Genomic DNA, 55,109 nt, shown 5'->3' on the forward strand with positions numbered 1-55,109 from the left:
CTACATGATATTGGTGCGGTTGAAGCACAAAAAAGATACGGTTCTATTGATGGTGTCTATCAAGAAAAGGAAGGACCAGAAGTAGCGAAAGAAATATTAAAAAAGGTAGGCTTTAACAAAAATATTGATAGAATATGCTTTATAATAGGCAACCACCATACTCCATCTAAAATTAATGGACTTGATTTTCAAATACAATGGGAAGCTGATTTGCTTGAAAATTTAATGGTTATGGATAAAGAAAAAGAACAGGAAAAGATAAAAAAGTGTATAGGTGAAAACTTTAAAACAAACACAGGGAAAAGGATAGCTTATAATCGCTTTATTTTAGATTAGTAGTAGATTATTACAGTTATGTATTTTACTCAAGTTTCGGATTTAGGTTTTATGCAGTCTGAGCGATCAGTTGCATGGCCTTGAACCTGCGGTTATCCCGTATAATTTGCTCCATCAATTCGTTCTCGTCAATGGTAAAAATCTCAGCCACGATTGCTATTACATCAATAATGATTGACCAGATCTTTTCCACGACGGTGAGCTCGTGTACGCCTTCATATATATCGGCGAACAATCCTCCAATGGTCTCTTCACCATGCTCTTCAGGCGCTCAAGCTTGGATACGAAATACTCTTCCTTGCGTTTTTCGGTCTGGCAGTCTCTGTCACGCTTGCGGTTGTAGCGCCTCTCGCGCTGCCGGGCCGTAAGACCTTGTTCCTTGCCATCGACCTTCCCTCTCTCGCCGTGAATCGAGAAGTCCACGACAAATTGAGAGCGGCCGTCGCTCCAGCACAGGGCCAGCAGCTTGTAGCCGAGAATGCACCGCTGAAACACGTGCGAGAATATCTTGCCAATACACTCCATCCTCAATCCGGTCTTCGGCAGGTCGGAATCATCCACAATAAGCACTGCCGGAAGATGGCTCTTTTGATAGTCTTTCCTTATGGTCACGGCCTTGATGAGATGACAGGCGATGTGCCAGATGATGTTGCTAGTCTATATTGTCCTTGGCCATAAACGAATAGAGTAGGTCCTTCTTACCCCCGAACAGTTTCGAGATTGACGATCCGGCATAATGAGAAAAACCCGGGACGGCCATAAACGGCAGAATCAATATGATCTGGAAAAGTTGAAGGTTGGTAAGCTGACAGTTCTCACGTTTTTTCCCTCCGAGATCTTTGTCTGAAATCCTCATCCCCTCAAGGAGGGTCATAAACTTGGAAAATGCGGGATTGATTCGTTTTCCCGTGAAAAAGTTGCGGATCTCCGATGGAATTTTTGTAATTTTGCTCATGGCTTTGAGTGATTGTAATTAGTTGTTTGGGCACCTCTAAATTACTAAATTTCCGTGACATACGGAAATCCTCAAAGCCTTTTTTATGCCCAAATCTATCCTCTCAACCTAAATCCGAAACTTGAGTAAATTATAATTATGAGATGCTACGTGCTTTTGTTCAATATACCCTAAACGTCGATTTAAATGCGCCTGTGATAAAGGATTTAGTTGAAAAGTATAAGGATATAGAACAATTTAATAGGAGCATAACAGATAAATACGTTGCAATATGTAAACGCTTTTAATATTTGAATTTAGCCGTTTATGTAGAATGAAGGTGTGCAAACAAACAGACCCTGAAAAGGGTCTCACCCCCGTTAACCGCAATGTCAAAGACTTGCGGATGGCCAGATGACTCCTATACATCCGACCCCAACGGGGTCGAACCATATAATCTGTAGAAAGGTTCGACCTCCGTTGGGGTCGTGGATTGGGAAGGCACTTCGACCCGCACATTGTATCATGTGCGGTTACTTGAAGTTCGACTCCCGTTGGGGTCGATGGCTCGTCGTTATTCTGAATCTTAGCAAATCCTCTCTTTTTTAATGAACTGTGTGCTTGATCACTGAAAATAATCCTTATTTTTGCCACGAGAGTTTTACGAAAGATAAATAGATAAAGTATTGGAAAAGAAACATAACTGTCAGCAGTGCCCACTGAGGCGGCGATACGACCGTTCACCCAAGTCATTGTTGGGTCGTTTTTGGCGATGGCACATCAATTTCTGTCCGGGATGGAAAGCCTATTTCCTGTCGCTGAGCGAAGAGGAACGGCATGTATTGAGAAAGCAATACGCTTTTCATAAGCCTCAAATCCGCAACTAAGTCCTTCATCGTCCTATTTACGTGTACACGTTCTCTCATTACTGAATTATTAGATAAATTGAGGCTGAAATACCCACTTCTGCCTACAATACCCCCTTACCCCACAATGCGACTTGAGACAATACGCAGTATCATACCCATAAGTTGTAGTCGTCATCCAAAATCAGTCTGGAATACATCTGCGTAAGCATTATTACAGGTATAGATATTCAGCACATACCACCTTGATGTTCTGATCCATTTGGCTGGTACAGAGACAAATCTGAAGACAAACGCTTTTATGCGACTTGTTTTATTGGGTCCGAACCTCTTTACGTCAAGTCTTTGGATAATGACCTTGTAGAAGTTACGGATAAGTGCTGTAAGAAGAAGGAACACTGTGTTCTCTGCCATGAAGGATTTGGGCAATCTGGACCATCCGAAACCATTGTTCATGTCATCGAAGATGCGCTCCTTTCCTCCGCGGAGGTTATAGAACTCGACAATCTCTCTTACGGAAGGCTCGTAGTCGTTGGTCAGGATGCAGCGGTATGTGTATTCTCCTTCCCAGAGGTCAAGCTCACCGTCCATCCGTTTCCGCCTTTGAATCACAAGCCGGTATGTCTTGCCTTTCCACTTCTCTACAAGAATGGAATTCAGCTCAAACTCAATGCCGTTGATTTCTCCCCTCTTCCAGCCTCTGAGAGCGAAGAGGTCATTGTAGAGCGAACTACAGCGGTTGGCACGGATATAGAAGGTCTTGCAGTGGGTGGCAACCTCTTCCACGATCTCTTCAGAGCACGAGCCGCAATCAGCTCTGAAACGATTGATAACAAGATTGTTCTGTTCAAACCTTTCGAAGAATCTCTTCAGCGTGTCCTTCTGATGGAAACGGACGTTTGTGTTGCCGTCGCTGTTCTCAATGCCGACAATCAAATCTCCAATAACCGCCACACCTGGTCGATAACCAAGGAACTTCTTGTATGTATGCTTTGCATCATATTTCTCTGTTTCTATGAACTGGTGGTCGAAATCAACATCATACATCTCACCCTCTTTCAGCTGACCAGCTGCACACATACAATTGAGCAGTAAGGTATTGAGGGTGTCAGCCGTATTGAAATCGTAGTTCTTACCCGTATCTGACGTGTATGAAATGTTCTCCTGCGTCAGTTCCTTTATCGCTCTGAGGATAGTGTCAGAGCTGCAGGTACGAAGTGTCGGATGAAGCGAGAGATGGGGCATCAAATGAGTTGTGACATCCTCAATACATGAGCCGCCACAGAAGTAGATGCTCATGAGAGAACGGATGATTTCGCTGTATTGATAACCATACAGCCTGCATCTTAGACCGAGGGTTGTGTCAATTACATATGACAATGTGGAGTCAAATTGCTCCATCATTGCAAATATTCCTCCAAAAGGAGTGAGTTTCTCAGATTTTATTGCTTTCTTTGCCATGTCTGTCGGGTTTGATACATATTTTGATTTGCAACACTAAGATAGGTGAAAAATCTGACATGACAAAATCCTGAGCAACTTTTTGTTGCTCAGGTACTTAAAAAGTTATATTTATAATAGTGTTGCGGAATTAAGGTATATAAAAGATGTGTTGGGACTTGCTGACAAAATCAAGAACTTGTCGAAGATATACACCTATGCCCGCAACTTCCTTTATCTCGGTCGTGGGTACAACTACCCCACCGCCCTTGAAGGTGCGTTGAAGCTGAAAGAAATATCCTATATCCATGCGGAGGGTTATCCTGCTGCTGAAATGAAGCATGGACCGATTGCACTTGTAGATAGCGAGATGCCCACGGTGGTCATTGCTCCAACGGACTCGCTGTATGACAAGATAATCAGTAATGTAAGGCAGGTGAAGGCGCGTGGCGGTACGGTTGTCGCCATCATTACCAAGGGCAATGACGCAATGAAGGACATCGCCGACCATTGCCTTGAAGTGCCCGACGTACCCGAATGCCTTACACCTCTCGTTGTTTCCGTCCCATTGCAGTTGCTGGCCTATTACATCGCCATCAACAAGGATAGGAATGTTGACCAGCCAAGAAACCTTGCTAAATCAGTTACCGTAGAATGAATAGAATATTATCACTTATTGTTACCATCCTCTTTGCGTTGTGCATTGAGGCTGGCATCTTTATGCTTATTGCCCACTGGTGGGGCATGACTGCGGCCATTACCGTGATAGCCATTGAATGTGTGTTAGCCTTATGGACAGTTTACGAAATGAGACATGCGAGTGATGAACCAGTTGATGAATAACATTGCAGGCTGTGGTTAGAACGAAAAAGGCTAAAAACAAAAGGACGGGTCGATGATTCGTCCTATTTTTGTGTCTTTTTGGTGGCGAAATGTAGCGATTTAGCAAAATAAACATAAATTCCAGTGATATTCAGCATGAAAATTCGCCCATTTAAGTGAAAATGTGTAATTTTGCAACGCAAAATTGTGCCTAAGCATTTGCATCAAAACAACAATAGTTCAATCGAGGCTGATATGAAAGTAGAGATTAACAAGAAACGTTTAGAATACCTGCTGGCATTATACAAGATGTCGGTGGATGACTTGTTGTCTCTTCTGAACAAAGGCAGGAAACGGATAACAGGAGCCGCAGACATCAGTGGAGATTCTATTGATTTGGGGGTGTTGAAGCGTATAGGTGAGATATTCGACAAAGAAGTCAGTTTCTTTCAAGACTATTCTAAGTTGTCAACCAATGCAAGCAGCAGTATCTTCTTCCGCAAGACCTCATTCGGAACAGAGCTGAACTTGGAGTCGATCCGTACTGTAAACCGATTCGAGAGTCTGAAAAACGCTTTGGATGCATACAACAAACTGTCGCAACTGGATGTGAAGTTTGACATAGAACACTACACCCTACAAGATGACCCTAAGACAGTAGCCGTACGTGCAAGAGATTTTTTTTATCCCGGGGAAACTGTCAATCATAGGCAGTTTCTTGTGAAGATGATAGAAAAAATCGCCGATCATGGCATTTTTGTCTTTGAATACATAGAGACATGGAACAAGAAAGAGAAAACCAACATTGACGGTTTTTACCTTAAGCCCAATGTGATAGTGCTTAAGCATCATAAGCATTACAAGCGAGAAATATTCACTCTGGCGCATGAATTGGGGCATTGTCTATTGGGGATTGAAGAAGTGGAGTCGGTGGACATGATGGACATCTCGGCACAGACTTCATACAGTGATGTCGAAAGATGGTGCAATGATTTTGCATATCAGTTCATTATGGGACAAGAAGCAGAAACACTTGCTAACATAGCATGTGTAGATTCCCGTAACGACTACTGCATTGACCTCTTCAAGGCTATCAGTGCACGGACGCACATTAGCCGTCTTGCCTTATATACAAGGATGTATATCGACAGGAAAATCAGCTATTCGAGCTACAGCAATGTCAAGAGTGAATTGGCAGAGGAATACAGAAGAAGAGAGGAACAGGAAAAGTTGAAAAACTCTGAGAAGAGAGGCGGGCGAACACCAAAACCCATCATTTCTCCGCTATTCTTGAAAACCATGCAATATGCCTATTTCAATGGAGTGGTCAACGAGACCACTTTCTGTTCGAGACTCAATGTCAAACCAGCAAATTTTGAGAGGGAGTTATGGCGATAGTTGTTGATACATGCTCATTGGTGATGATTGCCAAGAATTATCTTCCCTTGGATAAGGACGGACAGTTGTACTCATTCCTGGAAGAGGCGTTCTCCCGCAAGGATTTGATGCTACTTGATGTGATTCTGGATGAATCAAAACGCACCTCCAAAGGAATTGCAGTTGAAAAGATGCCTTTCCTCAAAGACAAGAAATTGGTCATTCCGACAAAGGATCTATTTCCATGTGCCCCAGAGAGATTCAGCAACATGATAGACAACAATTTCTGTGTAAGACTGAAGAAGCAGGAACTGACTGAAGAAGAATACATAGAGCAAAAGGAAGAATACCTTAAAACAGGTGATGCTAAGATTATCATTTATGCACTGAATGTACGACACTCGGACGCTATCCATCTGGAAGAGATGCAAGTAATGACGGAGGAAACAAGGCAGCAGAATGACGGTAAGTTGTTCAAGAAACTTCCTTTGTTGTGTGAGCAGATAGGGATTGGAACACTAACCGTTTCAGAATATCTGCATAGAAACGGGTTCTTTATTGACAAATAGCATAGATATTAGTATCATCTTATGACATCTTTCACGAAATCATATTATATTCGTGAATAAAACACTTGTTTTTCAAGAATAGAAATTGTTGAGGATTAGATATTTAAGACATTATTGCAATGCGGAAGGGGTGATGTGAACGACAAAAGACAAGGCGTTCTATTAGAGTGGATGCTTGATAAGATTGAGAAGAATGGACGGGTCGATGGCTCGTCCTTTTTTTGTGTCTTTGAGTGTGAGGTGCAGGTGGGGACCAGTACTGCGACCACTGTTGCCTGTCAGCGCGATGATGATGCCGGGACGGACGTGGGTGCCTTTGGTGACGAGAGTTTGGGAGAGGTGGCAATAGCTGACGGTGAAGTCGCCGTGACGGAGGGTGACATAGAGGCCTGAACGTTTGTCCTTGCCTACCTTGATGACCTCGCCGTGCATCATGGCGTATGTGGGTTCGTAATTTGCCTTCAAATCAAGCCCGTTGTGTAGGGCTTTTCTTTTTGTAAATGGGTCTCTGCGGTAGCCGAAAGGGCTGGTGACAGAGATATGACGGAGTGGACTGACAAGTGCCGTGTGGCGGTCGGTCTGCTCCGTTTGGGTTTGTAATGGGGCAAAGGCAAGAGAGTCTCGCCGCTGATGCGGCGAGCACGGAGGCAGTTGTTCGGATGTTGCGGACTGCGTCGTTTTTGGCACAGCCTTGCGGTGTACCTTAGTCTGTGTGACGGTATTGAACTGAGCGCATACTGTTGCTGATGAACAGAATATTGCTGCTATTGTGATGAGTAGAAATCGTTTCATGGTGCAAAAGTAACAAGCAATTCTTTGACTGGCATAAAGAACAAAGGGAAGACAAGAAGATTGTAACATAATATAGCAATCGAGTTTGATTTTTGAGCAGAAATCAAACTCAAATAATAATAATCGTCAAAAATAACACGCATTATCTTATGCAATTCTGCTTGTCTCTGAATAGGTATATAACTTTGCATGAGTTTAATTTCAAATTCAAAGTTAAAGTATGAAGCAAGTACGATTTGAAGAGAGCGAGGTGCCTTATCAGACACTGGCTCGTTTTGGTCTCACACAAGAGAAGATTGAAGACCTGCCCATGTGGGCGTTGGAAGATATTGGTCAGGGACGACGTTCACCGTTGCTGCCCATTCAGGTGAATAATGATGAGGGCGAGACATTGAAGAGCCGCACCCGATTTGCGTTGGTCCGTATGGAGGACGGCAAGGTGGATGTGGTCTTCTATCCGCAGTTGGAGAAATCACCATTGGAGGCTTTTACTCAGGAACAGCAGGAGGACTTGCTGGCTGGAAAGGCTATCCTTGCCGATGTTAAGGATGCTGATGGCAGGAGCAGCAAGGCTTTCGTGCAGATTGACACGGAGACCAATCAGGTGATGTCGGTACCTACGCCTGTCATCGGGCGCAACTTGGAGGTGCTGAAGGATGAACTGAAACTGAGTTCGGCAGAACTGACCGTGATGCAGAAGGGTGAGCCGCTCACGCTCATCATGGAGGACGAACAGGTGACGGTGGGTATTGACCTGAACGATAAGACCGGCATAAGGATTAATCAAGGCGACAGTCAGAAGTGGAAGGAGAACACCAAGCGAGAGTGGGACAAATACACCTTCGGGTGCTATGGCTGTTGGGTAATGGGCGATGACGGTAATCTTGACTATGTGCCTGAAGAGGAATACACGGAAGAACTTTGGAATGAGCAGAAGAAGAATGGAGAGCGCAACCGCGCCTCTTTTTCCATGCACAAATAATCTACACATAATATAATAAGTATATGGCATCAAATAAATATTATCCAGAGGATGTGCTCGTCGAGAAGATACAGAGCGGCGAGTACGGTTGGTTGGAGTATGTCAACCATCATTCTGCTGAATGGCAGGAAGAATATGAGAGCTATTGTCTGAACAACGGACTCTGCATTTGTGAAGAGAGTGCGGAGCAGTTTGTCCATCACAAAGATGAGGAACTGGAGAAGGCAATAGAGAACGGTGAAGCATGATAAATGAAGAGTGAAGAATGAAGAGTGAAGAATAAGTATGGCGATAAGAAAGAATACGAATCCCCAACAGATGGACCTGCAACCAGAGATGCGTGACTTGCTCATGCGCAATGGTATGCAGGCTCATGTGGTGAGTAATGGCAGCGGCTATCAGCTTGTGGTGCAAGGGCATGACAGTCCGCTGCTTACCTATAACATCACCGAGAAGCAGATGTTGGCTCTGACCGACTGGGGTACGAATCATGCCAACAAGTTAGCCTACAATACCTTTACGGGCATTGTGGGCAACGACTTCTATATGCCCAAGAACTTCATTCATGCACGCAATGCCAACGGTCGTGTAGCTATGGGGCTGCACGGCTATCGTGTTGGTATCGGCGAGTATGGACGGATGGGGCGCATCGATATGCCACCACCCTTTTTAGGTTGGACACCACGCAGTCAGGAGGGATTCCATCTTCGCAGAGTTGGAGGACGATTGTTCTTCCCCGAAGCCCCGATTGTGCCTGAACGTTGGGACGGCAGAATGAAGCCTGGCGAATTGCAGAGCGGCGGTTATGGGTTCTATTATAAGGGACAGCAACAGAGTTATAGCCCTCAGCAACAGGATGTGCTGAAAGATTTGGAGGGAATCATAATGCCTTCCATCAGCCGCACGAGAAGCACGGAGCCAGCCAAGCCTTATAAGGAACTGATTACCTCGCCTGTCTATTTCACCAATGAGAAGTGGCAGGAGTGTCTGGCATCGCATGGCATCATCATTGATGAGAATGCGAAGACGCTGACCATTCAGTCGAACAGCGTCAATGCCGACATGGTGTATGACCTGACAGATGAGGAACTGAAGAAACTCACCTCCAACTCCATCAAGGAAGTGCCCGTCGTTCAACGCTTGGAACTGCTGAATGGCATCATCAAGGACGACTTTGCTGACAAAATCCTGATGGACACACTGAATAGCAAGGAGCGCATCGACCTGCATCTGCATCCCGAACTTGAACAGGAGTTGCAGCAGCGTCAGCAACAAGACGAGGAACGGTTGCTTCCGTTGGAAGAGGACGAGACTGTCAGACGTGACGTGTTGCAAGGCGATGCCATGGTGAGAGGTGAAGACCTTGCCTTGATTAATGAGAACAAGGGTTGGTATCGTGAGGGAGCGCATGGGCGTGAAGTGAAAGTCGGTGACATCATGGTGGAGAAAGTGCCTCCGATGGAGGGAGATAAGAAAGGCGAAGATAAGTATCGCATGACCGCCATTATCAATGGAGAAGCCATCACGCACGAAATCAAGCAGAAGGACTACGACAAGTTCTTGGCGGTGGATGACTACCATCGCATGAAACTCTTCTCCAAGGTTTTCAGTGAAGTGGATATGAAGACACGCCCCGAAACCAACGCCGGACTGGGCACGAAGATATTGGCGGCTCTGACGGCAGGAGCAGTCGTTACAGCAGAGGTGGCGCATGACATAAGCCACCATCATCACCATCCAGCCCCGGAGTTCTATGCAGAGCATCATGGCGGTCCACGTCCTTACTTCAAACCGGGAGTGGATTCGCCACAGGAGATTGCGGCAAGGTACTTTGAGGCAGAAGCAAATCATGTTGCCACGGAGATAAGGAGAGGATATTAACAATGTATAATTTACAATTTATAATTTATAATGAGTAGTGAACTGACATACGATGACTTTCTGGACAGGTTGAGCATACAGGAAGTACTGGTGGACGCAGGGTATCATCTGAACAAGAGAGATGGCTTGCGTTATCCGTCGTATGTGCGTACTGACAGTGAGGGCAGACGGGTGCGTGGTGATAAGTTCATTGTCACGCAGAATGGGAAATGTTGCTTCCAACCACCGCAGCAGAAGGTGTATAATGTCATTTCGTTCATCAAGGAGCATCCAGAAATGTTTTCAGAGAACAAGGTGGGAATGTCTCCTGACCGACTCGTCAACCTCGTCTGCAACCGACTGCTCAACCAACCCATAGAGGACAGACCATCGAAGATTACAGAACCAAGAAAGGACGGAAAGCCATTCAACCTGAATGACTACGACATCCACAAGTTCAATCCGCAGGACAGGGAAACGCAGAAAAGGTTTTATCCCTATTTTAAGTTCCGAGGCATCGACCTCTATACGCAGTATGCTTTTCATCGGCATTTCTGTCTGGCTACTAAGCATCGGACGGATGGACTTACCTTTGCCAACCTTGCCTTTCCGCTTGTACTGCCCAAGACACCCGACAAGACTGTGGGCTTTGAGGAACGAGGACGACCGAAGATGGACGGTAGCGGCGGTTACAAGGGCAAGGCAGAAGGAAGCAACAGCAGTGAAGGACTGTGGATTGCCAACCTCACGGGCGAGCCGTTGGATAAAGCAAGCGAAATTGTATGGTTTGAGAGTGCCTACGATGCCATGGCAGAGTATCAGATAAATCCTGTAAAGATGGTGTATGTATCTACGGGCGGCACACCCACCGAGGGACAGATGCGAGGACTTCTGTCCGTTACTCCCAACGCACGGCACTATTTGGGTTTTGACAAGGACGATGCAGGGCGGCAGTTTGTTGCAAACTTCAGGAAGGTGGCAGCAGAGATGGGCTTCCGTCACGAGCATGTGCAAGCCTATCATCCATTGGGTTGCTACAAGGACTGGAACGATGCGCTGCTCAACAAGAAATCAGCAGAACTGATTGCCAAGGGCGAACCAGATACCTTCGACTATGCCGAGTTTATCGCAGCCGGCAAGGCAGAGAAACAAAGGGAAAAAGAAGAAAAGAACACATATCATAGAAGCGTATGAGACAAGAAGATAATAGCATCATCACCTTGTGCCCCAGTATCGGACAGTTTTTCATCAACGAACTGCCTCTGTTGCTGTTGTGCGTGGCAATGCTCCTAATCGGAGGATTGCCCGGTTGTGCATATAGTACCCTGTTGCTTGTCTTCAGCCTCCTGTTCTCCCTCTGTTTACTCTACCGATTCATCTATCTGAGGAGTATCCGCTACCATATCGGGAGCGAGCAACTCATCTGTGAGCACGGAGTGTTTCAGCGGAGCGTGAACTACATGGAGTTGTACCGAGTGGTGGACTTTGCCGAGCATCAGACATTGATACAACAGTTATGCGGACTGAAAAGCGTGACCGTGTTGTCGATGGATAGAACGACACCGAAACTGGAAATGACCGGCATCAGCAACAGCTATGACGTGGTGAGTGTGATACGAACAAGAGTAGAAACGAACAAACGAAGAAAGGGCGTATATGAGATTACGAATAGATAAGATTTGGTTCATTGTCGTGGCATTGGTACTGAGCGTGCCGTCAGCCCATGCACAGATTGTGACTGCCAACCCTTTGGAATGGATGGCATTAGCAGAGGGCAACGAAGCCATCAACGGTGAGATAGAGAAGGAAATCAAAGGTCAGACCAAGACTGCCCTGTTGCAGAATACCATCGCCGCAGAGTTCACCAAGATACACGAATGGGAGAAGAAGTACAACAGTTATCTGAAAACCGCCAGTGGTTATGCCTCTTCCCTCAAAGCCTGTACCTATCTGTACGACGATGGAGTGAAGATATTCATCACCTTGTGTAAGATGCGCAAGGCCATCAACAATAATCCGCAAGGCATCGTTGCCACCCTCTCGATGAACAACCTGTATATGGAGACCGCCACGGAATTGGTGTCCGTCTTCACACTGCTGAAAGATGCAGTCGCCAAAGGAGGCAAAGAGAACATGCTGACTGGTGCGGAAAGGAGCAAGACGCTGTGGGCACTGAACGACAAGCTGAGTGCCTTCAGCAAGAAGCTGCATCGTCTTTATCTGTCTATACGATATTACACCATGACCGATGTGTGGAACGGCGTGACGGCAGGGATGATAGACCGAAGCAATGGAGAGATAGCCACCCAAGCCCTTAGCAGATGGCGCAGAGCAGGACGTATGACCATCAGTGATTAACGATAAAGGAATCAGTCATGAAGTATTTCATATCAATTGCCATTTTTATGTTTATATCATCTTTTGCAGGAGTGCGGGCGCAGAACGACCCGACTCTTGCGGGGATGATTCTGATGTACACCAACAAGGCGGAGAAAGAACTGAAGAATCAGGAGAAAGTGATGCTGCTACAATCCACCGGCCATATCTGGACCAAGGAGGAAGTGGAAGCCACTACCGACCTGCAGCGGGAGTTCAACAACTATCTGGACTCCTTCCGTTCCATCGTCAGCTATGCCGCACAGATATATGGTTTCTATCACGAGATAGGTCAGTTGGTGGACAATATGGGTGGATTGGTGGCGCAGTTGGATGCCCATCCTGCCAACGGACTTGCCGTAGCCCTGTCAGCCAAGCGCAACAAGATATACCGCGAGCTGATTATGAACAGCATCGAGATAGTTAATGACATACGCACGGTATGCCTGTCGGGCAACAAGATGACCGAGAAGGAGCGTGTGGAGATAGTCTTCGGCATCCGACCCAAACTGAAGAAGATGAACAAGCAGTTGAAGCGACTGACGAGGGCGGTGAAATACACCACCATGGGCGATGTTTGGATGGAGATAGACGAAGGGGCAAGACCCACCAAAGCGAACAAAGCCGAGATAGCAGCGGCTGCCAAGAGGCGGTGGAAGCAGGTGGGCAAGAACGTAAACTGATGGAGCAGCGAGAGCAGAGCCGAACTTGTTCGAGCTATGCCGAGTCGTGACAGAAGAAGACGAAGTCAAACCGTGATTAAAAAACGATAAGATATGGGATTTTGGAGTTCATTATTGAAATATGGTGGCAAGGCGGCACGAGGTACTGGCCATGTCATCGGAGTAACTGGAAAGACCTTAGGCAGTGCGGCACTCCACCCGCAACGCACCCTTATGGGAGCCGGCAAGGCTATGCAGACGGCCGCAGTGGGTAGTGCCGCAGGCTATGTGACATGGGAGAAGCTGACCACAGACAAGAGCGTGGCACGCATCGTAGGTGATGCTGTCATCGGCGAGAATGCCACGGAAGCGGTGGCACAAACCGCCAACGATGTGCAACGTCTGACGGGCAAGGCTGGTGAAGCCGTTGATGCGGTGAACACTGTAGCCGGAAAGATGGACACCCAGTTCAGCGGCATCAGTGATTTCTTTAGGAATATGTTCGGAGGCGTAGGATGCGACATGATAGGCAATCTCTTTGGCAATATCGGCAAGGGCAACGTGTCGGGTATGAGCATCGTCGGACTGGTGGCTGCCGCCTTCATGGTATTCGGACGCTTTGGTTGGATGAGCAAGATTGCGGGTGCCCTGCTTGGAGCGATGATCATCGGGAACAATTCTAAGGTGGCGCAAACTCTGCCTAACAGAGGCGGTACGTCTTCACATGGGCAGAACATGAAAGAAGCAGAGACCCAAAGCAGAGGGATGAAACGATAACCAATATACAGTGATATGAGATATACAGAAGAAATGATACTGCGCTCATCGAGCGGCTACTGTATGCCGTTTGAGGAGCCTATAAAGCAGGACGTGCAGATGTCCTTGGGTTACGGAGAGCAGAAAAATCCCGTGACGGGAGAAACATTCTTCCATCACGGCATAGACTTCTCAGTGAACCATTACCTGCTGTCGGCGGTGGCAACGGGAACCGTCTCTGCCATTGGGTCGGACGCGGAGCATGGCATCTACCAGACCATCCGCTACGGCAAATACGAAGTGACTTACAGGCATCTCTCCAATGTCTTCGCCAACTTCTCCCAAAGCGTCAAGGCCGGTCAGACCATCGCCATCAGTGGCGACCTGCTGCACATGGAGGTGAGGTTTGACGGAGAGGAAATCAATCCGTTGGAGTTCCTCACCATGCTCTACGGCAATATCAAGGCATTGGAGCACAATTCCCAAATGGGCATCAATGAACTGGACATGAACATCCCTTCACCCTACGACACCGACCGTCAGGAGATAGAGGCATTGATGCTCCGCTTCCTTCCCTCCTACTTCGAGGACCTTCAACAAGGAGCATACTCTCTGCCCGAACATACGGAGCAGTCGTTGAGAAACATCTTCTCGTTGGGAGCGAGCAAGCATTATTTCTACGAGACCATGCCGAGCATGGCTAATCCCTTGGGCATCGGCAACCGCTGTATGCCTTTGGCGACTAAGGTGCAGAACCTGCTCATTGCCGACTTTCTCAACTATCTTGCCATGCGACATCAGGTATATCTCTCCACGATGGACGAGGTGTTAAAAAAAAACTCCAAGAGCAAGCCCTGACGCATGACGGCATCATCGACCCTCTTGCCGACTTGGACGTGGATATCCAGAGCTTCGACATTCCGAGGATAGTGAGCGTCTATCCCGACCGGGCTGGCGTGAGATGGTGGACAAAGGCATGGTTCAATGGTAAGGAAGAGGGGGAACCCTCCGTGGAGATTGAGGAACGTATGGCCGTGCAGTTCATCCACTGCCAAGTGGACAAGGACGCATGGTTGGAGGAACACTATCCTAAGCAGATGGAGATATATCACAATGCCATCGAGCAGACAAAGGAACAGATATTACAGCAGTATAATATATAAACAAGGTATATGGCAGTTAAGAACAGTCAGCGATTCGCAGAGATAGAGCGTCTGATGGGCGACTACTTCGGGTGTCACCTTGCCCCCGTGATGGGCAGGGTGCAACGGGACTTGTCCAACAGACAGGCAGACGAGATGCGAGCCTACTCCAACAGTACGGCTGGCATCCTACGCTCATTGGCCACTGCCAATATGCCTGGTGATGACCCATACGCCACGCTGAAGATTACAGGCAAGTGGAACAGCAAGACCACCGAAGACTATCTGGCGATGTGCAAGGAGGCTATTGTCGGCAACAAGGATATGCAGCGTGACCTTGCCGTGATGGCTGAGGAATGGCGCAAGGCGGTGGTGACGGAGATAGGACGAGAGCGGTACGATGCACTCTCTAAACAACTCGGTTGTGATTTGGCATACGCCTATATCGATCACCGCATGGAGCAGCTGATGATAGAAAAAATGGTGAAAGACCGTATGCCAACATCTTCTGCCGACTATATCATCCGCAAGGCGGCACAAAGCAGTCTGTTCGGTCTGCCCTACGAACTGAACAAGTCACCCCTTGCCGCAGAGATAGAAGCCAAAGGAGAGGCAGCCTATAAGCCCTCTCGAACAGAGAAGGCAGCGGGATGGGCAGCCGGAGCGGGTGCCGATGTCGTGGCCATGGGAGGGATTGGCTCATGGGCAACCTTCGCCAAGTTTGTCGGTATCGATATGGTGATGAATGTCGGCATGGAGCACCTAAGCAAGAAAGGTAGCAGCCAAGAGGTCTGTGTCGAGGAGTGTATCAGCAAGGGAGTTTTCGGTACGGGCACCAACGTCTTCGCCTCATTCCGCAAACAGGCAAAAGTCATCAAGAACCACGAGAACAGCTATATCAAGGCTACCAACAGCCATTTCAAGAACAAGATTCCCACGAGCAATATCACTTTTATGGATTGGACGAAACAAACCGAGCAGACCTCTTTTCCTTGGAACAAAGGTACGTTCCTTGACCCTCAGAGAAACGAAGCAACCAAACGTACAGGCAAGTACAAGGATGTGCCCTTGATAGTTGCGCCTGGACAGGAAGACGAGTATCTGGAGGTTAAGGCGAGACTGGATGCAGAGGCTGAGAAGGAGAAGAAGGCAGAACCGAAAGAAACTCCTGATTCATCGACTGAAGAGGCAACACCATCTGTAGTCCAGCAGGAGGAAACAGCCTTACAAACAAACGAAAATGGATGGGACGGGCTGTTGCAGAGTTTTGGACTGAACGGCTTTTCAGACATCGGCAAGAACCTTGGTTATGTGTTGGCGATGCTGCCCGATGTACTGGTGGGACTGTTCACTGGCAAGACAAAATCGCTGAATATGGACAATAGCCTCCTTCCTTTGGCCTCTATCGTGGCTGGAATGTTCGTGAAGAATCCTATACTGAAGATGCTGTTGATGGGTATGGGAGGTGCCAATCTGCTCAACAAAGCGGGACATGAGGTGCTGGGCAGGAAACAGCAGGAAGGCATTGCACCTACAGTTAGTCCTGCTGCATCTCGCATTCAGTACCGCCAATATCCTGATGAACCACTCAATCCTCGTATCAGCAACCCGATGCTGCAAGGGCGGTGTCTCGTTGCCAACATTGACCATGTGCCTTGTACCATTCAACTGCCTGACAGTGTGATTGGGGCGCATCAGTCGGGGGCATTGCCGCTGAATACATTGGCTAACGCCATACTTGCCAAGAACGACCAGATGCGACAGATGGCAGCAATGCAGTACGAAGAGCAGGCACGGGAGAGCGTGGTGCGACCGAGGGGAATACAGTGAAGCCCGACAACAAAATTGTCGGGAACGGTGGCTTGGTAAGCCAATTATAGAATGTGATTGAGATAAACAAAAAGATAAAAGCATGAAAGAGAAATCAGAATTTGAGAAGCGGACGGCGGAGAAGCAGGTGTCGCTGCTCACTGAGGCACTGACGAGTGCGGTGGATGCCAAGGGACATTGGTTGAATGCAAGCGGCAAACTCTATCCGAAGCTCTATCCCAAGGGCTTTTCGGTCAGTCCGTTCAATGCCCTTGTCCTTGCCCTTGACTCCGATGCCAAGGGTTGCAAGAGCAATCTGTTTACGCAGTTCTCCGAAGCGAAGGCACGGGGTGAGAGCGTGAGGGAGCATGAGAAAGGTGTGCCGTTCCTGTATTACAATTGGAATAAGTACGTCAACCGCAACAATCCCGACGATGTCATCACCAAGGAGGCATACGCAGAACTGTCGGAACAGGACAAACAGCAGTACAAGGGAGTGAAAAACCGTGAGATCCGTGTGCTGTTCAATATCGACCAGACGCTACTGCCTATGGCTAACGAAACAGCCTACACTACGGCATTGAAGAAGGATGGCACGGTGGAGGATAGAGGTTATGGCGACAAGGAGGACAAGCAGCTGCATGGGTGCGTCAACGGATTCCTTCAGAAGATGAAGGACAACCTCGTGAATGTACGTCAGGACGGCACGGGTGTGGCGCACTACGACACCGAGAAGGATGTCATCTACCTGCCACGGCAGCGTGACTTCGAGCACTACAATGACTATGTACAGGAGATGATGCGTCAGTTGGTGTCTGCCACCGGTCATCAGCAGCGGTTGGCACGTGAGGGCATGGTCATGAAGAACGGCAAAGCCCCGTCGGAGGATGCCGTGAAGAAGGAACGACTCATCACTGAGATAGCTTCGGGCGTGAAGATGCTCGAACTGGGACTGCCTGCCCGTCTGTCAAAGGACAGCCTTAGCATGGTGGACTATTGGACGAGGGAACTGAAGGAAGACCCTTGTCTGATTGATGCCATCGAGAGTGAGGTGAACGGTGCGCTGAAGGTGTTGAAGAAAGCCGAACTGGGTGAAAAGGTGGAGTATGCCACCGACCAGCATCAGCGAGAGACGGCGCAGATACAGGTGCAGTTGCCCAACCACTACTTCGTAGCAGACGAAATCAAGCAGCATCCCAACGAGGAGCAGCGTACTGTGGTCATCGTGCGTGATGATGCCAGCAAGACCGCCGATGTGGTGCTGCCACAGGGTGCATCGTTGGAGGTGAACAACGAGATCAAGGGCATGAACAAGCAACGCTTCACCAATGCCTTGCAGAAAGAGGGTTATGACAACGTGCGTTTCTACAATCCCGACGGAGCCTTGGGCTTCCGTCCCGACGACAGTTATTTCGCCGACAAGAAAATCACGGTATCAAGACTGCGCAACTGGTCTATCGAAGACCTATCCTCGTTGGATGCTTCTGAGGCCGTAACCCACAGCCGTGACATCGGTTTCGACAATGTGCAGTTGGTAAAGGATGACAAGGAGCGGTGGGCATTGTACATCAAGCCCGAAGGTAAGGAGGGCTTTGCCGTCTATCCCGACAAAGGAGACCTCAATCATTTCTTCACCACCTTGAAGCAGTCGATGGACAACATCGAGCGTGTGCGTGAGGAACTGGCACAGAAGTATTATGCTATGGCAGAGGCGAAACCCGACCTGAAGGTGGACATCTTCGGAGGTAATGAGCAGGAGGTTGATTTGAACCGCATCCAGCGTGTGGCAGTATTCCGTGCCAAATCGGGCGAATGCCTGTGTGCAGCCACTATTGACGGCAAGAAGTTGCAGCCGAGAAGTGTCAGTCCGTCACAATGGCAACGATTGTGGGTGGCTCCTGACAGGGATTCCTACAAGCAGAACCTTGCCGCCTCGCTGTTTGCTGATGTATTGCAGAAAGACAACAATGTCGAGCAAAGTACACAAGAGAAGCAGGAAGAAGCGACGGAGGTGAAGCAAGCGGAGACGGCAATTGTCGATAAGCATGATGAACAGAAGGAAGTGGTACTTAAGGAAGATAAAAGCTCTGAACAAAGGGAAGAGAAGAAACAAGAGGAAAAGAAAGAAGAAAAGAAGGATGAAAAGGCTGTCAAGGCTGCTGTCTCTCCCCTTGTCCAACAATATCTTGACTTGAAGAAGAAGCATCCTGATGCCATTCTTTTGTTTCGCTGCGGTGACTTCTATGAGACCTACAAGGATGATGCGGTGAAGGCATCCAAAATATTGGGTATTACGCTGACAAAGAGCAATGGGCGCAAGGATGATGAAGGCAAGCCGTTGGCAATGGCAGGATTCCCATATCATGCCCTCGACACCTATCTGCCGAAGCTCATTCGTGCTGGTGAACGGGTGGCCATCTGTGACCAGTTGGAAATGCCGAAGCAGACAACATCATCGAAGCGTGGAATTACGGAGATGGTGTCACCTGGAAAAGAGACAGGAAAGCAGATGGCACAGGAAAGTCAAGAAACAGAACAACACACCAGTCTAAGGAGATAGGCTTATGGGAAAGAACGCAGCGTATGCCGCACAATATGCGGAGGAAGCCAAAGAACAGATGCGGATGTATGGGATTCCTGCCTCCGTCATCTTGGCGCAAGCCATACTGGAGAGCAGCAACGGACAGAGCCAACTGTCGCGCGAATGCAACAACCACTTTGGCATCAAGGCTACGGCATCGTGGTTGAAGAATGGCGGAGAGTATGGAGTCTATACGGATGATAGGCCCAACGAGAAATTCTGTAAGTACAAAAGCGTGGGTGACAGTTATGAGCATCACTCGCAGTTCCTGAAGCAGAACAAGCGTTATGCGCAGTGCTTCACGCTGTCGCCTGACGACTACAAGGGATGGACGAAGGGCATTGAGCGTGCCGGCTATGCCACGGGCGGCGGTTATGCTGCAAGTCTGCAGCGCATCATTGAAGCCAACGGACTGGACAAGTATGACAGTGAGGTGATGGCTGAGATGCGGGCAGAAGGTCGGTCGTTCGGGGTGGAGAATAATCCTCGTAGAGAAATGCCTGCTGCCCATGTACCGCAGTCTGCCGGGTATTCCTTTCCTGTGGAGCGAGAGGAGTTTCTCTTCATCACCTCGCCTTTCGGCAATCGCCAGGATCCGATGGATGCCACCAAGCAGCAGATGCACAAGGGCATTGACATCAAGACGAACCATGAGGCGGTGTTGGCCACGGAGAACGGCGGCAAGGTGGTGGCGGTGAACCATAATGCGAACACGGCAGGAGGGAAATCCGTCACCGTGGAATACAGCCGTGAGGATGGCAGCAAGGTGCAATGCTCCTACCTGCATCTGTCTGACATAGCAGTAAAGGTAGGTGACGTGGTTAATGCCAGTCAGAAGTTGGGGGTGTCGGGAAATACCGGCACCAGAACCACTGGCGAGCATCTGCATTTCGGAGTGAAGAGTGTATCGGCTGACGGCTCAAAAAGGGATATGGATCCAGCCGCTTATCTGGCAGAAATCGGACAGAAAGGCAACATCAAGCTACAGGCCCTGCATAACGGCAATGACCTGTTGGCAAAATACAAGAGCAATGCGCCACAGGAGCAGAAGGTTTCGTCGGAGGACTGGATGAAGAAAATCCTTTCCTCGGAGGACAGCGGCGTGGGCATTTCGGGAACGAATGACCCTATACTCGACATGGCGATGACCACCTTCATGTCGCTGATGATGTTGGCAGCGCAGATTGACAGCAATGATGAGGAACGACAAAAAGGACTTATCTCTGCCATGGCAGCCAACCGGCTCGTAGATTTGACCTCGCTTGTTCCAGGCATGAGGCAATGCACCATTACTGTGGGTGAGAACGGCAAGACTGTGCTTCATGCAGAGAGCGGTACGGTGAAGATTGACCGTGAACTGACCTCCTCGGAGATGAACCGCCTGTCGCTCATTTTGGGCAATGCCAATCTGTCGGAAGAAAGCAAACGGACGAAGATTGCGGGAATGGTGACAGGCATCGTGGCGACACAGCAGGCTTCGCAGAACTTCGAGCAAGGGATGGAGGCTGAGAGTCAACAACAAAATCTGCAAAGGAAATGAAAAGGATAGCAAGTCATCTGTGTACATTGCTGGTGGGTATGGTAGCTGTGGCAGGACACTTCATGCTTACCCAATGGCTTTTCGGTCAGACCGTGGCCATCATCTATCTCGGCTTCCAACTTATCATAGCAGCGTGGATAGTCTATGAACTGATACGTGCGCTAGTATATGATGATTGAAAAGAGATTATTGTCATTGCTAAGACATTTCACTTGGACGATGGATATGTATAATTCAAATAGTATCGAGCAATGATCAAATGTAATGTAACAGTGTGCGGAACGGTCAGCAAGGCTGCGACCTGCCGCACGAACAAGGAGGGCAAGGCATTCGTGAGCTTTGCCATGAACGTAGTCATTCCAGCGAAGAGCGGGATTAACAAGACCATCGAGGTGTCGGTCATCAAAGATGGGACACTGACGGAGGTGGGCAGCTGCAACATCGGCGAACGCATTGAGGTAGCCGGTGTATTGGTACCAAGAAAATGGGGCGATGTCCTTTATTTCAACCTGTCGGCAAGCAGCATCAGCCACCAGCCTGACGAGGCAGAGGACTGCATCAAGGGCGTGATGGAGTTCCGCGGCAAGGTGGGCAAGAGCATTGAGGACAAGACGGACAAGAATGGTGTGCCGTACTGCCAGTTCTCCGCTTTCAGCGCAGAGAAAGTACAGGACGGATTTGAATACATCTGGGTAAGTTTCTTCCTATTCGATGGCAAATGCGAGGCATGGCTGCAACCAGGCGTGAAAGCGAACATCAAAGGGGCATTGTCTGTCAGTGTCTTCAATGACAAACTGGACTTCTCCTGCCGAGTGTCTGAAATGAGCGAATATGTTCCGCAGCCCTATAATGGTTAATTGACTATGGGAAAGCCTTATGCTAAGGAAGGTCCGAGTGCCGAAGACAAGGCACTCGACCTGTTTGCCGATATGATGATTGAGCGTATTCAGTCGCTGTCGGGCAAAGACGGATGGAAAAAGCCCTGGTTTACTGAAGGTGCGTTGCAATGGCCGAAAAACCTGAACGGACGAGAATATAATGGCATGAACGCTATGATGTTGCTCCTGCATTGCGAGAAGGAGGGTTACAAGATTCCTCGCTTCTGTACCTTCGACCGCATACAGCAGTTTAACAAAACTGGCAAGAAAGACGAGGAACAGAAGCCCCGTGTGTCAGTACTGAAAGGTGAGCATTCTTTCCCCGTGATGCTCACCACGTTTACGGTGGTCAATAAGGAAACAAAGGAACACATCAAGTGGGAGGACTACAAACTGCTCTCTCAGGAAGAGCGCGAAAAGTACAATGTATATCCAAAGCTTCAGACTTACCATGTCTTCAATGTGGCGCAGACCAACCTGAAGGAGGTCAGACCAGAGTTTTGGGAGAAACTGGAACAGGAATACTCGATGCCCAAGGTAGAGAAGGACGAGCAGTTTGCCTTTGAACCCGTGGATAGGATGATAGCGGACAACCGTTGGATATGTCCCATCAAACCGATGTTCGGTGATTCCGCCTATTTCTCCATCAGCAAGAATGAGATTGTGATGCCTGAGAAAAGGCAGTTCAAGGATGGGGAGTCTTTCTACTCGAACCTTTTCCACGAGATGGGACACTCCACGGGTGCGGAGGGACAGTTAGACCGCATCAAGCCCGCTACCTTCGGCTCGGCAGAGTATGCACGCGAGGAACTGGTGGCAGAACTGACGGCTGCGCTGACCGCTCAGCGGTATGGCATGACAAAGCATCTGAAAGGAGATTCGGCTGCCTATTTGAAGTCTTGGCTGGATTCGCTGAAGGAGTCGCCGCAGTTCATCAAGACCACGCTACTCGATGTGAAAAAAGCTACCTCAATGCTCACGCAGCATATCGACAAGATTGCTATGGAGATAGACCAGGAGAAAAAGGCTGAGCAGGAAAACGGGCAAGGGAAAAGTTATCTATCCATAGATGACGGCGACCATGCAGTCTTGGCATATAATGGTTCTGCTGTATATATCCAGCATCATGAGAAGGAGGACTCTGTAAAGATTGCTGTGCCGACGAGTAACGGTCTGGAAGTGAAACTCTCTGTTCCTTACGACCACGGCAAAGACCTTGACACCAATTATCAGGAGGCTTTTGCCCAGTACAAAAGCCTGACAGAGCCTTCACAATCGAAAGAAAACGTCTATTATGCCTCCATCGCCTATCTCCAATCAACGGATGACACATCGGAACTGGATAAGCTAAAGGAGAAAGGTGACTATCAAGGACTGCTGACGCTTGCCAAGGAATACTATGACGGGAACGGCATGGACGAGGAGCAGACCTACAGGAAGCCGTGCCAGAACAGAGGCGATGACCTGCTAATAGAGGACAAGGACTTTGCAGTGGTCTATAACGGGAGTGTCGGCGGTACGTATGAGGTGTTCCTGAAGCATACGGAGCAAGAAGTGCGTGACCATATCACTCGCTATGGCATAGGACGTGCCAGTGAGGACGTGAAGGCTGTGGCGAGGGAGATGACCGCCGAAGAGTTTTCGGAATTGGCGCAGCGAAAAATGCCGATATTCCAAATGCCGAATGGTGGTTTGCTGAACCTGCAATATAACAAGGATAAGGATAGCCTGGATGTGGGGACTGTGACCAATGCAGGACTCTCTGTGAAGCATACCTTCCCTTTCAGCCACAACCATTCTATGGACGCAAACATCAGCTCTGCGTATGAGCAACTGCTTGACATGGAGGAGTACCAGAAGGAAGAGGTACAAGAGGAGCACGTTGCCAAGTCCGCTTTCCGAAGATGAGAGTAGTATCGTAGTATATACTAATCGTAGGCTTTACTACTCATAGTAGGTACTAACAATAGTCAGCCGCAAGGAGTAATGTCCCTGCGGCTGATTTAATTTGGGGTCATTCCATATTATGAAGGAATGCTTGTAAATCCTCGTCTGGAATGCTCTTCAGTTTCACCGGCTTGAAGCCGTCCAACTGCTCCACTTGAAATATCTCGTCCACTCCATATTTGGAGCCATCCACCTTTACGCTCTCCATTTCATTGACGGAGGTATAGCCATACTCCGTTTCATGCAGACCGCATACGATGGTGAACAACGTGGTGTCGTTACCTTCCGGCTGTCCTTCAAGTACGAACCAACGGACGTGTCCGATGAAGAATATTGCCACACAAACGGCATCCTTGCCTTTGCCGTCCTGTGAATACAGAGGATAGGATTTCAGTATCTCCTCCAATACGGGTGTAATCAATCTGCTTGCCATAGTCAATCGTTGTTAAGTGTTCTGTAATACATTCTGTTCTCTACAAGGTGTTCGATGGCCTCTGCTGCCAATCGGCACACCCACTCGTCACGCTGGTCATAACGACCTTTTTGATAGTCGTTGGCAAGGCGTTCCAAGAAGGCAAACACCACCTTGCCCTTTTCGTTGATAAGATAGCGATGGTCATCTGCAAGGGCATTGCCTACCTTGGCGGCTGACCCCATCTGACCGTTTACGAACCGTGAGAAGCACTCGACAAATGCCTGCTCGTTTTCTGATAATCTGTGTAATTCCATACGCAAAGAAATTATTTGTTCAACTTGTTTTTCTTCCCTCCTTTTGAAGCCTTTCGGCTCCTCTTGTCGGGAACTGATTTTTCGTGCATCAAAAGACTGCGGAATGAGGGCGATAAGGCAAGAAAACAGACGGAGGAGTTAATGAAATACCCAAATCTTTGATTTGCGGAAAGCTGTCGTTCAGTCCTCTGCCTGTTAGCATGGCGGTACTTGACCATTCGCCCGGGCAGTAACTTTGCAAAGAAAAATGGGCATCGGCAAGTGGAATAGACACTACAAAACAGGAAAATCATTGATTTTTAGTGCATTTTTCTTTATTTCTTTCTTTGATTTAGGATAAAATATATAACTTTGCCTCCGAAAAAGTGTCACAAGTGACAGTTTTTCGTAAAATATGATAGTAAACAGATATAGATACATAGAACAGTTGAGCCGTTCAAAGAACAACGGGCTCATAAAGATAATCACAGGATTGCGACGTTCAGGCAAGTCGTTCCTTCTGAAGAAACTCTTTCATCAGCATCTATTGGATGAGGGCGTGAGAGAAGACCATATTCTCGTCATCGACATGGAGAGTAGGAAGAACAGAGAGTTCAAGAACCCGGACTACCTGTTGGACTGGGTGGAAAAGATGATGATTGACTATGAGACTTATTATATCATCATCGACGAGGTGCAGGAGGTGGAAGACTTTGTAGAGGTGCTCTCTTCCTTGTCAGTTACCGAAGGGGCGGATGTGTATGTCACAGGCTCCAACTCGCGTTTCCTGTCCTCTGACCTGGTGACGGAATTCCGAGGCAGAGGTGACGAGATACATGTGTGGCCACTATCCTTCAAGGAGTTCATGACGGTGTATGATGGTTCGAAAGAAGACGGTTGGGCTGAATACAGACTGTACGGAGGTTTGCCGCAACTACTTACACAGGTTGGGGATGAGAAGAAGGCTGATTTCCTGCGTCGCCTTTATCGCACGGTATATCTACGTGACATCTACGAGCGGAACAACATAGAACTGAGACCTGAATTTGAAGAATTGTCGAAGACCGTAGCATCCAGTATAGGAGCACCTGTCAATGCACTGAATATAGCCAATACGTTCAAGTCCGTAAGCAATGTGCAGAGCATAACCGACAAGACAGTGTCGGCTTATCTGGAATATATGCAGGATGCTTTCCTTATCGAAAAATCCGAAAGGTTCGACATCAAAGGACGGAAATACATAGGTTCGTTGTCCAAGTATTATTATCAGGACGTAGGTCTGAGGAATGCTATTCTGTCGTTCCGTCAGAGCGAGCCGACACATATCATGGAGAACGTCATCTACAATGAGATGCGTATGCGAGGATGGCTCGTGGATGTGGGTAACGTCTATCATCGAGTGAGGAATACGGAAGGAAAGCAGCAGAGGGTGACATTGGAAGTGGATTTTGTCTGCAACAAAGGGAGCGAGCGGATCTACATCCAGTCGGCGTGGCGTATGCCCGATGCAGAAAAGATGGAACAGGAGAAACGGTCGTTGCGTCTTGTAGATGACTCTTTCCGCAAACTGCTGATCGTGGGAGAACATACCAAGCAGTGGAGCGACGAAAACGGCATACAGATAATGAGTATATATGACTTCCTGCTTGACTGGTCAAGTACTGAGAAACACGGATAAAAAAAAGATATGCGCATAGAATATGCGTTAATACATATATGATTAAGGGAGGGCCTATCCATCACGGACAAGCCCTCCCTTTCTAAAATTTATCAATGAAAAAAAAGTTTTAGTGCTCTTGTTCGGAGCTGTATGTCTGGCTATAGATACAGCAGGATTCTGGTATGGCGGTTTGCCTCATTTGGGGGGGAATCGTCAATGCCGCCATCGAAAATCTGAGAGATGGTGCCATTTTCCATACCACGTTTCATCAGTTCCTCTGCAATGAATCTGGCACGGGAACGGCTGAGGTTATCATTGATGGCTTCACTGCCTGTGGCACTGTCGGCAGCGCCGATGACCTTAACTTTCAAGCCATATTTCTTGGCGATGCGTGCTACTTCGTCGAGATTGACGAGCTGTGACCTGTTGAGCAACCTGTCAGTGCCAAGTTCAAAGAAGAAATAGATGGGCGCACCTATGCAAGCCTTTCCTGAGTGGATGAGCGATAGGTAATCGTCTTCCGGCTCACCTTCAGCATTGCCATATTCTTCTGTACAAGAGGCGGACTCCATGACCTTTGTCTTTTGACCATTACCATACTTGTCTCTCATTCTTGCACGCAGCGAGTTGAGACCGCTGTAGTCGTTTCGAGGATAGCCATTTGTGACGGAAGAAGCGGCATCGTCAGAAAAGAGGTGGCCGTACTTGTCCAGAAGTCCCTCGATGGCAAGAATCTTGCGCAGCTGCTCCAGAGTCTGACAATCTCGATCGTGCTGGGCGTGATAGCGGCTGTTGCTGTCAGAAAGGGATGAGGCGTATGCCGAAAGCCATTCGTTCTGTGCGATGTACGGGCGAGCGTCTATCACTCGCTTCCAGCCAGTCTTGCCGATGCGGACAGAGAGGCCGAGGGATGCGGACAGCAGATGGTCGCCAAGGCGGTGTGCCTTGCCATAGCCGTCAAAATCCTGCATGGTGGTCATGTTGCCTATCTCTGCCGTAACAGCAATGCGTGGGGAGAGATGATACTGCCCCTGTATGCCGTAGGAAATGGCAAAGGGCTTGTGGGCATTCACCTTGTTGTGCAGCATACCCACGCCCACGTATGGAATGACACTCCATCTGGCAAGAGTGTGTACATCGTCCTTGTAGAGGTTGCCGAGGACATTCCACATGAAATCAGCACGCAGGTACTGGTAGTCCTGCGAGGAGTTGTTGCAGTCGTTGAACTGCATACCGCCATAGTTCAGACGACCGCCGACGGAAGGTGTGAACCATTTGCCGATCGACACGGAGAATGCCGGTTTCATGCGACCGAATAGGTCGTTGCATCCGAGCGGTTTGCCGAGGAAGACCGTAGTTCCTCCTGCCGCTTGGACAAACCAGTTGTCCGTCCATGGCGAAGCTACCAATGCCCCTTTCATGTAGGAAGGTTTAAGCGGACGAAGCATACCGTCTGCCGAAAGTCTGCATACAACGGTGGTGGTGTCCGCCGTGCGGTGATAGTCTTTGGCTTGCGCACCCAATGAAAGGGCGAAGCCAAGGGATAGAATAAGTATTTTTCTCATGTTGTTCAATTTAATCTGGTGAATACTATAACAGGTGATACGTGACAGTGCCGCTTATCGTTTCTTCCTTTTGCCGGAAGAGGGGCGCATCATGCGTGCAGCTTTCATCATGCAACGGCGTGCCCAAGCGCGTTCATCCTCGTCATCGTCACGTCCCCATTTGAGGTCGGACGAACTGCCGCCACCGCCATGACCTTCGGCAAAGGTGGTGGCATCATCGACGTAGCCGAGGAATAGAAGCGTGGCACAGTACATCACCTCCGTTCCATTCTCCGCAAAGGCCTGAAGCAGGGAACCGTCAAACACGTCCTTGCCCTCATTGGAAAGCCGTGCCACACGTTCGGAGAACTCGCTGACCATGTTTTCGAGAAGGGCATTTCTGAGAACGGTGTCCGCACCTTGTCGGATAGTATCGGAATATCTGTGTGCCTCCTGCCGCAACTCCTCCGTGCGCTCCTTCATGGCGGTCATCTCCTCACGCAGGGCATCGAGCTTGCGGTCAGCCTCTGAGAGCTTCTCCTGCTTGTCGTCCAGTTTCGACTGGATAGCGGACAGTTCCTGCTCCAGCTCTTGGACTTGCTGACGGAGAGCATCAGGATTGTCGTGACCTGCAAGAATCTGCCGATGCAATTCAGCAAGTGCCGCCTCCTTCTCAGCCTTCTCCTGCAAGAGGTTGTTGACCATTGAGGTGAGTCCTTTTACTCTCCGCTCTGCCAGACGGATGTCCGATTGGAGCGAGGCGAGTGTCCGCTGATGGGTGGCGACGGACTGCTCAATGGTGGTGCACTGTTCTGACAGCTGGCGGCGGTATTCTTCGGTGGTGCGGTGGCGTGCTCCCGTCTCTGAGACGGAAGTTCCGCGCTCCATGCCCCAACGCTTGTTGACATCGGCAAATTCGCTGTGCAGGGCTTTCATCCTGGCAGAAAACTCGTACTTGTCCTTTCCGGCGAATATCTGTTTGTATGCAAACTTGCCGTCCTTGATTGGCAAGAGGGTGCAGTGAACGTGCGGATTGGTTTCGTCCAAGTGTAAGATGAAAGCGACGATGTTCTCCTCACCGTATTTGTCCGCAACAAAGCGGTAAACATCCTTTGCCCATTCCTCAATGTCCTTGCATCGGGTTAGATGCGAATTGTCCGCTCCGTGAGTGAGATTCACCTTCTGGTCACCGAATGCCAATTCTGTCATACGTTCTCGTGAGCCTCCGAAGATGAAATTGACCACTGTGCGGAAGCGTGGCTCTGCCAGTCCCTCGTTGGGGTCTTTGATTCCACGGCTCCGCAGGATGTCTGCCATGCGCTCCGGGATGCTTCGGCTCTTGTCTATAGGACAAACCTTGCCGCCCCGAACCTCGAAGTTGAGCCGCTCACGGCTGCGGTCGTAGTTGCCTGTTGATTCAGCGGATCCCCAACCCTTTTCCGTCCAACGGCGTTGGTGCTCGTTGCTCTGTGCTGTGGTGATTCCCTTAGATGGTCGGAAATCCATAACCTGTTTTGGTGTTGCCATAACCTATTTCCTTTTATGTGTGTACAACTCTCCTGTCTCCAGCTTGCTGCTTGTAAGGACAGCCTCCCGATGGTCGGAGACCAAGAGGGGTATTAGGCTACCCAAATTCCCTCATTTCCGACCAACGGGCAAGCCCGATTATTTTACAGCAATGGCAGACGTGTAAACACTGTGCCAGTAGAAAAGAAGAAGCGTTGTACGGTGATTATTAGAGGTTAATACAGCCTTTTGATGGACAGGAGCCCTCTTGGTTGGCTACAATGGCAAGGAACGGTCGGCAGAGTGACTGAAACTGTGACTTGATGGCTGCGCTTTCCTGATGCAAGGCTGGTGAGCTGCCATCCAATGCCAATTCTGATATTGCCTTTGCCGCCTCGATGAATGAGAGCCAGTCTCCTCCCAGGTCTTTGTAAAAGAAGGGAAGAAGGGAGGTAACGAGGGCGTTATCTGTTTCCTGCGAAAGCACCTGATGGAAGGTGGCTTCGCAGACAGCTGTGAGTGCAGTCATACAAAAGGCGTGTCCTACAGATTCGGGAATGTTTCTTCCGCATGGCACCTTGCCAATTGAATTGCCATTGTCGGCTTTCTGCAAGATAATGGCTACTTCCTCTGTTGCATCTTCGTAGAGTTGTTCACATTCCGAGGCGCAAGCCGATGCGGACATCTTGCCGCTTCGCCATTCGTCCAATGCGGTACACATCTTCTGGCGGAACACATCCAAGGCTGCGTCAATCGGAGAAACGGCAGGTGTCTCAGCCAACATCGGGATGGTGATGATTTGGCTCTTCGTGAGACGGGTGACGGAAATCTGGTTCATCTTCTCCAACTGCTCGATGAAGGTGCGGACAGTGGCGCGGTGCCAATGCCAGCATCCTGCCAGTTCGGTAATGGTGATTACAAACTGCCCGTTGGACAGGCTGAACTCCTGCTTGCACAGATCCTTGGGGATGTACTGTACAGAAGCCTTGTCTACAAGGTCAAGGTAGGCTTCGAGCTTCGACAGCCTTATCCCGGACCTCTCTTTCAAGAACTCCAACAGGGACATCCGTTCAGACATCTTGCCGGAACTCGTTCTATGTTTCTGTTTCTTCATTTCAATAATCTGTTTGGTGAATACTGTTGTTTGTCGCCAGCTCCATTATACAAAAGGAACGGCATGATACAGGTGATACTTAATAGTAGTATATGATGAGCATTTCTGTGTCTTCGAGGAGCATCTTGCGGTCAGCCTTGTTCTTCCACAGCGATATGACTATGCGCGAGGGATAGAACAGTGATGCCAGAAGGACAAAGGAGATGGTGACAGCAAGCGTGAACAGATGAGGAGTGAAGACAAACACCACTGCCGCCAACGCGGCGATGCAGAAGGGTGTCCGCTCCTCGTGCAGACGCTGTAGCCACCTCTCCACATCCATAAAGACAAAGAATATGGCAAACGCTATGGTGGAAGCCACTACGCCTATGTCGTTATAGTGTACACAGAGGTAGAGGAAGTGGAACACGTACAGCAGGATGAGCAGCATCAACCGGTAGAGCTTCCTTGCTGTCACAAGCGCGGTCATGCGCAGATAGAACCGTGTCATAAACTGTCTGCGGCTTCTGTGCAGAATCATCGTCACAAAGAAGAACGCTGACATCAGGATGAGAAACAGTATCTTACTTGTCATAATATGTATAGCATGTGAATAATGGAAGTGGACTCAGGTCGGGCTGGACGACACCGTGTGTGGCAGTGGATATGATACGCTCCACATCCTCCAGTGTCAGTTCTCCCTTGATTATTCTCTGACGGAAAGCTCCGTCGGTTGTCCGAAGGCTCTTGATAGCCTGTTCCAAGTCGTACTCGGCTATCTGCCACACTTGCCCTCTCGTGTAGGGGAAATGATGGTGGATGGCCTTGACCACAAGCACACGGCTGAGGATGTCGGTCATTCTGCCGTTCCTGACTATCGTGTGGTTGCGGACAGTGGCGATGCTCTCAATCTCCAGCCATGTGCGGTGACGGTCGAGAAGATGGATAATCTTCATGTAAAGCGTTTCCTTCATCAGATGGTCGGGAGCTTGTGGCATGACTTTGGCCTTTGTTGTGGACAACAGAATGGAGCGTTGTTGCGGTAGAACAGGACTGTCATCTGGCAAATGTAACTTTCAAATGAAGTCGAGCAGGACTTCCTCCTTGGGCTTCATGTATTTGAAGAACCCGTTCTTGCAATGCAGACTGAGGTCGAGGCATACATCTGCCGACATGTGCTCCAGCGAGTCATAGATGGTCACTTTTATCTGGCTGACCATGCCACGCTCATCTGTGGAGCCGTTGACCTTGAACATCCGTCCGAAAGAAGGGTTGGAATAGGCACAGCAGCTGTGTCCGAACTCCGTATGACGGCTTGGAATGTGGTGATAGAGGATTATCATTTCCATCTCGTCTTCGAGCATATCCATCACCTCCTCTATCGTGAAAGGGGTGTTCAACTGGAAAGTAAGAAGCACGTAATCGTCATACTTGACAGGCTTCTCCATCTTGCGCTTGTCCAGCAGTTCTGGCAACTGCAAAGGCACGACGGCAAGGAAATCATCGCAAAACTGTTCTAACATAATCGTATTCTCTGTTTGGGGTGTTTATAATCTTGTGACATAAATCTTCATCATGAGCATGGGCATATCCGACAGGCGTTGCTTGTCGAGGTGCAGTTTCTTGGCCAGACCGTCCATCTCCTTGGGGAGCGCATCGGCTATTTTGTAGAGGTCTGCCTTGTCCTTGTCGGAGAGCACGCTCACGGAAAGGTCATCCATCGTCATGAACGGCTGCATCATCATCAGGAGGTAGGCGTGCATGGTGTGCTCGTCCTTTACCCTGCCACTATTCAGATCCTCGATAGCCGCTTGTGCGTTGCGCAGCAGACGGTGGTTGGTGCGCATGGAGAGGTATATCATTGCATCCTTGTGGGACAAATCCTTGCGGTCGGCGGCACGGAGTATCTCCCGACAGCAGTGTTCGGTGTTTCGTCTGATGTCACCGATGTCATCGTCAGCAAAATCCGGCAGGTATTGCAGGAAGGATTTGAAATACAAATGCTCTTCCTTGATGAAAGCGAGCAGGTCTTCCTTGCCGTGAATGCCTTGCTTGGCGGATTTTTGCAGGAACAGCAGGTAACGCTTCAGTACCGCCTGTTTACCACCTTTATTATATATAGGCAGGCTATCCAAGGAAGCGAAGAATGGCTGTGCTTCCTTCACGGCTTGCTGTAGTTCCTCATCACCAACATGGGAAGAGGTCTGTTCTCTGAGATAGAGCAGGTCGTGAAAGGTGCGTTGCTTAGACATCGCCATACGGCACAGCTCGATGTGGATGGAGTCGTTCAACTCATGATATACCGTGAACGGGTATGAGTGGGCTTTCCTGACAGTGTCACGTGAGATGCACGATGTCACGGAATCGTCCAACACGCGCCATTCGTTGACAATCTTAACTAATGTCTGAATTGAGACCTTGCCGTTCTGTCGAAGAGTGGTCAGAAAGCCATGATACTCTCTGATGGCTTCATCGCTCGAATGGAACGACTTCGTGCCGTTTCCGTCTGAACATGCTGTCAGCATGACTACGGCAAACGCAGTGGCAATACAAATGGCAAGTCTGATACAGCCATGCGAGTTTGATTTTGCATTATGCAATATTTGCTTCATGCAATGGAGGTTGGTTTGTCCTCCGAAAAGTTGGGTTTCATATTTCATTGTTGTCATTATTTTGAGTCTGATTTTGAAATTGACGGTGCAAAGTTAATGCGTTTCAGCGATATATTTGCAAGAATGACAGTAAGTTTAATCTTATTTGTGTATCATACTTGCGAGTATGATTTTTAATGAAATCAAGTGAAAAGAAAATGGCAAATTATCGTGTTTAAGTATGATTTTTCGTTCAAGTATGATTGTTTCTCGGAAAAATAGTGTACCTTTGCACTTGATTTCATTTAATAGCGTACAACAGTATGGCAAAAGTAGGTTACATCTTTATCGCCACCAATGGCGAAGAGTATGCAGAAGACAAGGCTTGGATGCAGCAATACGGCTGTGTTCAGGTGATAGAGGAACTGTCCGAACACGAGAGGCTGCGCCCGATGTGGAAGCAGCTCATATCGAGTCTGGAGCGCGGCGACGAGCTGGTGGTGTCGAGGTTCAGTAACGCACTGCGTGGCACCCGTGAACTGGCTACATTCATAGAATACTGCCGTGTGAAGGTGGTTCGCATCATCTCCATCCAAGACCGCATCGATACGTTTGACGAACTTTTCCCCGACACCAAGCCCTCACAGGTCATCCGTATGTTCGGGTCACTCTCTGAGGAGTGTGCCGTGCTGCGCAAGGCATCGGCACACATCATCCATCTGCAACAGAATATCCGGCCGCCCAAGAAGTCGGAAAGGGCACTGTCGAAACTGGAGCGTGAGAAGAATATCGTGAACATGTACAACGAGGGGCACAGCATAGATGACATCTTTGCCATCAGCGGCTTCACAAGCCGAAGTTCCGTGTTCCGCATACTCAACAAGCATGGTGTGACGCTGAACCGTGGACCTCATAGTGGACCGCTGAAGAAAAGGAATAAAGAATAAACAAAAAACAGATACAATGAATAAGACATTCAACATCTACTGTGATGAAAGCACCCACATGGTGCATGACGGTCATCCCTACATGCTTTTGGGATGTACAAGTATAGCATACACACAAATCCGCATGGCAAAAGATGCCATAAAAGATATTAAGAAGAAGCACGGCTATAGTGATGAGCTGAAATGGACAAATGTCCACGAGGCCACGTATAAAGTCTATGCAGAGCTTATAGACTGGTTCTTTATGAATGACATGGAATTTAGGGCTGTGGTTGTTGACAAGAGTCAGATTGACGAGAAACGAGAAGACTATACGTTTAATGATTTCTACTTTCGCATGTACTACCAATTGCTGCATCACAAGATGGACATGGATTATACATATAACATATATATGGATATCAAGGACACATGCAGTAGCGATAAGCTGGAGAGGCTCAGAAAAATAATGGAATACAACTCTTCCATTGGCAGGTTTCAGTTTATACGTTCACACGAAAGTGTCTTCATCCAATTGGCAGATGTTCTAATGGGAGCCATCAACTACAACCTTAGATATGAAAAGGGAGAAGTTGAAGGAAGGGTGAGAGCCAAAATGAAGCTGATTGAAAAGATAAAAAAACACAGTAATATCAGTCTCAACACCACAACTCCCAAATTTAGAAAGAAGTTTAATTTGTTTTTTATCGCACTGAAATAGCCAATGAGCAGTTTGAATATTATCAAGAAATACCCTGAGCTGCTGGAACTGGCATATCTCAGTGAACGAGAAAGAGAGCATGATCTTCATGCAATATTCAAGCGTGATATAGAAGATAACTGTCAATTCTCATTCAGAGGGTGGCGCATCTATCCTATAAAGACAGATGGCGAGATTGACATGGCAAGATTGTTCAAGCATCTTACCTGTGAAGAAATCATGGTTGAGAACGAAGACGGTACGACTTATCCAAAGCGAGTATTCGAGATGGCTCGTTCACAAAGGCTTCATTGGATAAATCACCATGTGAGAGAATTGACACCAGACAATCTGGATGTATTTACCATAGAAGAGAGGGACGGCAAAAAGCGTAAGGTCAAGAAAACATACATCTATGATAAAGTGGAAAAGTATGTTATTGTCTTGGAACAACAACGTAGCAACGGATTCTATCTGTTGACAGCATACCATCTTAACAAAGAGTATGGACTAAAGGCTTTGGAAAAGAAGATGAAAAAGAGATTGCAGACACCACTATAAAACGCAAGACCCGAATTGCATCAAAGGCAACCGGGTCTCGAAACTCCTTCTATCTATAGATGAGCGCTGCAAAGGTACGAATATTCTTTGAAATAACGAAGGTTTTTCATTGAATTCTTCTCGATTTTAACATTTGCAGGGCAGTATTGTAAGATAACAGGAAAGAAAATAGCATAATTTTACAGAAAATCGTAATGGAAACATTCAAAGACGTTATATCAAGTGACCAACTTGTCTTGGTCGATTTCTTCGCCACCTGGTGCCAGCCATGCAAGATGATGCACCCCATCCTTGAGCAGGTGAAGGAAGTGTTGGGTGACAGAATCCGCATCATCAAGGTAGATGTGGACAAGTATGGGGTGACTGCAAGTCAGTATGGCATACAGTCTGTGCCCACATTGATGCTGTTCAGACGCGGCGAAGTGTTGTGGAGGACGAGCGGTGTGATGCAGAAATCAGAGTTGCTGGCAACGATTGACCCGTTTTTAAGATAAAAGAGCAGAAATGTCAAAATCTAAATTAAAGTCTGTCCTCATGTCCATGGACAAGAGTGAAATAATAAAAATGGTATTGGAACTTTATTCTGCACGGAAAGAGGCAAAGGAATATCTTGACTTCTATGCAGAGCCGAATGAGGGCCAGAAGCTGGAAGAGTATAAGCACATCATACGGGAAGAGTTCTATCCGAGCAGAAACAGAGAGCCAAAGACACGCTTCTCAGTGTGCCGCAAGGCATTGTCCGACTTCAAGAAACTGAAGCCTTCGGAAGATTCAGTCGCAGAATTGATGGTGTTCTATATGGAGAATGCCTGTCAGTTCACTTATGACTATGGAGACATGTGGGAGCAATTCTATGATTCTGTTGAGAGTAATTTCGACAAGACATTGCGCCACATCGTGCTTTATGACCTTTGGGACAAGTATGATTCCCGAATCAAGCAATGCCTTCGTTGGGCAAGCCCTTGTGGATGGGGATTTCCTGACGCACTGAATGATATGTATGAGGAAATGAAGGCGCAAAATGAGGAACTCCGAAAGAAATACAGGAATTTCAAGATGCCCATCAACGCTGATTATTAAACGAATATACTCAAATGGGGAAACCAAAGAAAAAACATAAGAAAGCGAAACAACTGCCCTTAAGCAAAGAAGAGCAGATTTTTCAAGCGGCAAGAGACCTTGCAGCTGAAATTGGCATATCCTATTCTGAGGCATTAGGGTTTACTTTGGGCATAAAGGACGTAACGTATGGTTGGGAAGAAGACTATACGGAAGAAGAGTTTCAGGCACTGATTGACCACGCTGTGGGAGACACTGATTATGAGCACACCCTCTATTGAATCATCTACACGAGAGGAACGTTTGGATTACGTTCTGAATGAATGGAGATGTCTGCACAACTGTGAGCTGTGCGGTAAGTGCCATATTCTGAAAGGCAGAAGCGAAGAAATACTCTATGCAGACTATATAGACGGCAAGCGGTCATATATGGATATAACATTAGAAATCAGAAGCAACAGATAATGATGTCACAGAAATACATATATCCATCGTTGTTCCAAGAGGAAGAGCCGCAAGAAAGCGTTCCTGGTGATAAGAAAGAGTATGACCTGACGAATCTCTTTGAGAGATTGGCAAAGTCTGATTTTCGCAGCCGGTTCCATCTGTCCAAGCAAGACAGGGAGTATGTAATGGAAAAGGGATTGCCGACGATACGAAAACACGCAGAGGACTTTGTGGCAAAAAGACTTGCTCCGGCTGTCATACCGAACGACGGCAAGCAGACTCCCATGCGTGGGCATCCTGTTTTCCTGGCTCAACATGCCACTGGCTGTTGTTGCCGGGGATGCTTCTTCAAGTGGCATCACATCTCAGCAGGCAGGGCACTGACCAAGGAAGAACAGGAATATGCTGTTGCCGTATTGATGGCATGGATTGAAAAACAGATGAATAAAGGATGAAGATAGAAGAAGCCATAGTATATGTGATGGTAAAGCGAAATGGCGGCATGACAACCGACCAGATTGCCGATGCCATCAATCGTCATAGGCTGCACCTGAGAAAGGACGGTCAGCCTGTGACAAGCAAGCAGGTGTATGCAACAATCTGCCGTTTCCCTGAAATGTTCACAAAAGAAGCTGGCAGAATCATGTTAATGATATGACGTAACGATATGACAATAGATACAACCAACATGTGCTCACACCTTCAGAAGAAGTTGTTTGAACCAGAAGGTGTGTATTATCCTATATGGCAAGCCATGCAGGATGATGAGACCTTGACAGCAGTGGTACGAAGCAGACAGCTGCACATCTACAGAAACGGGAAGAAAATTCTCGTTCTGGCAGGTAAGGCACAACCGAAGATTATAAGGGAAGACAAAATACAAGAGTTAATAACAAGATTATAAACAAAACATCAAATCATCAAAACAATGGACGCAAAAGAAAAAGTATTGGCAACAATGAAAGAGGCTGGTCAGCCTCTCAACGCAGGTAAAATCGCAGAACTCAGCGGTCTCGACCGCAAAGAGGTAGATGCAGCCATGAAGCAGCTGAAAGCAGAGGGTGCAATCGTCTCTCCTGTGCGTTGCAAATGGGCACCTGCAGAGTAAGGTTTATACTGCTGTCTTGAAATATAGGCAGCAGTATCTTTATTTTTATCAAAATGTTAAGGTGAGGAATCTGAATATCCTTGCCTACGGACACAATTATCCGCTGCATCTTTTTGGGGTAAGGTGCAGACGTATGGCTGTCAGCGTATCTTGGTTTAAAGACGCTTAGCGGTCACGGCGGAAGTCGTTTCGTCTCTCTCCGCCGAACAAAGCTCTGAGCACATTGCCCAAAGCTCCGAACACGAAGTAGCAAACGATGATTGCAACAATATCGTCCATAAGCATTTTCTGTTTTATGGGTTATACACTATTATGAAGATTCACTATGTCCAATCCCTGCCTCTTGGCTTCTCTGACGGTGTAGAACGTGCCGCCCTTGGGATTGCCATCGAAGTAGGCTATGAGACGTGAACTGCGGTTGACCATATAGTCGTTGCGCCTCAGAAGGCAGCCATTGTAGTATTGCTCGCTCAATACGACCACGTCATCCACGATGCGCAGGATGGCATCATACTTGGCTTGCTCTTCCTTGCTCCACCGGTCAGACTGACCACGGAACGGCACAACGGCTATCACCTGCAAGTCCTTCAACTCGCATTGCAACGAAAGGGCGGCTTCTGCCGCCAGCAGGTCAAATCCCATTGCCATGCCACAATAGAAATACCGGTAGCCGTCGGCATACGCCTTGGCTATCTCCGATTTGAGACATTGCTTCAACTCCCTCCGCTTGGCGAAAGGTACGCTGCGGTGTCCGCTGAAGCATACGGACACTGCCTTGTCGTACTTTGTCATACTTTACCTTACTTTATAATGTGTGCGTGCGAGGAACATACCGCCAATAACACATGCCCCGAGCCTTTCGAGTTGGTTGGCATACTTGGCATAGCTGAGACCCTTGGTTATCACATCGTCAAAGACCAACACCATTTTGTTGTCGAAGAACGGCTCATCAAACTCAACGACATTCGCCTTGCGGACTTCATCCTCGTTCTTGCGGTTATCGTGGATGGTCTTACGCTCTCCGCATACCCTCACGTGCTCGTAGCCGTTTTCCGCTCCTGTCAATTCACACACCCTGTGGCAGAAAGCCTTGTAGCGGAGTTCGTTGCTCTCGCTTGTGGATGCTGGAACGGGGGCGAAGACGATGTTCACGCAACCCTTGCCGTAGAGTGTCAGCATATTCTCTGCGGTGCGCTGCGCCACTTCCTCGTAGGCTCTTCCGTCCTTGAAGTCAAACACTAATTGTCTGTCGGCAATCTCCTTCTCACCCACATTGCGGATGCGTGCGGGATAGTATTTGCAGAACCAAGTCTGAGGCTTGTCTAACTGCTTTTGGATTTGATAGTCATTCTTGTGTGCCATTGCTCTTATGTTTTTTCTTCCCTTATTTCGGAGGCTTTTCCTGCCTGCCCAAGGGATATTTTTTGCTTTCCAAGAGTGATGGCGATCAAAAAGCCAAATCGGGAGCGAAAAATACGCTCTGCACGCAGAGGAAGATTTTTCGGTCAAATGCAATGGACGATTTGGTGTTTGAACAATCGCCAGCATTACCTTTGCAAAACAATATCCGCAGCGGCAAGGCAGGCGAAAAGAAATCTGTTATGTAAAAGAGGAAACGGGCGGGATGGCGTGGGGCGAAGCTGTATATGGGGAAGGACGATAGTTGATATGAGGGAAAAAGAGAAAATCTTGTAATAGGGAACGACATTGCCTTTTATCAGCATGGAGACAGTCCTACAAGCAGAGAAAACTATTGCCCTAAAAATGAGTTGGATAGTATTTTCTAAAAGTAGTATCGACTACGAATAGTATAATAGTCGAATAGTTTTTACTACCATACTACGGATAGTAAAGTCTGTTTATAGAAGAGATAGCGGTATCATCGTCTGTTCGGCGATGATACCGCGCGGCACTCATGTGTCATGCCGCTTTAGGTATTCTGTCATTGCCTCATTGACAATATCACGCAAGGACATCCCTTTCTTGATGGCGAGGTACTTCATCCTCGTGTGGATGCTCTTGTTGATAAGGAAATTGCAATGCACCGGCACTTCGGTAGTCTCAGAAACAGACACAGGTGGTGCTGGTGTAGTTTCTGTGACTATCTGCTCCTTACTCGGCTTCTTTGTGGAAGAAAGGAGTCCGTTGAGACCGCCTTTCATTCCCTCTTTCAACATACTGCTCTTGCTCATGGCTATGCTATTTTAAGTTTAACACTTCTTTTGCCAAAGACATATAATCACTGGCACCATTGGATTTGGGATTATACTCAAAGATAGTCTTGCCGTTGATGGGTGCTTCTGCCAAAGCCACATTATCACGGATGACGGTCTTGAAAACCTTCTCGTGAAAACTGTCATTGACGATTTCCCTCACGCTTCGGTTCAACGTCTTGCGGCGATCGAACTGGGTGATGACGATGCCGCCCACTTTAAGGTTGGAGTTGAGCCGCTCCTGAACGATGCGGATGATGTCCATCAACTTTGCCATACCTCTCATGGCAAGGTATTGCGCTTGAACAGGGATGATGATGTAGTCGGCTGCGGTGAGGGCATTCAAGGTCAGCAAGCCCAATGACGGTGGACAGTCGATGATGATGTAGTCGAAATGCTCTTTGGCGATGGCTTTGGTGATAAGTCCCTTCAAGATAAGCTCCCGTCCCGGCTCGCTGATAAGCTCTAACTCAGCCGCAGACAGGTCAAGGCATGAGGGTGAGACGGTGATGCCGTTGTGCAACTTGACCAACGGCAAGGTGTACTGTCCACACATTGCGCCATAGACTGTCTGTTCTTCCTCGATGGACAATCCCAAGGCTTCCGTGAGGTTGGCTTGTCCATCCATGTCAATAGCCAAGACGTTCTTCTTACTCAGTTGCAGAGCTGCCGCAAGGCTTACTGCGGTCGTACTTTTCCCTACACCACCCTTGTGATTTAATACTGCAATTATCTGTGTCATAACATGATACTACTATTAGTGAATACTACTTTACTATTCTACTACTGATAGTACATACTAACCATAGTAAAAGCGGATTTACTACGATTAGTACGTACTACTCTCAGTTGATACTACCCTCAGAAGGGAAGGTCTTCGCTCTTGTCCTGCGGTGCATCGGCTGGCGGTACGGGAGCCTCGCCCTCTGCCTTGGCTGCCTTGCGTGCCTTTGTTGCAGGTGTGTCGGTTGCATCCTTCTTCCCTGCATTGACAAAGGCGATGGAGTCAGCTATGATGCTATGCTGTATGTGGTTCTCTCCGTTGCGGTCTGTCCAAATGGAAGAAGTCAGTGTGCCTTCCACAAGCACCATACGACCCTTGGTGAGGTATTCAGCCAAACGGATATGGTTCTCCTTGCTGCTCTTCACCCTTACCCAAGTGGTGATTTGCTTGCCCTTACTGTAGTCGTCCACTGCGATGTCAACAGCCATGAATGTTCCGTGTGTACCTGTGATGACGCGGCAATCCTTTGCTCCGATGCGTCCGATAGTGTGAGTGTAAATCATAATGTGAAAATGTTATAGTGGCAAGTTGGTTAGACTTGCCGTTACCTTGTTATTTAAATGACTTTTCTTGTTGATTGAACATAAGCTATTGCTTCATTCATAATTTCTGCTCGTGACCTACTCTTGTTATCTTGCATCCACTCATCAATTTCAGATTTGAGGAACATGATACGTTTCCCCTTCTTATGGAATGGTATTTGTTTATTGCTTGTCCAACAATAGATTGTGTGTTCAACTGGATGGGTAGGGAGATACTCACTCAATTCGGAAACACTAAGCCATTCCAATCCCTTATCGGGCTGAATTTGAGTCATTAGTGTGGAAAACTTTTCTTCTAAAATCTCCAGCTTGTTTATTACTAATGACAATGCTGATGGCAAGTCATTAAAACTCAATATTTGCTTTTCCATATCAATATATGTGTGGCAAGTTGGTTAGGCTTGCCGTTACCTTGTTATTAATATCCTTTCTTCGTCTGCCTTGTATTGGCGACAAAAGACTTGTTGCTGCCTGTGAGACTGATAGAGCCGCAATTAACAAACTCTCCGTCGGAATAGACTCTGTACTTCTGTCCGCTTACCTCATGCTTCTGTTTGATGCGCTCTCGCATCCACTTCTTGGCTGCGGTCAATGAGCAAAAGGTCTCGCTCTCCTTGGTCGTCTCGTCATATACGATGCACTGGGTCATACATGCTCCTACTTCATCCATGCACCTATACTCGACGTGACATAGTCCAACTGACCGCCAAATATGTCGCTTGGCTCTATGTCGTATTGTCCATCCCTCACTTCCTTGTCCTCTCCAAGAAGCGACAAGTTTCCGTCGGCATCCAAACGTGCTGCGTCTATGACGATGTCACGAGGCTCGTCAAAGAGATAACCTGCCACGATGGGCTGCTCTCCCTCGAAATGCACCTCAAAGCCTCCGTCCACCTCCGTGCCGTACTTGCGAAGAGCCGCTTTCAGCTCGTCCTGCTCCCGGTGCTGCAATGCCTGGAGTTGTCCGTGGATAGTGAGGTCTTGCAGTTCTGCCTCTCGTTTGGTGTGGGTTGCCTCGCCGGTCTTGCAGTCGATGTCATACTTGTGGTAAACCACTGGGATATGGTCTGCCGATGTGACAAGCCATGTGATGTTGTTCACTGAGAAGCCCTGTCTGGTGAGGAACTCCTCGATGTCTGAGCCGAGAAGGTGGTCGGCTACGTCAAGATACTCGATGCGTGCGTCAGCATCATGCAGGATGATAATCTTCATTGCCTTTCTATTTTTAGTGATACAAATAAGTTTGTCGCCCATGTCGCTGGACTTGTTTAACTACGTTGAAGAAACTTACGCTCAGCATAGTGAATAAATTCCCTCTGCGTTCGCTTAACCGTTTCTTTCTCTTCCCTCCTTTCGAGACCTTTCAGCCTGTGGAGGGATATTTTCTGCTCCCACAAGCCGCAAGAAAAGACATAAAGACAAATTATGTGTGAAGAATACTCTTTTCCGAGGAAAAGGAAGATTGTTCACAGTCACAAGACCTCAAGCAGAATTTGACGATTGTCTCAGACGCGGCTAACTTTGCAGGAAATATGCCTACCACTGCGCTGATTGGAAGAAGATTATTGATATTGGCTGCAAGAGGAATGATGTGTTATATATAAAGAGGTAAGAAGAAAGATTGAAACAGTAAGGGTGGGCAGTGAAGTGTTTGCAGGTCTGCTGTACCGACATAAAGCGAGTGTGTTGGCTGACCGGGATGCAAGTCATCAAAGCTTCAGCCTTGATAGCTTGTAGCACGGACAGACAATTCTCTCGCGTCGGTACTTCGGCATACTGTCAGCTTTGGCTAATAGCAACGTGTTGCCATCAGCCAAGGATGTCTGTATGACGACAGACCATGTAACGCTTCGCAAAGGCGTGGGGCAAAGCAGTATAATTTAGAAGTAGATAGTAACGTATATCAGGCAAGAAGAGACAGTTGCGCAACGGACAAATCGGGCACTCCTGTCAGCATGACAAATGTGCCTTGTCCTTGCCGCAGGACACTGAGGCAGATTGGACGTAGCAGACATGTCTGCCACATTCAATATGCCTGAGTGGACAAGAACTGCCTCTTGTATAGCAGAAGAGAAATTGTAAAACAGTTGATTAGTGGTAAAGGTGGTATGGGTGGGCAGAATGGCATTACACGGACATTGCCGAAGCCCGATAATGGGACAGCCAGACAGCAATAAAGGCAGTTATCAGAAGTGTCAGTTTCTGATAGTGACATTGTTGGCTGCCTGTCACATGGGATTCGTGCGGTGTCCGTACAGTAATGCCGTTCTGAAGGTGTGGGGCGAAGCGATACAACGCACTTGGACGAAACCACCGCTTATAACAGAAAATATTTTGCAGTCAAAGAGAAGAAGAATAGTAAAGCAGGTGTGGGTGGGTAGTGAAGCTGTCGCAAGATTGACGGTCTGAATATCAAGGCGAGTGGATAGCCAGTAAAGGACACAATTATCAGAAGCCTCGGCTTCGGCATCTTGTGGCATAGATGGCAGTCCTCTCGCGTTCAGACCTTGGCATACTGTCTTTCTTGGCTAATAGCGACTTTGTCGCCATCAGCCGGGAATATCTGTATGCCAACCATCTTGGTGACGTTTCGCAAATGGTGAGGGACGAAGTGGTTAGAATAAAGGAAGACGGCGTTGCCGTTATGGTTAATAAATGCACATGGTTGTTATTAGAGAAGATTATCACACGCTATAACAGCAGATTGATGTCCCTGAGCAAAACAAAAGCGACCCGAAGGTCGCCTTGTTATGGAGAGGAAAGGCTATTTCTTGCCTTTCTTGGTTGCTGGCTTGGCCGGCTCTTCCGCAGGAGTCTCCTCCTTGTCGGGACACTCGTAGAACTTGGTTGCAACCATGATGATTCTGGAGTGCTTCACGCCATCCTTGTCTGTCCACTCCTCTGGCTTGAAGAAACCCTCGACGGTGAGCAACGTGCCCTTGGTGAGCTTGTCGAATGATTCGGTGTGCTCGTTCTTGCGCCATGCCTCCATATTCATGAAAGCCGATACGCGGTTGGTTTCCTCGCCGTTCTTCTCCTGACGGCCTACTGCCAATGAGAAGCGTGCTACGCTGGCGTTTGCGAACTGACGGATTTCTGCATCCTTACCTACGAAACCTGAAACTGTGAAGTTGTTCTCGATCTTTTTCATTTTGAATTGAATTTAAAAGTGAAACTTAATTTTTACATGCATTCAAAAGCAGGGATGTGGCACCATGTGGGAAGCACCATGAAAATCGTTCGCAATACTCTTTTTGTCGTTGGCGGTAAGGGAGAAAAAGGAAGATTACGCACTATTTTATTGGTCACAGCGATAGCGGCCACACAAGAAGGAGGAAGTCCTTCGCAGCATCACGCTACCTTTGCATGGTAAAAATAAGTGGCTTTCAAATAGCTCAATTCAGAAAAAGACGGGGCCAAACAATGGAACAAAGGTTGTAAGCAAGGAGGCAATCCGTATGCAACAGACAGGGGCACTGCTATGGCTGTATGCCTGGAGAAACGAAGCGGGAAATCCGACCTTACAGCTGTATCATCAGAAGAGTGAGGAGCATGAACACTGATGCACGATGAACGACAAGCCTAAGGGTCAGCTTAGCAATAGAGGCATCAAGCCAAAAGAGGACAGACATCAGAGGATTGGCGATAGCACTGTCATCATGCTAAGACCAAGTTCTGTGTCCGACAAGGAAGAGTCGCAAAAGACAGACGAGTAAAACCAAAAGGCGAAATGACCATTCCTATAACAAGGTACAGAGACGCTTAAAACGGCGAAGGGACTTTGGCGACGTATCGCTATACAGGTGTCGAAGCATCGCTTCTATAACAGGACTGGAGCAAGTGAGCAAACCGCACAACTTGCTCCCAAGGTATTTCAGTTACAACAGCCATAACCTCATTGGAGGATTGTCCTAAAAGAGTTTTTGCAGTCAAAGGAAGAAAGAGTCTGCAAGCCACATAGCCAACAGACTCTCTCCTGATTATTCACAGATGACAACATCATCCTTGTACTCCGTCACTTCCTTGCCGTTGATGAGCTGGACAATGACCTCACAACCCAAGTCCTCGACAATCGTTCCCTCTGTCTGACCTCTTCGGGGATAAAGCAAGGTGCAGAAACACCCTACAACGCCGTCCAACTGCTCCATGTCTATCGTTGCCATATCCGTTCCTCCTTGTTAGCCGAATGTGATTGGATTGATGCAGAAATTCGTGTCCTCTGCCTCATACTCGTATTCATTGATGAAGTCAATCATCTTCTGTTCGCTTCTTCCGTCCTGTGAGACACCAGTCTTCTCACACCACAACTTGATAGCATCACCAAAGGTGGAGTAAGCACCCTCACAATCCTCAAAGAGTTCTCCGTATGCAGTGACGTAGCACTCTTCGGGGAAGAAGTCGTTCTCATCGTGCGTATAGAAGATGTCGCAACCTGGCTCAACCTCTCGCCAACTGATTGAAAGTTCATCGCCAAGTGCCTTGTTCACCTCCTCAAAGAACAAGTCGCATGAAGACCAAGCACTTTCGGTGTCAAAGGACAAGAGGGCATAATCGTCTTCCACGTTCTCCTCATACTCTGCCCAATAGATGTGTCCTCTCACCGAGATGCCTTTCTTCTCGTAGTCAATGCCATAGTGTTCTGCCAAGAGATACAGATACACATTATTACTGTTCACCTCCAACTCTTGGAGTGTGTTCCAAAGGTCTGCCACGGCTTTGCGTGAGCCTGTCACCTTGTACTGAGTGTCGCAAATGTTAGCCATAAGATAAAATTTTTATTTTCTTCCCTTATGTAGAACCAACTACCATCGGGATTGATTAAAGAATTATGTTGCCCCAAAAGGTGTTATGGCTCATCAATGCAAGGTTTTGCCGTCAAATACTACCTCTGCCACAATCAGAGCGTGGAGATTTCACGGACAAACCACAGGCACCGACCTTGCAGGATGAACGCCATGACAGGTACCTTTGCAACACAATTCTTATCAAAGCCCGATGGGGTGGTACATGGCAGACTGCATGGTACAGCAGTGTGAAGTGACGTTATAGGTGGAGATAAGGCTATAAGAGGTTTTTGCAGTCAAAGGAGAAAAGAGTCCACAAAGTGCAGTATCTACAGGACAAAAACACTTTAGTTTACCTTGGTTAGCTCTTATATATATGCTAACCTAAAGTAAACTGTATATATGTCCGTCTAAAACCCGAAAACCGTACGGGTCAGCTTACGTCAGAAACAGAAGTATAGAACCATAGAAGTGGTTCAAGAAGTCTTTCTTCCTTTGACTGCAAAATATTATCTTTGCACGAATCATAATTGCCCTGTAGGATTTAATATAATTTAACACTCTTTGTTGAATGCAAGGAAGAACAGCTTCAATATGCTGAATATCAGTAGTATAACATTGTGTTAACCCTTAATCTGTAGAAAAGGATGTTATCATACAAAGTAATGTCCATTTGTACTTTTTCTATATGGTTTTATACTTACATTTGCATATCATTTGTATCTTGATAACAGTAACTAACTGATTATCAATATACTTTATATTTGAGGAGGTCAAATGAGACCGATAGGTAAAGACATAACAAAACACTATCAAATAGCGTGTAGCTCAATGAATTACACGCTATTTGCATTTTATAGGCTCATGTTTGTTATGTGCTTATTATTCCTTTTTTACGGCTTTTTTGTTATATGTGTGTAGCACGACAAAAACGTAGGAAAAGCCAGACTAAAACCTACTTATTCCTATTAATCCGTACTTAATAGTCGGTGACGTACAGGATACGAAAATGGGCGTTTGAGGGCTGTTTCAATTTGTTACATGTCACATATTAACTCATAAAAAACAAAAAGATGCCATAATTAGGACTTGAAATCAAAAGAAAGTGCGGAATCTGCGGAAAGATGTTTATCATCAAGACGCTCGATAGCCTTTATTGTTGCAAGATTGGCAGGATACTTCATACACATAAATCCTTCTCTTATTGCTGGTGTGAGAGAGTAATCCATAAAGTTCGGACGGTTCTTCAAACCTATGGCTTCCATCATACTCTTCACACTCATTTATTCTTTACCGATTGCCAATACCAAACGTGTTACATTCTCAGAAGACGGTTGTATGTCGATTGAACTTGTACGGGTACTTGTATGGGTGTTGTTCTCGTCATCCTTATACCCAATCAGCATATATCGTTCTTCAGAAAGTCAGACACACGAAGCCCATCTACGTCTTGAAGTCCTATTGCAGTACGCCGAGCCGAAACCCGCTCACGTTTATGTGGCTCTGCCACACGTTCGTAAGCCTCAAAGTCAAAATATTTCTGCTTTTCGCTCATATCTCGTCTTACTTTATTCTTATAACGTTTCCGATTTCTGCTCTATTGCTCAGTTCCGTATCTTTTCTCTTCCTTCAGACATCTTAAATGTGATATCAACTCCGCATCTGCAGGCAGCCACTTTACACTATTCAACTCATCCTTAGTGAGCCATCTTGCTGCCTCATGCTCATTCAGATGCAGAGAATCTGTCATCAGTGAACAAAGATAGCAATGCATGGTAAGATGAAACTGCGGATAGTCATACTCTACAGTACAAAGGAACTCATCCACGCTGATCTCTGCAGATAGTTCCTCGTGAATCTCCCGCTTCAGAGCTTCCTCTGGTGTTTCTCCAGCCTCCAGCTTCCCGCCAGGAAACTCCCACCAGTCCTTCCATTCGCCATATCCTCGCTGTGTGGCGAATATCTTATCATCTTTGCGAATAATCGCAGCTACGACTTCTATCTGTTTCATAGCTCCTTAATCCCAATTGACTTCAAGTAATTATATATTCCATCGTACCACTCAGGTTTGCGTGTCTCGTCTGGCGGAATGCCATCGTCCCCATTAGGAACGACAATTATCATACCTTGACGGGCCCTGGTCAGTAATACTCGGTATGCGTTTATCTGATATTCCTTGTTGATACCCTTATTGATTCTCTGCCACTTGGTACCACTCCGTAGTTGGAAATGCTGCCACGACGACCAGTCTTCCTTCAGTCGCAGGTCAGCATCCCACGTCACACAAGCCCAGTCGATCTCAAGCCCCTGCACTTTGAATTCTGTCAATGTATCTTCTAGACAGTTACTGCTTCTGATATCCTTGTCATCTTCCAGGAACCAATGAACAAAGTTGGGCTGATAACGCACATTGATGCCAATAGCCTTTAGTCGCTCGGCCTTGCTGCTAGCCAACAGTCCCATCCTCTCACTTCCTCTTGCATGATCGCGAAGCCATTGCTTTGCAGCATCAAGATTGCGTGTCAGGAAGATAGGATATTTTTCCAGTTCTTTCAATGTGGTCGCAGCCTCATCTTTCTGAAGTGCCAACAACTGATTGACAAAGATGCTCACCTTCTCAGACCGGAACGACCGCATCGACATTTTCAGGTGCAGGTCCTCCTTCGGAATAAGCTGCTTGCTAATCAACGACAACTCTTCCGCAGATATATCCTTCGATTCAATCAGATAGTCCGACATATAGACATCCCACCCGGTATAACTCCTGTGAACAGACTCTATCCATTCCGTCAATCCAGCTTCACCCTTGTTGATGGCCTGTCCATTACCAACCAGACACACCACAAGTCCCCAGTCCGTCTGTCTGTCCATACACGAAATCAGATATTCTGGCTCCGAATATGGGAAATTGCGAATGCCCTTCTTCTCGCGCATAAACCGCTGCAACTCTTCCTTCGTCCAGGCCCGTTGCGCCTCGTCAAATATGGCAACATGTTCCACGGGAATATAAGCCTTATCCGTATGACTTTGGAAATATCCTTCTATGGGCACTATCTTTTTTCCTTTCACCTCAGTCCCTTCCAGATATAAGTCACGGTAATGATGAATCATCTGGATGAAGGCCTTCACTTTACTCTTTGCCTCCGCTTTGGTGCATGCCTTGCGCCCTTCATCCTTAGCACGTTTCTTGTCCCGACGCACATAGTCGCGAGTCAACGCTTCCTGTAACACTTCTACCAAAGGGAAGTTGCCAGATAGATACACAGCCTTCTCGCCACGATTGAATTGGTCTATCGCCGTATTGAGACCTATCAGCGTCTTGCCTGCTCCAGGAACACCCGTTATAAAGCAGATAGCTTTCCTGTTGTTTGTCCTACAATGGTCTATAATCTTGCAGAGCTCAACTGATGCCTTGTCGATATCCCCACCATGCTTCGTGATGTCCTCAACCGTATTCTCCTCATAGAGCGCAATGGCTGCTTCAATAATTGTAGGCGTAGGCGAATAACCACTTTTGGCCCATTGGTCATCGGTTTGCGAAGGAATCACATCATAGTGAACGGCGCTAATAACCATTTCGATAGCCTCTGCCAGCCGCTTTGTATTCACCTGCAGCGGCTCATACACATAGTCCCCCAAATGCTTCAAATCTGTTTTGCAACGAGTACCTTTTTCCGAAGGAACCACCAGAATCGGAAGCAATATCCTCTCCAAACTACCTTCCTGAAAATTCTTCAAGTCAATAGCATAGTCCCACACTTGCACAAGCGCCTCACGCGAGAACTTCCGTTCAGCAGTCTTATACTCCAGCACAAAAATGATACCATCGATAACGGCTATCACATCTACGCGCCTACCCATTCGGGGGATGTTGTACTCGAAGTACACACTTCCCCTTCCTTCATACGGTGCCAGTACTTCGCGCATCGTCTCAATCTCCTCCACCCACGACTTCGATGTCTCGTCGTTAATGTCGTGCTGCGAAGCCAGAGTCAATTTTCCCACTATCTCGTTAGTGTTACGAGACAGAAAGTCAGTAATGGAGTCAGAGTAATAATATCTTTGTGCTGCCATAGTTCATTTCTTTATTATAGGTATTTTTGACGATGCGTATTCAAATGGAATCTTCTCTTGTTCCAAGCGATAATTACCGCCTCTCAAAAAGTCAAACATTTCTTTCTCTTCCGGGGTGAGGAGCAGCACCTTTTCCACATTTGTTTCCGCACCTATGCCATCCTCATAAAATCGGTTGAACGTTTCCCTGTCCATCAGTAAACTCTCAACCTGACTGAAATGAGACCGTAGTTCAGAAAGAATCTGGAACCCATGCACATCCAGATCGCCCCAATAGAGAATCTTTTTCGACCTAAGCCACATAACGTCCTTGAGTAAATCCACGCCAAATCCATGCCCCCACACAACGATACTCTTATGTATAGGAGGAAACGTCAGCATGTTCATTTTGTTCTCGACTATGTATACCACCTCTACAGGAATCTCAACTTCCTGGAATTGGTTGATTGGAACACTCAAATCATCAATACCCGAGAATAGCATCTGACTCATTGCCTTGTCCAAAACTCTGAACCGAACCACAGGCTCATCATACCGTAGATTGAAATGCGTTTCAAAGCGCGTTTCGTCTGGGTTAACAGACTTCGCAATGATTATGTCCAGGAGTTCCTTAATAATCCCCTTGTTTCTCTCAATGAATTTGGTGTCCACCTGAATAGGCAACTCACGGATGAACATTTGCGGTTTGGGATTGCTTCTAAAATAGGTACAAACCTTAAGTAAATCACCCCAAAGCTCGTGATTGTCCAAGACTTTATTTGGGAATCTACATACCCATTCGACCAACTCAGGAAAAGCAGAAAGAATTCGTTCTACATCTTTTCTGAAACCTACGGTACCCTGCTCCTTGCCTATATACTTCAAATAATCTTGCTCCGTCAAGAAACTGATTGATACGGGGATGTCTTGTTCTCCATGTTTTCGTGTTTTCACTTTCTGATATTCTATAGAATACCCATAGCCTTTCTTTTCCTTTGAGTGCGCTATCAATTCCGTCAGTTCTTTTTCGAACTGAGCAGTATCGTCATTAGGCTTTTTATTGCCAACAATGACAATAGGATTAAAAGCCTGTCTTTCGAGAACTGATCGCAAGAATGTCAAATACTTATTCTCTGCTTTCTTCCGTATTTCAGTTGGTGTTATCATGGGCTTGGTATTTTTCGCGTTCTTGTCTGAAAATCTCTATCGGCATATCGAAAAGACGTGATTCATTGCCGTTTCGTTCCACATAATGGACAAAAGAGATATCGTTCTCCACAATGTGAATATTATCGCTCGGAGTGACCACCAGGAGTTGTAGGTTCAATTGCTTGCAGAGCGAAATCAAGTATCGAGCCTTGTCTTCATCCTGCGCCTTGAAAGCCTCGTCAATGGCAATAAACCGCAAGGATTTAGCCTGCAAACCATCCTTGGTCAAACCGAACTGATAAGCGATGGCTGAGCCTAAAATGGTATAGGTCAATTGTGCTTTCTCACCACCGGACAGTTGCCCCATACTTTCGTAGGTCTTGAACTTCTGACCGGTTTCCTTATAGAATTCCTCTGCCCTATACGAAAACCAACTTCTGACATCCATGACCCTCTTGCGCCACTGCTCGATTTTAAGCTGTTCCATCAACGGCTGAATCTTTTTCTCAAAATGAGTACGTTTGCCGTCAATCGTAGAATTCATTTCGTGAATATTCGGAATAGCATTATCCAATTTTTGCCTAAATTCCGCCACTTCCGCATTGGTTCTTTTTGAGTTGACCAGTTGGATAAAAGTGACGGGAGTCGTACTAAAATCAATCTCTGCAAGTGACTGATTCAGCATTTGAATGGTATCCTTTATTGACTTCTCCCAGTTATTGAAGAACATACGGAAATCCGACACTTTGTTGATTATCGTCTCTTGCAGGTACTCATCAAACTTCTTTTTGTGGCGCACCAGATCCTCTTTGACCAAACGATCATACAGTTTTTGGTATTCACCTATCAGGTTGATGCTGCTGGCTTCCGGCAGGGCATGCACGTCGGAGCGCCAGTCCTTGAAGCGCAAGGTAATCTCTTCAGATGGATTCTTGAATTTCCGTATCAGATCAGCTGCCTCGCCTTCAATATGAGATCGTTCTGATTCCTTTTGTTTTTCTTGCCTTTGAATCGTTTCTTGGAAAGCATTCCTCATCGATTCAATAGTATCGTAATTGACATCAATCCAATTTCTATTTCTTTCTTCGAAAGCCGCAATGTCTATTTCACCAAGATTATCAACTATAGGTTTGTTGCTGTTCAACCTCTTCGTAGCGTCAACCAAATCAACTTGTTCTATCTGGAATATCTCGCGATTCTTTGAAGCGATGGTTTCTTTCTCCAGTTTATTAAGGTTCTTCTTCACCCCATCCAGTTGCTGCTGAAGTTCCTTTACCTTATTATTGGTGGCCTCAAGATTCCCCTTTTTCTCTTCTTTCTCTTGAATTGCGCGAGCAGTTTCTTCCCAATTGATTTCTTCAAATTTCGTGAAGCTCTCAAAAATATCATGGAAGCATAGTCTGTGACAGTCTATCTCCTTCGCTTCAGTATCAATACGACGAATATCATCCCTGTTTTGTTTTTGCTGCTCTTGAAGATTTTTTACTAGAATGCGAATAGATGCAATCTTTTCCTTATTATCCCAACCCAAAACATAGTTTTCCCTATTGCTGGTATGAGGCCTATCGTCCTTCTCATGTTTATTATGCATAGATTTGATGAGACCTTCTATTGTTACAGCTTTCTCCTTGTAACGATAGAACTCTTCCAAATCTGAAACACAAGCATAGTTATAATGGTCAGCAATAGTATCTTCCACCCAACTCCAGTAAGGACTCTTTGTATTAAACTCCAGTTTGTTAAGTAAACAGTTTGCTGGAGAATTTTGGAATCCTCTCAACGACGAAGTTTCCTCATGGCGGTGATAGACAATCCTTCCACGCAGATTGTGGGAATTGACATATTCGCTGACGGCTTTATAGTATTTTTCTGGAACGATCAGTCTCAGACCAAAGTTATGCAAGATTTTCTCAATGGAATTCTCCCAATCCTTCTCATCAACTTTTACACGAATTAACTCTCCGATAAATGGTATCTCACTTGTTGTTGCGCCCACAGCTTGTAGAATTTCATCGCGTATCTCTGCTTCACGGCCAGAAATATTGTTTTTGTTCTTTTGGAGTATCTGCAATGTTTTAAGATTCTCATCAATTTCATCTTTCAGTTTGTCACCTCTGTTTTTAGTCAGGCGCATTTCTTCGCTTTTCTCATCTAAAGATGTTTGGCATTTAATCTTTTCTGTACGTGCTATTTCACGATTTTCTATAAATACTTGCTCAGTTGGATTCTCAGCAAGTCCTACCTCAACAACTTTTTTATTGTAATTAGTGAGTTTCGTTTGGCGAGCTTGTTTGGTATTATTTAATCCCCTTATTTCTTTTTCAATTTCTTTTATTTGTCTGCCTACATCGTCATTTTCAATAGATAACGACAAATTACGCTCCTGTTGTTTTAGCTGTTCCTTCTCTCCATCCAACTTTGCAAGCTCTCCTTTCAACCCCACCAGTTTCTCATTTAGCTCTGCAATCCTGTCATTTGCCAATTCCACATTCTTCTTGGCATACCAATATACGGCCAACTCCCGAGTATTCTTCAAATCCATAAGGGCATAATCTATTTCCTCGAGTTTCTTGGCCTTTTCATCAATGGGCTCCAACTGAGCTATCTGTTCCCTTACCTTCTCAATCGTGGTCTTCGCTTCCATCAAAGTGGCGAAGCTTTCACTCAACCGGATGTATTCACTTTCCGCATCCCGCTGCTCAAGCATATTATTGCGGATGAACTCGTCCAAGTCATTGAGTACTTTCACCCCAACAATCTGGTTGAAGAGCGTTAGCGCCTTGTCCGAACGAAGCCCGAAGGAATTGATTATTCTGTCCTTATAGTCTTTAATGGTATCGTAGAATTCAATCTGCTTCTTAGGTACATTGGCATTATATCGTTTCTCCAGCGTTTTCTTCCAGTCTCCCTTGCTCCCGTTGAAATCAGAAAAATCGCCTTTGATACTCAGTGGTTTTGAGGAAACGCCGTATGAGCATTTCAACTCTCCGTTCACGAACCAGCGCACTTGAAACAGCGTAACCACCTGTTCGTGATTGTTGGCAAATGAGGCCAATATCACAGAGTACGTTTTCCTATCTCGGAGTTGTTGCGTCTTGGTGGCCGATTCACCCTCAGCCTGGATGTTGCCATAGTTGCCAAGCACGTAAGTTTCTTCTGTCCGGTCTCCCTTACGTTCGTTTCCTGAGGACTGGTTGTAGAACCTATCCTTCTTGGCAGGAACGAGTAGCGTTAGCAGCGCATCAATCAACGTACTTTTACCGGAAGCGTTGGCTCCGGTCAGAAGAGAATTGTTTCCCTCTGGGGCTATTCTGTATATTCTCTTGTTGAATGTGCCCCAGTTATAAACTTCCATATAATTCAACCGATAACCGGCAGTCCCGGCATTGGTTGTAAACAAATCATACTGTTCCGGCATACTCCTTCAGTTTATTCTTGAATGTATCCAAATCTTCCAGTGTCACCTTCTCCTTGATGATGCGATGAATCTTGTATCGTACCTCATCCCCATTTCGCTTTACCTCTTTCAGAAATCCCAAATCGACAACTCGCTGAATATAGGTGTCCAACTCTTTCTCCAACTTCACCCGATTGAAGTCTTGCGGCAGGAATAGCCTAACTTCATCTTTTATCTCATTAGTCGTAATGATTCTGTCTGTAGATTGTGTCTCGATAGGATTGTTATCGTAATCTTCCAATAACTGTCGTAGCACAATCACAACTATGGAAACTTCGAAGCCCAGCTGGCGCCTTGAGACCAGATTCAATGTGGTGTCATCATCAAACACAATCTGCTTGACAAAGGCAAAGCCTTCATCCTTCTTCAAAATCAGCTCGAGTCCTATAACCGCCAGATAGTCTTGTATCTCCACCTGATAGTTGATGATATCCTCCCACACAGGAGACCCTTTTTCTACGGTCTTTTTCAGCAGGAGGATGATTGCTTTAGAATATGGTTTTTGCTCGCTCATATAGATATGATGATTTCCGGAATACGGATTCGTTTATTATT

At 47.1% G+C, this 55,109-nt stretch carries 67 protein-coding genes and 2 pseudogenes (1 of these 69 running past the window's edge); 37 read left to right on the plus strand and 32 right to left on the minus strand.

Annotated features, from left to right (window positions below; all coding sequences use genetic code 11):
- Positions 1–336: phosphohydrolase (locus CIK90_RS07145; protein ID WP_094464731.1), on the plus strand; the 336-nt coding region annotated here is incomplete at its 5' end.
- A gap of 159 nt (positions 337–495) precedes the next feature.
- On the opposite strand, the gene CIK90_RS14325 is transcribed toward CIK90_RS07145, so the two are convergent.
- Positions 496–948, minus strand: a complete 453-nt coding sequence (locus tag CIK90_RS14325) for a hypothetical protein (protein ID WP_007664626.1) — start codon at positions 946–948, stop codon at positions 496–498.
- 40 nt (positions 949–988) lie between these two features.
- Entirely contained in the window at positions 989–1,291 is a 303-nt protein-coding gene (locus CIK90_RS07160; protein WP_007664625.1) for a hypothetical protein, read from the minus strand.
- Positions 1,292–1,956: 665 nt separating this feature from the next.
- Here CIK90_RS07160 and CIK90_RS07170 point away from each other — a divergent pair.
- The gene (locus tag CIK90_RS07170; RefSeq protein WP_007837439.1) at positions 1,957–2,157 is read left to right on the plus strand and encodes a hypothetical protein; all 201 of its coding nucleotides are present in this window, start codon (positions 1,957–1,959) and stop codon (positions 2,155–2,157) included.
- Between the two features lie 153 nt (positions 2,158–2,310).
- On the opposite strand, the gene CIK90_RS07175 is transcribed toward CIK90_RS07170, so the two are convergent.
- Positions 2,311–3,597, minus strand: a complete 1,287-nt coding sequence (locus CIK90_RS07175) for an IS1380-like element ISBaov1 family transposase (protein WP_007664617.1) — start codon at positions 3,595–3,597, stop codon at positions 2,311–2,313.
- A gap of 139 nt (positions 3,598–3,736) precedes the next feature.
- On the opposite strand from CIK90_RS07175, the pseudogene CIK90_RS07180 reads away from it, so the two are divergent.
- The 4 genes and pseudogenes from CIK90_RS07180 to CIK90_RS07195 form a co-directional block, all read left to right on the plus strand.
- Positions 3,737–4,234 (plus strand): annotated as a pseudogene (locus tag CIK90_RS07180) (SIS domain-containing protein); the annotation flags it as partial.
- Entirely contained in the window at positions 4,231–4,419 is a 189-nt protein-coding gene (locus tag CIK90_RS07185; RefSeq protein WP_005816226.1) for a hypothetical protein, read from the plus strand. The pseudogene CIK90_RS07180 and the gene CIK90_RS07185, both read left to right, overlap by 4 nt.
- Before the next feature lie 234 nt (positions 4,420–4,653).
- A complete protein-coding gene (locus CIK90_RS07190) occupies positions 4,654–5,796 on the plus strand; it encodes an ImmA/IrrE family metallo-endopeptidase (protein ID WP_007897423.1) in 1,143 nt (380 codons plus the stop codon).
- Complete coding sequence (locus tag CIK90_RS07195) at positions 5,787–6,344, plus strand: DUF4411 family protein (protein ID WP_005816230.1); 558 nt, start codon at positions 5,787–5,789, stop codon at positions 6,342–6,344. Before CIK90_RS07190 ends, CIK90_RS07195 begins: the two co-directional genes overlap by 10 nt.
- 162 nt (positions 6,345–6,506) lie before the next feature.
- On the opposite strand, the gene CIK90_RS07200 is transcribed toward CIK90_RS07195, so the two are convergent.
- Positions 6,507–7,136, minus strand: coding sequence for a M23 family metallopeptidase (locus CIK90_RS07200; RefSeq protein WP_007837448.1), 630 nt, complete (start codon positions 7,134–7,136; stop codon positions 6,507–6,509).
- Positions 7,137–7,356: 220 nt separating this feature from the next.
- On the opposite strand from CIK90_RS07200, the gene CIK90_RS07210 reads away from it, so the two are divergent.
- The 16 genes from CIK90_RS07210 (at position 7,357) to CIK90_RS07285 (ending at position 23,630) form a co-directional block, all read left to right on the plus strand.
- Positions 7,357–8,118: a DUF4099 domain-containing protein gene (locus CIK90_RS07210; protein WP_005816235.1), complete on the plus strand. Its 762-nt coding sequence runs from the start codon at positions 7,357–7,359 to the stop codon at positions 8,116–8,118.
- A gap of 23 nt (positions 8,119–8,141) precedes the next feature.
- Complete coding sequence (locus CIK90_RS07215; RefSeq protein ID WP_005816237.1) at positions 8,142–8,366, plus strand: hypothetical protein; 225 nt, start codon at positions 8,142–8,144, stop codon at positions 8,364–8,366.
- A 37-nt stretch (positions 8,367–8,403) separates the two neighbouring features.
- Complete coding sequence (locus tag CIK90_RS07220) at positions 8,404–9,999, plus strand: hypothetical protein (protein ID WP_094464733.1); 1,596 nt, start codon at positions 8,404–8,406, stop codon at positions 9,997–9,999.
- Between the two features lie 30 nt (positions 10,000–10,029).
- A complete protein-coding gene (locus tag CIK90_RS07225) occupies positions 10,030–11,172 on the plus strand; it encodes a toprim domain-containing protein (RefSeq protein WP_005816242.1) in 1,143 nt (380 codons plus the stop codon).
- A complete protein-coding gene (locus CIK90_RS07230) occupies positions 11,169–11,654 on the plus strand; it encodes a PH domain-containing protein (RefSeq protein ID WP_005816244.1) in 486 nt (161 codons plus the stop codon). The genes CIK90_RS07225 and CIK90_RS07230 overlap by 4 nt, the downstream gene beginning before the upstream one ends.
- Entirely contained in the window at positions 11,635–12,336 is a 702-nt protein-coding gene (locus CIK90_RS07235) for a hypothetical protein (protein WP_005816246.1), read from the plus strand. Before CIK90_RS07230 ends, CIK90_RS07235 begins: the two co-directional genes overlap by 20 nt.
- 17 nt (positions 12,337–12,353) lie before the next feature.
- Positions 12,354–13,037: a hypothetical protein gene (locus CIK90_RS07240; protein WP_005816248.1), complete on the plus strand. Its 684-nt coding sequence runs from the start codon at positions 12,354–12,356 to the stop codon at positions 13,035–13,037.
- Between the two features lie 93 nt (positions 13,038–13,130).
- Positions 13,131–13,793, plus strand: coding sequence for a hypothetical protein (locus CIK90_RS07245; protein WP_005816251.1), 663 nt, complete (start codon positions 13,131–13,133; stop codon positions 13,791–13,793).
- A 15-nt stretch (positions 13,794–13,808) separates the two neighbouring features.
- Positions 13,809–14,630, plus strand: a complete 822-nt coding sequence (locus tag CIK90_RS07250; RefSeq protein WP_005816253.1) for a M23 family metallopeptidase — start codon at positions 13,809–13,811, stop codon at positions 14,628–14,630.
- A 32-nt stretch (positions 14,631–14,662) separates the two neighbouring features.
- The gene (locus CIK90_RS07255; RefSeq protein ID WP_007897422.1) at positions 14,663–14,935 is read left to right on the plus strand and encodes a hypothetical protein; all 273 of its coding nucleotides are present in this window, start codon (positions 14,663–14,665) and stop codon (positions 14,933–14,935) included.
- Positions 14,936–14,944: 9 nt separating this feature from the next.
- Positions 14,945–16,744 carry a hypothetical protein gene (locus CIK90_RS07260; RefSeq protein ID WP_005816255.1) on the plus strand — a complete coding sequence of 600 codons (1,800 nt, stop codon included), beginning with the start codon at positions 14,945–14,947 and terminating at the stop codon, positions 16,742–16,744.
- 82 nt (positions 16,745–16,826) lie between these two features.
- Positions 16,827–19,283, plus strand: coding sequence for a zincin-like metallopeptidase domain-containing protein (locus CIK90_RS07265; RefSeq protein WP_005816257.1), 2,457 nt, complete (start codon positions 16,827–16,829; stop codon positions 19,281–19,283).
- Positions 19,284–19,287: 4 nt separating this feature from the next.
- Complete coding sequence (locus tag CIK90_RS07270) at positions 19,288–20,844, plus strand: glucosaminidase domain-containing protein (RefSeq protein ID WP_005816260.1); 1,557 nt, start codon at positions 19,288–19,290, stop codon at positions 20,842–20,844.
- Positions 20,841–21,023 carry a hypothetical protein gene (locus CIK90_RS07275; protein WP_005816263.1) on the plus strand — a complete coding sequence of 61 codons (183 nt, stop codon included), beginning with the start codon at positions 20,841–20,843 and terminating at the stop codon, positions 21,021–21,023. The genes CIK90_RS07270 and CIK90_RS07275 overlap by 4 nt, the downstream gene beginning before the upstream one ends.
- Positions 21,024–21,095: 72 nt before the next feature.
- The gene (locus tag CIK90_RS07280; protein WP_005816265.1) at positions 21,096–21,701 is read left to right on the plus strand and encodes a hypothetical protein; all 606 of its coding nucleotides are present in this window, start codon (positions 21,096–21,098) and stop codon (positions 21,699–21,701) included.
- 6 nt (positions 21,702–21,707) lie between these two features.
- A complete protein-coding gene (locus CIK90_RS07285) occupies positions 21,708–23,630 on the plus strand; it encodes a zincin-like metallopeptidase domain-containing protein (RefSeq protein WP_005816267.1) in 1,923 nt (640 codons plus the stop codon).
- Between the two features lie 106 nt (positions 23,631–23,736).
- Here the strand turns inward: CIK90_RS07285 and CIK90_RS07290 are convergent, their stop codons facing one another.
- Both CIK90_RS07290 and CIK90_RS07295 read right to left on the minus strand, forming a co-directional pair.
- The gene (locus CIK90_RS07290; RefSeq protein WP_005816269.1) at positions 23,737–24,102 is read right to left on the minus strand and encodes a DUF2958 domain-containing protein; all 366 of its coding nucleotides are present in this window, start codon (positions 24,100–24,102) and stop codon (positions 23,737–23,739) included.
- Positions 24,103–24,104: 2 nt separating this feature from the next.
- Positions 24,105–24,398 (minus strand): hypothetical protein, encoded by a 294-nt coding sequence (locus tag CIK90_RS07295; protein WP_005816271.1) that lies wholly within the window; start codon positions 24,396–24,398, stop codon positions 24,105–24,107.
- A 394-nt stretch (positions 24,399–24,792) separates the two neighbouring features.
- On the opposite strand from CIK90_RS07295, the gene CIK90_RS07305 reads away from it, so the two are divergent.
- Positions 24,793–26,055: an ATP-binding protein gene (locus CIK90_RS07305; protein WP_005816273.1), complete on the plus strand. Its 1,263-nt coding sequence runs from the start codon at positions 24,793–24,795 to the stop codon at positions 26,053–26,055.
- A 140-nt stretch (positions 26,056–26,195) separates the two neighbouring features.
- Here the strand turns inward: CIK90_RS07305 and CIK90_RS07310 are convergent, their stop codons facing one another.
- The 7 genes from CIK90_RS07310 to CIK90_RS07340 all read right to left on the minus strand — a co-directional run bounded on the left by CIK90_RS07310 (position 26,196) and on the right by CIK90_RS07340 (position 32,840).
- Positions 26,196–27,602 (minus strand): OmpA family protein, encoded by a 1,407-nt coding sequence (locus CIK90_RS07310; RefSeq protein WP_094464735.1) that lies wholly within the window; start codon positions 27,600–27,602, stop codon positions 26,196–26,198.
- 54 nt (positions 27,603–27,656) lie between these two features.
- Complete coding sequence (gene mobV / locus CIK90_RS07315; RefSeq protein ID WP_005816278.1) at positions 27,657–29,108, minus strand: MobV family relaxase; 1,452 nt, start codon at positions 29,106–29,108, stop codon at positions 27,657–27,659.
- 208 nt (positions 29,109–29,316) lie between these two features.
- Positions 29,317–30,201, minus strand: coding sequence for a hypothetical protein (locus CIK90_RS07320; RefSeq protein WP_005816280.1), 885 nt, complete (start codon positions 30,199–30,201; stop codon positions 29,317–29,319).
- Between the two features lie 79 nt (positions 30,202–30,280).
- On the minus strand, positions 30,281–30,775 hold the full coding sequence (locus CIK90_RS07325) for a hypothetical protein (RefSeq protein WP_005816282.1): 495 nt from the start codon (positions 30,773–30,775) through the stop codon (positions 30,281–30,283).
- The gene (locus CIK90_RS07330) at positions 30,765–31,178 is read right to left on the minus strand and encodes a hypothetical protein (RefSeq protein WP_005816283.1); all 414 of its coding nucleotides are present in this window, start codon (positions 31,176–31,178) and stop codon (positions 30,765–30,767) included. The genes CIK90_RS07325 and CIK90_RS07330 overlap by 11 nt, the downstream gene beginning before the upstream one ends.
- Before the next feature lie 78 nt (positions 31,179–31,256).
- Positions 31,257–31,703: a hypothetical protein gene (locus CIK90_RS07335; RefSeq protein WP_004319947.1), complete on the minus strand. Its 447-nt coding sequence runs from the start codon at positions 31,701–31,703 to the stop codon at positions 31,257–31,259.
- 24 nt (positions 31,704–31,727) lie between these two features.
- Positions 31,728–32,840 carry a hypothetical protein gene (locus tag CIK90_RS07340; protein WP_005816286.1) on the minus strand — a complete coding sequence of 371 codons (1,113 nt, stop codon included), beginning with the start codon at positions 32,838–32,840 and terminating at the stop codon, positions 31,728–31,730.
- A 254-nt stretch (positions 32,841–33,094) separates the two neighbouring features.
- Here CIK90_RS07340 and CIK90_RS07345 point away from each other — a divergent pair, with 254 nt between their 5' ends.
- The 10 genes from CIK90_RS07345 to CIK90_RS07395 all read left to right on the plus strand — a co-directional run bounded on the left by CIK90_RS07345 (position 33,095) and on the right by CIK90_RS07395 (position 37,572).
- Complete coding sequence (locus CIK90_RS07345) at positions 33,095–33,718, plus strand: recombinase family protein (RefSeq protein WP_005816288.1); 624 nt, start codon at positions 33,095–33,097, stop codon at positions 33,716–33,718.
- Positions 33,719–33,734: 16 nt separating this feature from the next.
- Positions 33,735–34,418, plus strand: coding sequence for a DUF3800 domain-containing protein (locus CIK90_RS07350; protein WP_005816290.1), 684 nt, complete (start codon positions 33,735–33,737; stop codon positions 34,416–34,418).
- A gap of 3 nt (positions 34,419–34,421) precedes the next feature.
- Positions 34,422–34,958: a hypothetical protein gene (locus tag CIK90_RS07355; protein ID WP_005816292.1), complete on the plus strand. Its 537-nt coding sequence runs from the start codon at positions 34,422–34,424 to the stop codon at positions 34,956–34,958.
- Between the two features lie 194 nt (positions 34,959–35,152).
- Positions 35,153–35,452, plus strand: coding sequence for a thioredoxin (gene trxA / locus CIK90_RS07360; protein WP_005816294.1), 300 nt, complete (start codon positions 35,153–35,155; stop codon positions 35,450–35,452).
- A 10-nt stretch (positions 35,453–35,462) separates the two neighbouring features.
- The gene (locus tag CIK90_RS07365; protein ID WP_007837469.1) at positions 35,463–36,038 is read left to right on the plus strand and encodes a DUF6155 family protein; all 576 of its coding nucleotides are present in this window, start codon (positions 35,463–35,465) and stop codon (positions 36,036–36,038) included.
- Between the two features lie 14 nt (positions 36,039–36,052).
- Complete coding sequence (locus CIK90_RS07370) at positions 36,053–36,298, plus strand: hypothetical protein (RefSeq protein ID WP_005816298.1); 246 nt, start codon at positions 36,053–36,055, stop codon at positions 36,296–36,298.
- 183 nt (positions 36,299–36,481) lie between these two features.
- Positions 36,482–36,919, plus strand: coding sequence for a DUF4186 domain-containing protein (locus CIK90_RS07380; protein ID WP_005816300.1), 438 nt, complete (start codon positions 36,482–36,484; stop codon positions 36,917–36,919).
- Positions 36,916–37,122, plus strand: coding sequence for a hypothetical protein (locus CIK90_RS07385; protein WP_005816302.1), 207 nt, complete (start codon positions 36,916–36,918; stop codon positions 37,120–37,122). The genes CIK90_RS07380 and CIK90_RS07385 overlap by 4 nt, the downstream gene beginning before the upstream one ends.
- A gap of 9 nt (positions 37,123–37,131) precedes the next feature.
- A complete protein-coding gene (locus tag CIK90_RS07390) occupies positions 37,132–37,368 on the plus strand; it encodes a hypothetical protein (RefSeq protein ID WP_005816304.1) in 237 nt (78 codons plus the stop codon).
- A 24-nt stretch (positions 37,369–37,392) separates the two neighbouring features.
- On the plus strand, positions 37,393–37,572 hold the full coding sequence (locus CIK90_RS07395) for a transcriptional regulator (protein ID WP_005816310.1): 180 nt from the start codon (positions 37,393–37,395) through the stop codon (positions 37,570–37,572).
- 300 nt (positions 37,573–37,872) lie between these two features.
- Here the strand turns inward: CIK90_RS07395 and CIK90_RS07400 are convergent, their stop codons facing one another.
- Positions 37,873–38,364, minus strand: a complete 492-nt coding sequence (locus CIK90_RS07400; RefSeq protein WP_005816313.1) for an SLOG family protein — start codon at positions 38,362–38,364, stop codon at positions 37,873–37,875.
- A 3-nt stretch (positions 38,365–38,367) separates the two neighbouring features.
- Complete coding sequence (locus CIK90_RS07405) at positions 38,368–38,934, minus strand: hypothetical protein (RefSeq protein ID WP_005816315.1); 567 nt, start codon at positions 38,932–38,934, stop codon at positions 38,368–38,370.
- Between CIK90_RS07405 and CIK90_RS07410 the strand changes: the two genes are divergently transcribed.
- Positions 38,928–39,179: a hypothetical protein gene (locus CIK90_RS07410; RefSeq protein ID WP_225494525.1), complete on the plus strand. Its 252-nt coding sequence runs from the start codon at positions 38,928–38,930 to the stop codon at positions 39,177–39,179. The two genes, CIK90_RS07405 and CIK90_RS07410, sit on opposite strands and share 7 nt — an antisense overlap.
- Before the next feature lie 306 nt (positions 39,180–39,485).
- Here CIK90_RS07410 and CIK90_RS07415 read toward each other — a convergent pair whose 3' ends face one another.
- The 6 genes from CIK90_RS07415 to CIK90_RS07440 all read right to left on the minus strand — a co-directional run bounded on the left by CIK90_RS07415 (position 39,486) and on the right by CIK90_RS07440 (position 42,323).
- Positions 39,486–39,764 (minus strand): plasmid partition protein ParG, encoded by a 279-nt coding sequence (locus CIK90_RS07415; protein WP_005816317.1) that lies wholly within the window; start codon positions 39,762–39,764, stop codon positions 39,486–39,488.
- Positions 39,765–39,771: 7 nt separating this feature from the next.
- On the minus strand, positions 39,772–40,527 hold the full coding sequence (locus tag CIK90_RS07420; protein WP_005816319.1) for a ParA family protein: 756 nt from the start codon (positions 40,525–40,527) through the stop codon (positions 39,772–39,774).
- Between the two features lie 119 nt (positions 40,528–40,646).
- A complete protein-coding gene (locus CIK90_RS07425) occupies positions 40,647–41,072 on the minus strand; it encodes a single-stranded DNA-binding protein (protein WP_005816321.1) in 426 nt (141 codons plus the stop codon).
- Between the two features lie 53 nt (positions 41,073–41,125).
- A complete protein-coding gene (locus CIK90_RS07430) occupies positions 41,126–41,482 on the minus strand; it encodes a helix-turn-helix domain-containing protein (protein WP_007837478.1) in 357 nt (118 codons plus the stop codon).
- A 47-nt stretch (positions 41,483–41,529) separates the two neighbouring features.
- On the minus strand, positions 41,530–41,781 hold the full coding sequence (locus tag CIK90_RS07435; RefSeq protein WP_007837480.1) for a hypothetical protein: 252 nt from the start codon (positions 41,779–41,781) through the stop codon (positions 41,530–41,532).
- Positions 41,769–42,323: a hypothetical protein gene (locus CIK90_RS07440; protein ID WP_005816324.1), complete on the minus strand. Its 555-nt coding sequence runs from the start codon at positions 42,321–42,323 to the stop codon at positions 41,769–41,771. Before CIK90_RS07440 ends, CIK90_RS07435 begins: the two co-directional genes overlap by 13 nt.
- 909 nt (positions 42,324–43,232) lie before the next feature.
- On the opposite strand from CIK90_RS07440, the gene CIK90_RS07445 reads away from it, so the two are divergent.
- Positions 43,233–43,520, plus strand: a complete 288-nt coding sequence (locus CIK90_RS07445) for a hypothetical protein (RefSeq protein WP_227224266.1) — start codon at positions 43,233–43,235, stop codon at positions 43,518–43,520.
- Between the two features lie 355 nt (positions 43,521–43,875).
- Here CIK90_RS07445 and CIK90_RS07450 read toward each other — a convergent pair whose 3' ends face one another.
- Complete coding sequence (locus CIK90_RS07450; protein ID WP_004319910.1) at positions 43,876–44,262, minus strand: single-stranded DNA-binding protein; 387 nt, start codon at positions 44,260–44,262, stop codon at positions 43,876–43,878.
- Positions 44,263–44,680: 418 nt separating this feature from the next.
- On the opposite strand from CIK90_RS07450, the gene CIK90_RS14330 reads away from it, so the two are divergent.
- The gene (locus tag CIK90_RS14330; RefSeq protein ID WP_007837486.1) at positions 44,681–44,827 is read left to right on the plus strand and encodes a hypothetical protein; all 147 of its coding nucleotides are present in this window, start codon (positions 44,681–44,683) and stop codon (positions 44,825–44,827) included.
- A gap of 264 nt (positions 44,828–45,091) precedes the next feature.
- On the opposite strand, the gene CIK90_RS07465 is transcribed toward CIK90_RS14330, so the two are convergent.
- Together CIK90_RS07465 and CIK90_RS07470 are read right to left on the minus strand one after the other, a co-directional pair.
- Positions 45,092–45,274, minus strand: coding sequence for a hypothetical protein (locus tag CIK90_RS07465; RefSeq protein WP_004319908.1), 183 nt, complete (start codon positions 45,272–45,274; stop codon positions 45,092–45,094).
- Between the two features lie 15 nt (positions 45,275–45,289).
- On the minus strand, positions 45,290–45,874 hold the full coding sequence (locus tag CIK90_RS07470) for a hypothetical protein (protein WP_005816332.1): 585 nt from the start codon (positions 45,872–45,874) through the stop codon (positions 45,290–45,292).
- Positions 45,875–45,939: 65 nt separating this feature from the next.
- On the opposite strand from CIK90_RS07470, the gene CIK90_RS07475 reads away from it, so the two are divergent.
- On the plus strand, positions 45,940–46,152 hold the full coding sequence (locus CIK90_RS07475; protein WP_007837487.1) for a hypothetical protein: 213 nt from the start codon (positions 45,940–45,942) through the stop codon (positions 46,150–46,152).
- Between the two features lie 825 nt (positions 46,153–46,977).
- Here the strand turns inward: CIK90_RS07475 and CIK90_RS07480 are convergent.
- From CIK90_RS07480 to CIK90_RS07510, 8 genes and pseudogenes are all read right to left on the minus strand, one after another.
- The gene (locus CIK90_RS07480; protein WP_094464737.1) at positions 46,978–47,178 is read right to left on the minus strand and encodes a Fic family protein; all 201 of its coding nucleotides are present in this window, start codon (positions 47,176–47,178) and stop codon (positions 46,978–46,980) included.
- Between the two features lie 131 nt (positions 47,179–47,309).
- Positions 47,310–47,450 (minus strand): annotated as a pseudogene (locus CIK90_RS14195) (cell filamentation protein Fic); the annotation flags it as partial.
- 42 nt (positions 47,451–47,492) lie between these two features.
- Complete coding sequence (gene mutT / locus CIK90_RS07485) at positions 47,493–47,906, minus strand: 8-oxo-dGTP diphosphatase MutT (RefSeq protein ID WP_094464739.1); 414 nt, start codon at positions 47,904–47,906, stop codon at positions 47,493–47,495.
- Positions 47,903–49,969 (minus strand): DUF2075 domain-containing protein, encoded by a 2,067-nt coding sequence (locus CIK90_RS07490; RefSeq protein WP_094464741.1) that lies wholly within the window; start codon positions 49,967–49,969, stop codon positions 47,903–47,905. Before CIK90_RS07490 ends, mutT begins: the two co-directional genes overlap by 4 nt.
- Before the next feature lie 3 nt (positions 49,970–49,972).
- Positions 49,973–51,115 carry a Wadjet anti-phage system protein JetD domain-containing protein gene (locus CIK90_RS07495; RefSeq protein ID WP_094464742.1) on the minus strand — a complete coding sequence of 381 codons (1,143 nt, stop codon included), beginning with the start codon at positions 51,113–51,115 and terminating at the stop codon, positions 49,973–49,975.
- Entirely contained in the window at positions 51,099–54,515 is a 3,417-nt protein-coding gene (locus tag CIK90_RS07500) for an ATP-binding protein (protein WP_094464744.1), read from the minus strand. The genes CIK90_RS07495 and CIK90_RS07500 overlap by 17 nt, the downstream gene beginning before the upstream one ends.
- Positions 54,499–55,068, minus strand: coding sequence for a DUF4194 domain-containing protein (locus CIK90_RS07505; RefSeq protein WP_094464746.1), 570 nt, complete (start codon positions 55,066–55,068; stop codon positions 54,499–54,501). Before CIK90_RS07505 ends, CIK90_RS07500 begins: the two co-directional genes overlap by 17 nt.
- Positions 55,065–55,109, minus strand: the 3' end of a protein-coding gene (locus CIK90_RS07510) for a DUF3375 domain-containing protein (RefSeq protein ID WP_094464748.1). The gene runs 1,413 nt beyond the window's last position; only the last 45 of its 1,458 coding nucleotides appear in the window; the start codon falls outside the window, past its right edge — the gene reads right to left on this strand; it ends in the stop codon at positions 55,065–55,067. Before CIK90_RS07510 ends, CIK90_RS07505 begins: the two co-directional genes overlap by 4 nt.

Source organism: Prevotella sp. P5-126 (assembly GCF_002251185.1).
Classification (GTDB): Bacteria; Bacteroidota; Bacteroidia; order Bacteroidales; family Bacteroidaceae; genus Prevotella.

Bases quoted from the DNA above. Each gene is read 5' to 3' on its own strand.
- CIK90_RS07160 (WP_007664625.1), bottom strand. From the start codon at position 1,291: ATGAGCAAAATTACAAAAATTCCATCGGAGATCCGCAACTTTTTCACG.
- CIK90_RS07175 (WP_007664617.1), bottom strand. From the start codon at position 3,597: ATGGCAAAGAAAGCAATAAAATCTGAGAAACTCACTCCTTTTGGAGGA.
- CIK90_RS07185 (WP_005816226.1), top strand. From the start codon at position 4,231: ATGAATAGAATATTATCACTTATTGTTACCATCCTCTTTGCGTTGTGC.
- CIK90_RS07190 (WP_007897423.1), top strand. From the start codon at position 4,654: ATGAAAGTAGAGATTAACAAGAAACGTTTAGAATACCTGCTGGCATTA.
- CIK90_RS07195 (WP_005816230.1), top strand. From the start codon at position 5,787: ATGGCGATAGTTGTTGATACATGCTCATTGGTGATGATTGCCAAGAAT.
- CIK90_RS07200 (WP_007837448.1), bottom strand. From the start codon at position 7,136: ATGAAACGATTTCTACTCATCACAATAGCAGCAATATTCTGTTCATCA.
- CIK90_RS07210 (WP_005816235.1), top strand. From the start codon at position 7,357: ATGAAGCAAGTACGATTTGAAGAGAGCGAGGTGCCTTATCAGACACTG.
- CIK90_RS07215 (WP_005816237.1), top strand. From the start codon at position 8,142: ATGGCATCAAATAAATATTATCCAGAGGATGTGCTCGTCGAGAAGATA.
- CIK90_RS07220 (WP_094464733.1), top strand. From the start codon at position 8,404: ATGGCGATAAGAAAGAATACGAATCCCCAACAGATGGACCTGCAACCA.
- CIK90_RS07225 (WP_005816242.1), top strand. From the start codon at position 10,030: ATGAGTAGTGAACTGACATACGATGACTTTCTGGACAGGTTGAGCATA.
- CIK90_RS07230 (WP_005816244.1), top strand. From the start codon at position 11,169: ATGAGACAAGAAGATAATAGCATCATCACCTTGTGCCCCAGTATCGGA.
- CIK90_RS07235 (WP_005816246.1), top strand. From the start codon at position 11,635: ATGAGATTACGAATAGATAAGATTTGGTTCATTGTCGTGGCATTGGTA.
- CIK90_RS07240 (WP_005816248.1), top strand. From the start codon at position 12,354: ATGAAGTATTTCATATCAATTGCCATTTTTATGTTTATATCATCTTTT.
- CIK90_RS07245 (WP_005816251.1), top strand. From the start codon at position 13,131: ATGGGATTTTGGAGTTCATTATTGAAATATGGTGGCAAGGCGGCACGA.
- CIK90_RS07250 (WP_005816253.1), top strand. From the start codon at position 13,809: ATGAGATATACAGAAGAAATGATACTGCGCTCATCGAGCGGCTACTGT.
- CIK90_RS07260 (WP_005816255.1), top strand. From the start codon at position 14,945: ATGGCAGTTAAGAACAGTCAGCGATTCGCAGAGATAGAGCGTCTGATG.
- CIK90_RS07265 (WP_005816257.1), top strand. From the start codon at position 16,827: ATGAAAGAGAAATCAGAATTTGAGAAGCGGACGGCGGAGAAGCAGGTG.
- CIK90_RS07270 (WP_005816260.1), top strand. From the start codon at position 19,288: ATGGGAAAGAACGCAGCGTATGCCGCACAATATGCGGAGGAAGCCAAA.
- CIK90_RS07275 (WP_005816263.1), top strand. From the start codon at position 20,841: ATGAAAAGGATAGCAAGTCATCTGTGTACATTGCTGGTGGGTATGGTA.
- CIK90_RS07280 (WP_005816265.1), top strand. From the start codon at position 21,096: ATGATCAAATGTAATGTAACAGTGTGCGGAACGGTCAGCAAGGCTGCG.
- CIK90_RS07285 (WP_005816267.1), top strand. From the start codon at position 21,708: ATGGGAAAGCCTTATGCTAAGGAAGGTCCGAGTGCCGAAGACAAGGCA.
- CIK90_RS07290 (WP_005816269.1), bottom strand. From the start codon at position 24,102: ATGGCAAGCAGATTGATTACACCCGTATTGGAGGAGATACTGAAATCC.
- CIK90_RS07295 (WP_005816271.1), bottom strand. From the start codon at position 24,398: ATGGAATTACACAGATTATCAGAAAACGAGCAGGCATTTGTCGAGTGC.
- CIK90_RS07305 (WP_005816273.1), top strand. From the start codon at position 24,793: ATGATAGTAAACAGATATAGATACATAGAACAGTTGAGCCGTTCAAAG.
- CIK90_RS07310 (WP_094464735.1), bottom strand. From the start codon at position 27,602: ATGAGAAAAATACTTATTCTATCCCTTGGCTTCGCCCTTTCATTGGGT.
- mobV (WP_005816278.1), bottom strand. From the start codon at position 29,108: ATGGCAACACCAAAACAGGTTATGGATTTCCGACCATCTAAGGGAATC.
- CIK90_RS07320 (WP_005816280.1), bottom strand. From the start codon at position 30,201: ATGAAGAAACAGAAACATAGAACGAGTTCCGGCAAGATGTCTGAACGG.
- CIK90_RS07325 (WP_005816282.1), bottom strand. From the start codon at position 30,775: ATGACAAGTAAGATACTGTTTCTCATCCTGATGTCAGCGTTCTTCTTT.
- CIK90_RS07330 (WP_005816283.1), bottom strand. From the start codon at position 31,178: ATGCCACAAGCTCCCGACCATCTGATGAAGGAAACGCTTTACATGAAG.
- CIK90_RS07335 (WP_004319947.1), bottom strand. From the start codon at position 31,703: ATGTTAGAACAGTTTTGCGATGATTTCCTTGCCGTCGTGCCTTTGCAG.
- CIK90_RS07340 (WP_005816286.1), bottom strand. From the start codon at position 32,840: ATGAAATATGAAACCCAACTTTTCGGAGGACAAACCAACCTCCATTGC.
- CIK90_RS07345 (WP_005816288.1), top strand. From the start codon at position 33,095: ATGGCAAAAGTAGGTTACATCTTTATCGCCACCAATGGCGAAGAGTAT.
- CIK90_RS07350 (WP_005816290.1), top strand. From the start codon at position 33,735: ATGAATAAGACATTCAACATCTACTGTGATGAAAGCACCCACATGGTG.
- CIK90_RS07355 (WP_005816292.1), top strand. From the start codon at position 34,422: ATGAGCAGTTTGAATATTATCAAGAAATACCCTGAGCTGCTGGAACTG.
- trxA (WP_005816294.1), top strand. From the start codon at position 35,153: ATGGAAACATTCAAAGACGTTATATCAAGTGACCAACTTGTCTTGGTC.
- CIK90_RS07365 (WP_007837469.1), top strand. From the start codon at position 35,463: ATGTCAAAATCTAAATTAAAGTCTGTCCTCATGTCCATGGACAAGAGT.
- CIK90_RS07370 (WP_005816298.1), top strand. From the start codon at position 36,053: ATGGGGAAACCAAAGAAAAAACATAAGAAAGCGAAACAACTGCCCTTA.
- CIK90_RS07380 (WP_005816300.1), top strand. From the start codon at position 36,482: ATGATGTCACAGAAATACATATATCCATCGTTGTTCCAAGAGGAAGAG.
- CIK90_RS07385 (WP_005816302.1), top strand. From the start codon at position 36,916: ATGAAGATAGAAGAAGCCATAGTATATGTGATGGTAAAGCGAAATGGC.
- CIK90_RS07390 (WP_005816304.1), top strand. From the start codon at position 37,132: ATGACAATAGATACAACCAACATGTGCTCACACCTTCAGAAGAAGTTG.
- CIK90_RS07395 (WP_005816310.1), top strand. From the start codon at position 37,393: ATGGACGCAAAAGAAAAAGTATTGGCAACAATGAAAGAGGCTGGTCAG.
- CIK90_RS07400 (WP_005816313.1), bottom strand. From the start codon at position 38,364: ATGACAAAGTACGACAAGGCAGTGTCCGTATGCTTCAGCGGACACCGC.
- CIK90_RS07405 (WP_005816315.1), bottom strand. From the start codon at position 38,934: ATGGCACACAAGAATGACTATCAAATCCAAAAGCAGTTAGACAAGCCT.
- CIK90_RS07415 (WP_005816317.1), bottom strand. From the start codon at position 39,764: ATGAGCAAGAGCAGTATGTTGAAAGAGGGAATGAAAGGCGGTCTCAAC.
- CIK90_RS07420 (WP_005816319.1), bottom strand. From the start codon at position 40,527: ATGACACAGATAATTGCAGTATTAAATCACAAGGGTGGTGTAGGGAAA.
- CIK90_RS07425 (WP_005816321.1), bottom strand. From the start codon at position 41,072: ATGATTTACACTCACACTATCGGACGCATCGGAGCAAAGGATTGCCGC.
- CIK90_RS07430 (WP_007837478.1), bottom strand. From the start codon at position 41,482: ATGGAAAAGCAAATATTGAGTTTTAATGACTTGCCATCAGCATTGTCA.
- CIK90_RS07435 (WP_007837480.1), bottom strand. From the start codon at position 41,781: ATGGATGAAGTAGGAGCATGTATGACCCAGTGCATCGTATATGACGAG.
- CIK90_RS07440 (WP_005816324.1), bottom strand. From the start codon at position 42,323: ATGAAGATTATCATCCTGCATGATGCTGACGCACGCATCGAGTATCTT.
- CIK90_RS07445 (WP_227224266.1), top strand. From the start codon at position 43,233: ATGGCATTACACGGACATTGCCGAAGCCCGATAATGGGACAGCCAGAC.
- CIK90_RS07450 (WP_004319910.1), bottom strand. From the start codon at position 44,262: ATGAAAAAGATCGAGAACAACTTCACAGTTTCAGGTTTCGTAGGTAAG.
- CIK90_RS14330 (WP_007837486.1), top strand. From the start codon at position 44,681: ATGAACGACAAGCCTAAGGGTCAGCTTAGCAATAGAGGCATCAAGCCA.
- CIK90_RS07465 (WP_004319908.1), bottom strand. From the start codon at position 45,274: ATGGCAACGATAGACATGGAGCAGTTGGACGGCGTTGTAGGGTGTTTC.
- CIK90_RS07470 (WP_005816332.1), bottom strand. From the start codon at position 45,874: ATGGCTAACATTTGCGACACTCAGTACAAGGTGACAGGCTCACGCAAA.
- CIK90_RS07475 (WP_007837487.1), top strand. From the start codon at position 45,940: ATGTTGCCCCAAAAGGTGTTATGGCTCATCAATGCAAGGTTTTGCCGT.
- CIK90_RS07480 (WP_094464737.1), bottom strand. From the start codon at position 47,178: ATGAGTGTGAAGAGTATGATGGAAGCCATAGGTTTGAAGAACCGTCCG.
- mutT (WP_094464739.1), bottom strand. From the start codon at position 47,906: ATGAAACAGATAGAAGTCGTAGCTGCGATTATTCGCAAAGATGATAAG.
- CIK90_RS07490 (WP_094464741.1), bottom strand. From the start codon at position 49,969: ATGGCAGCACAAAGATATTATTACTCTGACTCCATTACTGACTTTCTG.
- CIK90_RS07495 (WP_094464742.1), bottom strand. From the start codon at position 51,115: ATGATAACACCAACTGAAATACGGAAGAAAGCAGAGAATAAGTATTTG.
- CIK90_RS07500 (WP_094464744.1), bottom strand. From the start codon at position 54,515: ATGCCGGAACAGTATGATTTGTTTACAACCAATGCCGGGACTGCCGGT.
- CIK90_RS07505 (WP_094464746.1), bottom strand. From the start codon at position 55,068: ATGAGCGAGCAAAAACCATATTCTAAAGCAATCATCCTCCTGCTGAAA.